52 protein-coding genes (1 of these 52 running past the window's edge) are annotated in these 57671 nt (G+C 33.8%); 26 read left to right on the plus strand and 26 right to left on the minus strand.

What is annotated here, in order from left to right; genetic code table 11:
- From AAON49_RS00515 to AAON49_RS00525, 3 genes are all read right to left on the minus strand, one after another.
- Positions 1–404 (minus strand): YDG domain-containing protein (locus tag AAON49_RS00515; protein WP_349551836.1); only part of this gene is annotated, 404 nt, incomplete at its 3' end.
- 11 nt (positions 405–415) lie between these two features.
- Positions 416–1741, minus strand: a complete 1326-nt coding sequence (locus tag AAON49_RS00520; RefSeq protein WP_349551838.1) for a YDG domain-containing protein — start codon at positions 1739–1741, stop codon at positions 416–418.
- Positions 1742–1919: 178 nt separating this feature from the next.
- Positions 1920–2489: a phage tail protein gene (locus tag AAON49_RS00525; protein WP_349551840.1), complete on the minus strand. Its 570-nt coding sequence runs from the start codon at positions 2487–2489 to the stop codon at positions 1920–1922.
- 251 nt (positions 2490–2740) lie between these two features.
- On the opposite strand from AAON49_RS00525, the gene AAON49_RS00530 reads away from it, so the two are divergent.
- The 4 genes from AAON49_RS00530 (at position 2741) to AAON49_RS00545 (ending at position 6266) form a co-directional block, all read left to right on the plus strand.
- Positions 2741–3322: a HupE/UreJ family protein gene (locus AAON49_RS00530; protein ID WP_349551841.1), complete on the plus strand. Its 582-nt coding sequence runs from the start codon at positions 2741–2743 to the stop codon at positions 3320–3322.
- A gap of 45 nt (positions 3323–3367) precedes the next feature.
- A complete protein-coding gene (locus AAON49_RS00535; protein ID WP_349551843.1) occupies positions 3368–3799 on the plus strand; it encodes a deoxycytidylate deaminase in 432 nt (143 codons plus the stop codon).
- Positions 3786–5357, plus strand: coding sequence for a S41 family peptidase (locus AAON49_RS00540; protein ID WP_349551844.1), 1572 nt, complete (start codon positions 3786–3788; stop codon positions 5355–5357). The genes AAON49_RS00535 and AAON49_RS00540 overlap by 14 nt, the downstream gene beginning before the upstream one ends.
- A gap of 150 nt (positions 5358–5507) precedes the next feature.
- On the plus strand, positions 5508–6266 hold the full coding sequence (locus AAON49_RS00545; RefSeq protein ID WP_349551845.1) for a UDP-2,3-diacylglucosamine diphosphatase: 759 nt from the start codon (positions 5508–5510) through the stop codon (positions 6264–6266).
- Here the strand turns inward: AAON49_RS00545 and AAON49_RS00550 are convergent, their stop codons facing one another.
- From AAON49_RS00550 to AAON49_RS00565, 4 genes are all read right to left on the minus strand, one after another.
- Positions 6267–7541, minus strand: coding sequence for a pyridoxal phosphate-dependent aminotransferase (locus AAON49_RS00550; protein ID WP_349551846.1), 1275 nt, complete (start codon positions 7539–7541; stop codon positions 6267–6269).
- 70 nt (positions 7542–7611) lie between these two features.
- Positions 7612–8367 carry a hypothetical protein gene (locus AAON49_RS00555; protein WP_349551848.1) on the minus strand — a complete coding sequence of 252 codons (756 nt, stop codon included), beginning with the start codon at positions 8365–8367 and terminating at the stop codon, positions 7612–7614.
- A 12-nt stretch (positions 8368–8379) separates the two neighbouring features.
- Positions 8380–9201: a hypothetical protein gene (locus tag AAON49_RS00560; protein WP_349551849.1), complete on the minus strand. Its 822-nt coding sequence runs from the start codon at positions 9199–9201 to the stop codon at positions 8380–8382.
- 18 nt (positions 9202–9219) lie between these two features.
- Positions 9220–12087, minus strand: coding sequence for a TonB-dependent receptor (locus tag AAON49_RS00565; protein WP_349551850.1), 2868 nt, complete (start codon positions 12085–12087; stop codon positions 9220–9222).
- A 254-nt stretch (positions 12088–12341) separates the two neighbouring features.
- Between AAON49_RS00565 and AAON49_RS00570 the strand changes: the two genes are divergently transcribed.
- From AAON49_RS00570 to AAON49_RS00640, 15 genes are all read left to right on the plus strand, one after another.
- Positions 12342–13331 carry an AAA family ATPase gene (locus AAON49_RS00570; RefSeq protein ID WP_349551851.1) on the plus strand — a complete coding sequence of 330 codons (990 nt, stop codon included), beginning with the start codon at positions 12342–12344 and terminating at the stop codon, positions 13329–13331.
- Between the two features lie 47 nt (positions 13332–13378).
- A complete protein-coding gene (locus AAON49_RS00575; protein ID WP_349551853.1) occupies positions 13379–13708 on the plus strand; it encodes a hypothetical protein in 330 nt (109 codons plus the stop codon).
- 3 nt (positions 13709–13711) lie between these two features.
- On the plus strand, positions 13712–14581 hold the full coding sequence (locus AAON49_RS00580; RefSeq protein WP_349551855.1) for a DUF58 domain-containing protein: 870 nt from the start codon (positions 13712–13714) through the stop codon (positions 14579–14581).
- Between the two features lie 4 nt (positions 14582–14585).
- A complete protein-coding gene (locus AAON49_RS00585; protein ID WP_349551856.1) occupies positions 14586–16205 on the plus strand; it encodes a hypothetical protein in 1620 nt (539 codons plus the stop codon).
- Positions 16195–17199 (plus strand): vWA domain-containing protein, encoded by a 1005-nt coding sequence (locus AAON49_RS00590; protein ID WP_349551858.1) that lies wholly within the window; start codon positions 16195–16197, stop codon positions 17197–17199. Before AAON49_RS00585 ends, AAON49_RS00590 begins: the two co-directional genes overlap by 11 nt.
- A complete protein-coding gene (locus tag AAON49_RS00595) occupies positions 17199–18239 on the plus strand; it encodes a VWA domain-containing protein (protein ID WP_349551860.1) in 1041 nt (346 codons plus the stop codon). The genes AAON49_RS00590 and AAON49_RS00595 overlap by 1 nt, the downstream gene beginning before the upstream one ends.
- An 8-nt stretch (positions 18240–18247) precedes the next feature.
- The gene (locus tag AAON49_RS00600; protein ID WP_349551862.1) at positions 18248–19048 is read left to right on the plus strand and encodes a tetratricopeptide repeat protein; all 801 of its coding nucleotides are present in this window, start codon (positions 18248–18250) and stop codon (positions 19046–19048) included.
- 84 nt (positions 19049–19132) lie between these two features.
- On the plus strand, positions 19133–20851 hold the full coding sequence (locus tag AAON49_RS00605) for a BatD family protein (RefSeq protein WP_349551864.1): 1719 nt from the start codon (positions 19133–19135) through the stop codon (positions 20849–20851).
- Between the two features lies 1 nt (position 20852).
- Complete coding sequence (locus tag AAON49_RS00610) at positions 20853–21611, plus strand: SH3 domain-containing protein (protein ID WP_349551865.1); 759 nt, start codon at positions 20853–20855, stop codon at positions 21609–21611.
- Between the two features lie 59 nt (positions 21612–21670).
- Positions 21671–21973 carry a hypothetical protein gene (locus tag AAON49_RS00615; RefSeq protein ID WP_349551867.1) on the plus strand — a complete coding sequence of 101 codons (303 nt, stop codon included), beginning with the start codon at positions 21671–21673 and terminating at the stop codon, positions 21971–21973.
- Positions 21974–22051: 78 nt separating this feature from the next.
- Entirely contained in the window at positions 22052–23605 is a 1554-nt protein-coding gene (locus AAON49_RS00620) for a SulP family inorganic anion transporter (RefSeq protein WP_349551869.1), read from the plus strand.
- Between the two features lie 11 nt (positions 23606–23616).
- Positions 23617–24381: a universal stress protein gene (locus AAON49_RS00625; RefSeq protein WP_349551871.1), complete on the plus strand. Its 765-nt coding sequence runs from the start codon at positions 23617–23619 to the stop codon at positions 24379–24381.
- 29 nt (positions 24382–24410) lie between these two features.
- Positions 24411–25040, plus strand: a complete 630-nt coding sequence (locus AAON49_RS00630) for a carbonic anhydrase family protein (RefSeq protein WP_349551918.1) — start codon at positions 24411–24413, stop codon at positions 25038–25040.
- Positions 25041–25048: 8 nt separating this feature from the next.
- Positions 25049–25693 (plus strand): DUF2490 domain-containing protein, encoded by a 645-nt coding sequence (locus AAON49_RS00635; protein ID WP_349551873.1) that lies wholly within the window; start codon positions 25049–25051, stop codon positions 25691–25693.
- Between the two features lie 106 nt (positions 25694–25799).
- Entirely contained in the window at positions 25800–27659 is a 1860-nt protein-coding gene (locus AAON49_RS00640; protein ID WP_349551875.1) for a SulP family inorganic anion transporter, read from the plus strand.
- A gap of 3 nt (positions 27660–27662) precedes the next feature.
- Here the strand turns inward: AAON49_RS00640 and AAON49_RS00645 are convergent, their stop codons facing one another.
- Entirely contained in the window at positions 27663–28052 is a 390-nt protein-coding gene (locus tag AAON49_RS00645) for a hypothetical protein (RefSeq protein WP_349551877.1), read from the minus strand.
- A gap of 21 nt (positions 28053–28073) precedes the next feature.
- Positions 28074–28610, minus strand: coding sequence for a CvpA family protein (locus AAON49_RS00650; protein ID WP_349551878.1), 537 nt, complete (start codon positions 28608–28610; stop codon positions 28074–28076).
- A 75-nt stretch (positions 28611–28685) separates the two neighbouring features.
- Here AAON49_RS00650 and AAON49_RS00655 point away from each other — a divergent pair, with 75 nt between their 5' ends.
- The 5 genes from AAON49_RS00655 to AAON49_RS00675 all read left to right on the plus strand — a co-directional run bounded on the left by AAON49_RS00655 (position 28686) and on the right by AAON49_RS00675 (position 34182).
- On the plus strand, positions 28686–29942 hold the full coding sequence (locus tag AAON49_RS00655; protein ID WP_349551879.1) for a Y-family DNA polymerase: 1257 nt from the start codon (positions 28686–28688) through the stop codon (positions 29940–29942).
- 5 nt (positions 29943–29947) lie between these two features.
- Entirely contained in the window at positions 29948–30370 is a 423-nt protein-coding gene (locus tag AAON49_RS00660) for a LexA family protein (protein ID WP_349551881.1), read from the plus strand.
- 9 nt (positions 30371–30379) lie between these two features.
- Entirely contained in the window at positions 30380–31504 is a 1125-nt protein-coding gene (locus tag AAON49_RS00665) for an aspartyl protease family protein (protein WP_349551882.1), read from the plus strand.
- 48 nt (positions 31505–31552) lie between these two features.
- The gene (locus AAON49_RS00670) at positions 31553–32251 is read left to right on the plus strand and encodes a Bax inhibitor-1/YccA family protein (RefSeq protein WP_349551884.1); all 699 of its coding nucleotides are present in this window, start codon (positions 31553–31555) and stop codon (positions 32249–32251) included.
- A 113-nt stretch (positions 32252–32364) separates the two neighbouring features.
- A complete protein-coding gene (locus tag AAON49_RS00675) occupies positions 32365–34182 on the plus strand; it encodes a M61 family metallopeptidase (protein WP_349551885.1) in 1818 nt (605 codons plus the stop codon).
- 88 nt (positions 34183–34270) lie between these two features.
- On the opposite strand, the gene AAON49_RS00680 is transcribed toward AAON49_RS00675, so the two are convergent.
- From AAON49_RS00680 to AAON49_RS00735, 12 genes are all read right to left on the minus strand, one after another.
- Positions 34271–34609: a hypothetical protein gene (locus AAON49_RS00680; RefSeq protein ID WP_349551887.1), complete on the minus strand. Its 339-nt coding sequence runs from the start codon at positions 34607–34609 to the stop codon at positions 34271–34273.
- 309 nt (positions 34610–34918) lie between these two features.
- The gene (locus AAON49_RS00685; RefSeq protein ID WP_349551888.1) at positions 34919–35242 is read right to left on the minus strand and encodes a DUF3592 domain-containing protein; all 324 of its coding nucleotides are present in this window, start codon (positions 35240–35242) and stop codon (positions 34919–34921) included.
- Between the two features lie 88 nt (positions 35243–35330).
- On the minus strand, positions 35331–35885 hold the full coding sequence (locus AAON49_RS00690) for an REP-associated tyrosine transposase (RefSeq protein ID WP_349551890.1): 555 nt from the start codon (positions 35883–35885) through the stop codon (positions 35331–35333).
- Between the two features lie 144 nt (positions 35886–36029).
- On the minus strand, positions 36030–36428 hold the full coding sequence (locus AAON49_RS00695; protein ID WP_349551891.1) for a hypothetical protein: 399 nt from the start codon (positions 36426–36428) through the stop codon (positions 36030–36032).
- 1 nt (position 36429) lies between these two features.
- Entirely contained in the window at positions 36430–36945 is a 516-nt protein-coding gene (locus AAON49_RS00700) for a toxin-antitoxin system YwqK family antitoxin (RefSeq protein ID WP_349551893.1), read from the minus strand.
- A gap of 4 nt (positions 36946–36949) precedes the next feature.
- The gene (locus tag AAON49_RS00705; RefSeq protein ID WP_349551894.1) at positions 36950–37369 is read right to left on the minus strand and encodes a hypothetical protein; all 420 of its coding nucleotides are present in this window, start codon (positions 37367–37369) and stop codon (positions 36950–36952) included.
- Positions 37369–37968, minus strand: a complete 600-nt coding sequence (locus AAON49_RS00710) for a hypothetical protein (protein ID WP_349551895.1) — start codon at positions 37966–37968, stop codon at positions 37369–37371. Before AAON49_RS00710 ends, AAON49_RS00705 begins: the two co-directional genes overlap by 1 nt.
- Positions 37969–38517, minus strand: coding sequence for an RHS repeat domain-containing protein (locus AAON49_RS00715; protein ID WP_349551897.1), 549 nt, complete (start codon positions 38515–38517; stop codon positions 37969–37971).
- Between the two features lie 122 nt (positions 38518–38639).
- Positions 38640–39056, minus strand: a complete 417-nt coding sequence (locus tag AAON49_RS00720) for a hypothetical protein (RefSeq protein ID WP_349551898.1) — start codon at positions 39054–39056, stop codon at positions 38640–38642.
- A gap of 5 nt (positions 39057–39061) precedes the next feature.
- On the minus strand, positions 39062–43240 hold the full coding sequence (locus AAON49_RS00725; RefSeq protein ID WP_349551900.1) for a DUF6443 domain-containing protein: 4179 nt from the start codon (positions 43238–43240) through the stop codon (positions 39062–39064).
- Between the two features lie 5 nt (positions 43241–43245).
- On the minus strand, positions 43246–46629 hold the full coding sequence (locus AAON49_RS00730) for a hypothetical protein (RefSeq protein WP_349551901.1): 3384 nt from the start codon (positions 46627–46629) through the stop codon (positions 43246–43248).
- Between the two features lie 267 nt (positions 46630–46896).
- Entirely contained in the window at positions 46897–47346 is a 450-nt protein-coding gene (locus AAON49_RS00735; RefSeq protein WP_349551903.1) for a nucleoside deaminase, read from the minus strand.
- A 65-nt stretch (positions 47347–47411) separates the two neighbouring features.
- Between AAON49_RS00735 and AAON49_RS00740 the strand changes: the two genes are divergently transcribed.
- Positions 47412–49187 carry a 1-deoxy-D-xylulose-5-phosphate synthase gene (locus AAON49_RS00740; protein ID WP_349551904.1) on the plus strand — a complete coding sequence of 592 codons (1776 nt, stop codon included), beginning with the start codon at positions 47412–47414 and terminating at the stop codon, positions 49185–49187.
- A gap of 33 nt (positions 49188–49220) precedes the next feature.
- Here AAON49_RS00740 and AAON49_RS00745 read toward each other — a convergent pair whose 3' ends face one another.
- The 4 genes from AAON49_RS00745 to AAON49_RS00760 all read right to left on the minus strand — a co-directional run bounded on the left by AAON49_RS00745 (position 49221) and on the right by AAON49_RS00760 (position 56965).
- Complete coding sequence (locus tag AAON49_RS00745) at positions 49221–51989, minus strand: T9SS type A sorting domain-containing protein (protein ID WP_349551905.1); 2769 nt, start codon at positions 51987–51989, stop codon at positions 49221–49223.
- 63 nt (positions 51990–52052) lie between these two features.
- Positions 52053–53393 carry a deoxyguanosinetriphosphate triphosphohydrolase gene (locus AAON49_RS00750; RefSeq protein ID WP_349551906.1) on the minus strand — a complete coding sequence of 447 codons (1341 nt, stop codon included), beginning with the start codon at positions 53391–53393 and terminating at the stop codon, positions 52053–52055.
- Between the two features lie 84 nt (positions 53394–53477).
- Positions 53478–55877, minus strand: a complete 2400-nt coding sequence (locus tag AAON49_RS00755) for a ribonucleoside-diphosphate reductase subunit alpha (RefSeq protein WP_349551907.1) — start codon at positions 55875–55877, stop codon at positions 53478–53480.
- 116 nt (positions 55878–55993) lie between these two features.
- Positions 55994–56965 carry a ribonucleotide-diphosphate reductase subunit beta gene (locus AAON49_RS00760; protein WP_349551909.1) on the minus strand — a complete coding sequence of 324 codons (972 nt, stop codon included), beginning with the start codon at positions 56963–56965 and terminating at the stop codon, positions 55994–55996.
- Between the two features lie 405 nt (positions 56966–57370).
- Between AAON49_RS00760 and AAON49_RS00765 the strand changes: the two genes are divergently transcribed.
- Entirely contained in the window at positions 57371–57562 is a 192-nt protein-coding gene (locus AAON49_RS00765; RefSeq protein ID WP_349551910.1) for a cold-shock protein, read from the plus strand.
- Between the two features lie 79 nt (positions 57563–57641).
- On the opposite strand, the gene AAON49_RS00770 is transcribed toward AAON49_RS00765, so the two are convergent.
- Positions 57642–57671: the end of a hypothetical protein gene (locus AAON49_RS00770; protein WP_349551912.1), read on the minus strand. The gene runs 477 nt beyond the window's last position; only the last 30 of its 507 coding nucleotides appear in the window; its start codon lies beyond the right edge, outside the window; its stop codon occupies positions 57642–57644.

Here is a 57671-nt window from a genome sequence, read left to right on the forward strand (position 1 = left end):
GTGCCTACATTTGCACTTGCAAACGTAAACACTGGACTTCCTCCTAAAACAACATCATCTGCTCCTATAACTCCACTTAAAGTAGCAGTTCCTGAAGCAGTTCCTGCTGTCGTGCCATCATAAACTTTATTATCTCCTGTCAATCCTACTACAGTTAATGTAGCAGAAGTGATATCTCCTGATAAAGTGGGTTGTGTTAACGTATAGTTTCCTGAATCAGTTCCACTTATTGTATATCCACTTGTATTGATCGTAATTCCTGTGCCTACATTTGCACTCGCAAACGTAAACACTGGACTTCCTCCTAAAACAACATCATCTGCTCCTATAACTCCACTTAAAGTAGCAGTTCCTGAAGCTGATCCTGCTGTCGTCCCATCATAAACTTTATTATCTCCTGTCAATCCTACTACAGTTAATGTAGCAGCTGTGATATCTCCTGATAAAGTGGGTTGTGTAAGGTATATTTTCCTGCATCGGTTCCACTTATTGTGTATCCTGAAGTATTGATCGTAATACCTGTTCCTACATTCGCACTTGCAAATGTAAATACTGGACTTCCTCCTAAAGTTACATTATTAGCTCCAGAGGCTACTCCAGATAGAGTAGCTGTTCCTGTAGCTGATCCTACATTAGTTCCATCATATACTTTATCATTTCCTGTAAGTCCTGTAATCGTTAAAACACCTAATGCACTTGTATCATTTATATTAAGTCCTGTAGTTTCGTAAGTCTCTGTTCCTGAACAATCGTTGTAAGCATAAACCTGAAAGTAATATGTTGTGCCAGGGTCTAATCCTGTTACGGTAACATTGGGTGAGGCCGAAGTTCCAAAATAAATGGGTTGCTGACCGGAATCATTCCAACTTGTATCTGCTGTAGGTTCATCTCCATCACTGGGTGCTGTAAAACTATTGGCTTCATTAATATAAATAGCATATCCTGTGGCTCCTCCTGCTGGCGCTATAAAACTTGTTAGGTTTAACGTAGAACTTGTTTCTGAACCAAACGTCCCTCCTGTTGCCTGTGCTGTTGGGGCTGCGCAACTTGAAAAAGCACTTCCTGTAAAATCTGAAACTACTGTTCCACTATGTGTATATTCTCCAAAAGTCCAGTTGGTTGTGTTATATATCTGATCCAAACAATCTCCAATAGAGCTATTACAAGTAGTAGACCCTGTATATCTTCCTTGCCCTGTTGTTGTTAAAACTTGAGAAGTTGTTAATGATGTTCCATTAAGGTCAAGAGTATTTCCATCATTTCCATCATGGGCTGTTAAAAAGGCTGTTGGGGAAGCTCTAGTTCCAATAATTGCAAAAAAGTCTTCAGATGATCCAAGGTTAAATCCATTTTCATCTTCAGTTGCGGTTCCAATATTGGCTGCTGTTCCAGATCCATCAGCATCAGTAATCGTAATTACTGTACCAGCACTAATTGTAGCTCCTGTTAGGTTTTGCCATAAAACCTCTCCCTCATTGACAAGATCAATAAATGCAGGTGTTGGTAATGACCCATCCCATTCTTCATCAATAAAACGAATTGCTGTTGTATGTGGAGCATCATCTAAAAGAATAAAGGAAAAACCATCTTCTTGATCAGCCCCTCCATTATCAGCATGATAAGCTACAAAAGCAATGTCTCCAGGTGCATCTATAGAACCGTTTTGATTTTGCGAATAAATTTGGCCATAAAAAAATGTTGTAAGGGCTAACGATAAAATAACACGAGTAATGTTCTTCATAGTGTGTTTGATTAGTTATAACTTTAATTGTAAGAGGGAGTCTAAAATTAGTAAAAAAACAATAAATTTCTTCATGTTAACGGTTATGAATTCAAAAAAAACAGGTGTTTATACCTGCTTTAAAATAAAAATGCCAGAAGTAACCTTCTGGCATAGAATTCTAATATATTAAATGCTATTAGCTTCTAGACGGGAAGTACCCTTGTAAAGCAATGATATAATTAATAGCTAAATATGGCTGAACATTTGTATGCCATTGATTTCCTCCAGAAGGTAAATTTGTAACGGCAGTTCCAGCTACAGGAGCAACTGCTGGGTATCTTCCATTAGGAGTACCAGAAGCATACAAATCGTCTCCTGTATTTCCTAAAACACCTGCTGCAGGGCTTGTTGAATCTGCGTCTCCATCTGTAGTATTTACAGGAATTGTAGCGCTTCCTTCAGTAACTGTTGCTAAATGTGTATGAGAAGGAATTTGAAGTAAGTTTAACGTTACTGTTTCTACTCCTCCTCTTTGCCCTAAAGCGTAATTTGATAATCCTGGACCATGTCTTGGTCCTATAGCCGCTCTACCTCGTAAATCGGGTAGACCAAAAGTTGTTCTTCCATCTCCTCCGTAGGTTGTTCCTAATAAAGAAAACAACGCACTATTTGCAGAAATGGCAAGTAATTGTCCATCACAGAAAGCCCAGCCTCTTGGAGCAAAGTTTCCTGCGAAAATCATAATTGATGCCAACATTGGATCCATAGTGTAAAATATTTAATGGTTAATAAATAAAGTTTCAAGTATTGTTAACCTTCTGGTTTGTTAATAAAATCCTCCTCTTTTTCAAATAAAAAACGGACATTAAACCGAAGGGTATCAAACTTAACTTTATGATTTCAGGTTTTCTAGGAAGTAAATACGCAATCAACAAAACAGGTATAAGTACCTGTAAATATATTTACAAGTATTTTTTCAATCCTCTTTTATATATTTGATGCTATCAAATTTATACCATGGATGATTTCAGATTATATATAGAATTAGGACTAAAACACGTGCTAGATTTTAGTGCTTATGATCATATTCTATTTTTAATTGTTTTAGCTGTCGTTTTCAGTTTTAATCAGTGGAAAAAAGCAATATGGCTGATTACTTTTTTTACAGTTGGACATACGTTAACACTTGCTTTAGCTGCTTATGGGGTTATTAATATTCGAGTTGAGATTATTGAATTCTTAATTCCTGTTACTATTTTTATTACAGGAGTTGCTAATGTTGTTCGTGTAAATAAAGCTTCTTTAGGGAGAGAAAAATTAAATTGGTTCTTTGCATTGTTCTTTGGTTTAATTCATGGTTTAGGTTTTTCAAATTATTTCCGTTTGATGATTGGAAAAGAAGAGGACAAACTATTTCCTTTGCTTGAATTTGCCCTAGGTATTGAACTCTCACAAGTTATTATTGTTTTTGGAATTTTAGCAATTGGTGCTGTATTACAAAATTTCTTTAAAGTATCGAAGCGAGATTGGGTTTTGGTAACTTCTGCAATAGTTATAGGTTTTACAATTCCAATGATGATTGAGCGTGTTTTTTGGTAAAGATTTAACGTTCTTATTTTTTAAATCTCTGTATTTTTAGCTTTCATGAATTCTAAACAATTGAAATACGACAAAGCTTATCTAAAGATGGCTTTTGAATGGGGAAAATTATCTCATTGCGAGCGTAAACAAGTAGGTGCTTTGATCGTAAAAGGAAGAATGATTATTTCTGACGGTTTTAATGGAACTCCTACAGGTTTTGATAATTGCTGTGAAGATGAGGATGGTTTAACCAAATGGGAAGTGCTACATGCCGAGGCGAATGCTATTTTAAAAGTAGCAGCCTCAACTCAGTCTGCTGTTGGTTCTACCTTGTATATTACTTTATCTCCTTGTAGAGAATGTAGTAAATTGATTCATCAAGCCGGAATCAAACGAATTGTGTATTCAAGATCTTACAGAGATACAAGTGGTTTAGAATTTTTAGAAAAAGCTGGTGTTGAACTTTTGTATTTACCTATAGATGAACAAGAATAATTTTCCTATTTACCTCTCTCTGGCCACTGTTCTGGGGATTTTAATCGGCACTTTTTTTAGTGGCAGTTCTAACGGGTTGTCTCTTACAAGCAGTTCAAAAAACGAAGCTAAAATCAAGCGTTTAATGGATTACATCGAACGCGATTATGTAGACGATGTTAACACAGATAACTTGTTAGATGATGCTATTACACAAATGCTTGGGAAATTAGACCCTCATTCTGTATACATACCAAAAGAAAATCTACAAGCCGTTCAAGAAAATATGCAAGGGAAGTTTGTAGGAATTGGCGTTCAGTTTAGAATGATTAACGATTCTATTACTGTTATTCAACCTATGAAAGGAGGGCCAAGTATCAAAGCTGGAATTAAAGCTGGTGATAGAATTATTGCTGCCAATAAAGACACTTTATCTGGAAGAAACTTAACCAGTAATGATGTGCCTAAGTTTTTAAAAGGTCAACCAGACACCAATGTAAAACTACAGATTTATAGAAAGACCAACGATTCTTTGTTTACAGTTAATCTTAAAAGAGGCGATGTTAATATCAAAAGTGTAGATCTTTCTTATATGATGAATGATCATATTGGCTATATAAAATTAGATCGTTTTGCCAGAAATACGTATAGAGAGTTTAAAGCTGCTTTGGCCGACCTTAACAACGAAGGTATGACTGATTTAGTCTTAGACCTTAGAGGTAACGGTGGAGGATTTGTTGACATTGCTGCTAGAATAGTTGATGAGTTTTTAGAAGATGATAAATTGATTGTCTTTACCAAAAACAACAAAGGAAAAATAGAAAAATCTTTTGCTTCTAAAAGAGGTGAATTTGAAAATGGGGGGCTTTATGTTCTTATTGATGAAAATTCTGCATCGGCTTCTGAGATTGTTGCTGGAGCTTTACAGGATAACGACAAAGGAACTATTATTGGAAGACGTTCATTTGGTAAAGGATTGGTTCAAATAGAAATGGATTTAGGTGATGGTTCTGCTGTTAGATTAACTACAGCTAGATATTACACTCCAACTGGAAGATCTATTCAAAAACCTTACTCTAAAAATGGTGACGACAGTTATTATAACGATTATCAAAAAAGAATTCGAAGTGGTGAATTACTTAATCAAGACAGTATTCCTGTTGTAGACTCTTTACAATTTAAAACCCCTAAAGGAAAGATCGTTTACGGTGGTGGTGGAATTATTCCTGATGTTTTTGTTGCTGTAGATACTACTGCTCTTTTAAACAATTTCTACTTTAGAACTGTCAATAATTTTGCCTTTGATTATGTAGATAAAAATCGCAGAGAGATGACCAAACGTTGGACCTTAGATGACTTTGTTGAAAATTTTGACAAAGACGATATTGTTTTTCAATCCTATCTATCAAAAATTAAAGAACTTAACAGAAGAAATTCTTATCGTACTATAGAAACCTTGAGGATGTATGTAAAAGCCTCTATTGCAAATGTACTTTTTGGTGATGTTGGTTTTTACAGAATTATTCATACCAACGATAAAATGCTTCAAAAGGTTTTAGAATTAGATTCTAAAAAATAGCGTTACTTTTTTCTATAGTAAACTAAATTTTATTCCATAAAAAATGGAAAATTTAGTTTCATATCAAGAACCGCTTTGTTAGTCCATATAATTTTTTCATTTTAGGTTTTGTGAATTTCTCTATGAAAAAATTCATGTACTTTTGCAGTAATGATTACAATTCAGACTTCTGAAAACAAGAAAATTTATTTTGCTTCAGATCAGCATTTAGGAGCGCCAACTTATGAGGCTAGTTTGCCTAGAGAAAAGAAATTTGTTTCTTGGTTAGATACCATTAAACAAGATGCTGAGGCAATTTTTCTATTGGGAGATCTCTTCGATTTTTGGTTTGAGTATAAAACAGTTGTTCCAAAAGGATTTGTAAGGGTTTTAGGTAAACTTGCTGAAATTAGAGATGCAGGAATTCCTATCTATTTTTTTGTAGGTAATCATGATCTTTGGATGCGTGATTATTTTGAAAAAGAATTAAACATTCCTGTTTTTCATCAACCTCAAGAATTTCAAATCAACAACAAACTATTCCTTATTGGTCATGGTGATGGATTGGGTCCTGGAGACAAAGGTTATAAACGCATGAAAAAAGTGTTTACTTTTCCATTTTTTAAATGGTTGTTTCGATGGCTACATCCAGATTGGGGTATGAAGTTGGGTCATTATTTTTCCGTAAAAAACAAATTGATTTCAGGTGATGAAGACGCTAAGTTTTTAGGCAATGAAAACGAGTGGTTGGTTCAATACTGTAATCATAAACTATCTCAAAAACATTATGACTATTTTGTTTTTGGCCATAGGCATTTACCTCTAGAAATAGATTTAAATGAAAAAAGCAAGTACTTAAATCTTGGTGATTGGATTCAATATTTTACTTACGGAGAATTTATGAAAACCTTTAAGCTAAAAGAGTTTTAGTTATTCCTGTAAGTCGTTTACAAATTTAATTAACCGTTCTACTCCTTTGTAGATGTTTGGGCAATTCTCTTTAATGAAATTTTCTGTGATTTGTTTCTTTTCTTGATAGACTTTCATCACATTTTTTCCATCAAAATCTACAAAAGCCAAACGAAAAAACAGCTCCTTATCTTCAAAACCAAAATCTGAACTTGGTAGCAAAGCTACTTGATAATTTTCTAACAAATACAAAGACAATTCTTTACTTGTTTGAATTCCCAAAGCATTTATTCTTTCTTGAAGTTCATCAAACCCAACCATCATATAAAAAGCTCCTCTTGGATTGGTGCAAGTAATCTGATTACGGGTTAAGTTTTTAAAAATAAACGAAGAAATTCCAGATAAAATTGACGAAGAATCTGACACATATTCTTTAATATCATTTGAATATTTATAAGCTTCAATTGCTGCATATTGAACTGGTGAAGCCACACAGCTAAAGGTTTCGCTAAACAAAGAGCGATAGACTCTTGACAAATGTTTAAGTTCGTGAGGTAAAACCATATAGCCTAATCTGTATCCTCCAGCAGAGAATACTTTGCTCAAACCTCCAAAAACAATAGTCTTATCAGGATAAAACTTAGAAATACTTGTTGCATAGTTTTCGTCAAAATTGATTTGAGAATAAATCTCATCAGATAAAACGATTAGTCCGTATTTTTTACAAACATCAGCTAATTTTTGGTATTCAGACTCAGAATAAATGGCTCCTGTTGGGTTATTTGGTGAGTTTAAAATAAGTATGTATTGTTTATTTTCTGTGCCTTTATTAATGAACTCTTCTAATGTTTCAGCTGTTAGTTTAAAATCATTTTCAATATAGGTTTCTAAAATTGAGTATGTACCTCCTTTAGATTTGATTTGTGGAATGTAACTCACCCAACTTCCTTTAGGTATTAAAAAATGACCCTCAAAAATTAAAATGGATTGATAAAGTAATTCTTTACTACCTGGCCCAATAAAAATAGATTCTTTAGATGTTTTTATGGCTTGGTTTTCTAGCAAAAACCTAGTTATACAGTCTCTTAAAGAATCCAAACCATCTACAGGTAAATAATGGTTGTTGTTAGCGTGCTCTTTTAAAGCATCAACAATTTTATGATGAATTGGAAAAGGTGATTGTCCAAATCCAAAATGGTTGATTGATTTTCCTTCTTTTCGTAATGCTTTTACTTTTTCATTAATTTCTAGCGTAGCTGAAGGTTTTAAACTAAAAATGTCTTTATTTATTTTCATTTTTTGTTTTATTAAAGAAAAAAGAGGCTGGTAAAACCAGCCTCTTTTAAATTTATATCGAACTTAAATTTTAAGCTGGATCTTGTGTGAAAATTGTATAAGATACATTACCGTTGGCATCTGTTTCTTTTGTAAACCAAATCGCGTTTCCATCGGCAGTAACATTAATATCTGTACTTAGTATTCCTGCACCAGTTACCATACTTACATTTACATCTTCTGGAGCTGAGGCTCCAAAATATTGGAAATAAATTGCATAGTTTCCATCTGCAAGTGGAGATCCTTCTAAAACTTCTGTATTGGTAACACCTAAACTAGTATCAATCCAAGCAAATGTATCTGCCCAAGTAGCAGTCATTGGCTGTAATCCAACGTCTAAATCTGAACTTCCCGGCCAAGTTATTGTAGCTATAAAAGCTCCTTGCTTAGCAATAGTAGCAGTTGTATTACTAGAAAGTACTGCATTGATGTTTTGAGCTGCTCCATTAATAATAGTAAATCCTGTTAATACTATCTCATGAACATTTTCAGCAGCAGTAAATGTCACAGGAATTGTAGCAGTACTTGCTCCTGAATTTAATGTAAGTGTTTGTTCTACTCCATCAACAGTATAAAAAAGTCTAGATAACTCTGGAATTACATCTGTAAAATTCACTCCTAAATTATACTCTGTTGTATTATCAGGTACAGAAATAACACCTGTTCTATTAAGTCCTATTGCCAAGTCTCTTTCTGCACTTACTACTGGATCATCATCATCAATAGCACAAGCTGTAAAAGTAAATACAGCTAAAACTAGTAAGCTTAATTTATATATATATTTCATGTTTTTCATTTTTTAATATTGTGTAAGAGTATACGCTAAAGTTGTACCTATAGTTGTTTTTCTTATTCCTAAAAGCCAGCTGTTTGCTGTTACAGTAATGTTGTATACTTTTTGCTGTGCATCTGGGAAATCAACTGTAAGAGTAAGATCTACTGGTCCTCCAGAAAAAGAAGGCCATTCTTGAGTCCAAACACTAAAATCTGCGTCTTCAGCAGCAGTACTAGGGAAAGTAACAATCTCAGTAGTAGTAACTCCAAGACTAGAATCAACAACTGTTCCTCCTAAGTCTTGCATTCCTGTTACTAAGAACAAGTCCATGTCTCTTCCTCCGTCTGTCCAAGTTAATGTAATCGTTACATCACCTGCTATAGTTTCTAAAAGATCTAATACGCTAATAGTTCTTGAAGTGTCACCTAAGGTTAGGTACACAGTACTAGTTAATGTATACTGAACATCAGTAATAGTTAATGTATACGTTTCAAGTCCATCATCAGCATCTCCGTCGTCAGCCATAGTAACAGTAACGTCTACAGAAGTTTGTCCTGCAGGAATAGTTACAGTATTGTCATAAGTAGCTTCAACAGATCCGTCAGAAGACACCATTTGCAATGTAATTACTGCATCAGATGTTAAAGGCTCATTCATTGATATCGTATACGTAACTGCATCACTTTCGGTAGCTGTAAAATTATTATTAGCGTCCGTAAAGCCTACAAATACGTGTCTGCTATCGGTAAAAGTACCGTCGTTTGTGATACTATCTACATCATCTTCACCACAGGAAAAAACCAGTGCTAAAGTGAAGAAATAGATGATATATTTTAAGTTTTTCATTTGTTTAGTTTTTTTGAATTACAGTTTAAAGTTTAATCGAGCAAATACTGTTCTACCATTGATACCAAACTGAGAAGTAACACGTGGATAAATAAAGTTATTTCCACTAGTTAAGTTAGCAGGTGTAGCATCTGGATATACATCAAATATGTTGCTTGAACCTACAGTTAACGATAAGTTATCAGTAAAATCGTAACCAAATGAAAGGTCAGTAACTATTTTTGAACTAAACTCTTCATGTGCTCCATCTGGATTAAATACAGATCCAAATAAAGAATTTCTAAAGAATACATTCCAGTCATCAGCTTGAAGTAAGTGGCTTAAGTTTGCCTTAACTCTAGGCTGAGCCAATTCTAAGAAGTAAGATTCTCTTTCCCCGAAATAAGTGTCTATTTGACTAGCTAATTGTTGAGAAGCATGAATATCATCTACTCTATTAGTCTTAGCATAAGAGAAAGCGAAATCACTAGTTAATCTCAAGTCAGAAATATTAGTTCTGTGAGAAACAACAACATCGATTCCTTTTGTTTCAGTATCGATAGCATTTGCAAAGAAACGTGCTCTTGTTGCATTTGCTTGATCAAATAACGACTGTAACTCTCCAGCTGTACTTGGTCTAGAGAAGTTTCCTGTTAATACAACTCTATCTTCAATTCCTGTATAGAATCCATCAATTGTTAATGTAATGTTTGCATCAGGAATTTTAGCTGTAAATCCTAAACTAGCACTAAAAGATTCTTCTTCTTTCAATTGAGGAATTCCTAAGATATTAGCAATTCTACTATCGTTAGAGAATGTTCCAACTTCATTAGGTATACCGTTGATGAAGTTAGTACTTGTAGCGTTAAAGTTTTGTTGGTGTAAAGAAGGTGCTCTAAATCCTGTACTTGCTGCAGCTCTAAAGTTAATGTTATCACTTAACTTAACTCTTGTTGCTAATTTCCAGTTTAAAGTAGAACCAAAATCACTATAGTTCTCATATCTTACAGCTCCAGAAACTAACCAACTTTCTGATAAATCTGCTTCTACATCTGCGTAGAAAGCATAACTGTTTCTGTGAGCATTTCTTTCATTTTCTGGTCTAAACCCAGGGAATACTTGAATTCCTCCTGGTCTTGCTCTTCCAAAGAAATCTAATACTTGAGTTGCAGCAGAACCGTCCCAAATATTTCCGTTTATATCATAAGTAGCCCAAGACTCTTCTTGACCTTGGAAAATGTTATAATTTTCTAATCTGTACTCAGCTCCAAATGCAACGTTTAATCCTTCAAACGTATCTTCAAAGTATTGAGAAACATCTAAGTTTGTTGTGTTCTGAGAAAAAGAAAATCCTCCAGCATAGGCTGTTAATGGAGAACTATTTAATAAAGTAGCATTGTTTGAATTGCTAATTGTAAAGTCAAATGAATTTTCTCCCCAAGTATTACTGAAATCTATATCCCAGTCTCCTTGCTTTCCTCTAATTCCAACTGCAAATGATTTATCTTTCACATCACTGTTAATCTCAGGTAAGAATCCTGCGCGATATAATCCAGTAAATGCTCTTGATTGGTCAGGTCTTCTGTAGAATCCTCCTGCATTACCTCTTCTATAGCTAATTCCTCCAAATGCATAGATCTCCATATCTTCAGAAACAGGGAATTCCATATTTGCAAAGAATTTTCCGTTTCTTAATTGAGATTGACCAACTCTCATGCTAAAATCTTGTCTTGTTAAACTTCTTACACCTAATTCTGCATCAGTTGTATCAAAGTTTAAAAGTGATTGTAAATCTGCAATAGAAGCAGCCGCACTAATTTGATTTTTTAATCCTAAATCAAAATGCGTAACTCCTTGAGCTAAAAATTGAATTTCAGATAATGAATAAGCCGTAATATCAGAACCTAAACCACTATTTAATCCAACCCACTCAATAGAGTTAGCTGCATTAAAGATTGTTCCAGAAAAACCATCTTTACCAGCTCTTGAAGAAGGAGCTCTAGTAGAAAGCTCTCCAGTAAAGTTGATAAAACCACCTTTATCTCCTAAAGGAATACCATAGTTAGCATTGATTTGAAAGTTCTCTCCATCAATACCTCCGGTTTGATTGTTTGTTTCACTTCCCCAGTTTGAACCAGTGTTTACAGAAATTTCAAATCCTTCACTGTCTTTCAAAACTATATTGATAACTCCTGCAATGGCATCACTACCATACTGAGCAGCAGCTCCATCTTTTAATAATTCAATTCTTTTGATAGCGTAAGCTGGGATAGCATTCATGTCTGTTCCAACACTACCTCTACCAACTGTACTATTTACATTAACTAAAGAAGAGTTATGTCTTCTTTTTCCGTTAACTAATACCAAAACTTGATCTGGTCCTAATCCTCTTACAGAGGCAGGGTCGATATGATCTGTTCCGTCAGAAATAGTTTGCGTAGTAGATGTAAATGAGGGAGCGACATAATTTAATATGTCATTTACAGAAATCTGTGGTCCAGCACTAACTAATTCTGAAACATCAATAATATCAATAGGAACTGGTGTATTTGCAACAGTTCTGTTCTTATTTCTAGAACCTACCAATACTACTTCGTCTAAAGCTACATTATCATCTTCTAGCACAATTGTAATATAGCTAGTGTCTGTAACTTTCTTTTCAGTAGTTTTAAATCCTAATGAGGATACAACAATCGTAGTAGGCAATTGCTGTACATTTAATGAAAACTCACCATTTTCATCTGTGGTAGTCCCATTCGTAGTTCCTTTTTCCACGACATTCATGAAAGATAATGCCTCTCCGCTAGAGTCAGTTACCTTACCTTTTATTGTTTGAGCGTTTAAAGAAACTGCCCCCAAGAATAAAAATACAACCGTGAAAATTTTAAAAAAGTCATTGTGTTTCATATAAATATGGTTGATTGATTAAACCACAAATGTTGCTTATTTTTTCCACAAAAACAAGATTTTAACAACCTAATATTAAGAAAGCCTGCTTATTAGGTGTAAATACGTGTCTTAACATATGTTAAGTGCTTTATATTTTACTCCTTTTATAGGATGAAAAACCTCTTTTACCTTTAACCTATCTTTAACAATGTAAAAATTCCTATTATTGTAGCTTTGTTTTCAATTTTAAACTGATAAAACCTCGTATTAAAATGGATGTAGACGTTAGAGTAATTAATGAAAAAATAGAAAGAGAGAGTGCTTTTGTTGATTTGCTTACCTCTGAAATGAACAAAGTAATTGTTGGTCAAAAGCAAATGATAGAAAGATTATTAATAGGTCTTCTTGGAAATGGACATATTTTACTAGAAGGAGTTCCCGGACTTGCAAAAACCTTAGCTATAAACACCTTATCTAAAGCTGTTCAAGGGAGTTTTAGTAGAATTCAGTTTACCCCAGATTTATTACCTGCTGATGTTGTTGGTACGATGATTTATAATGTGAAAGAAAATGACTTTTCTATTAAAAAAGGACCAATTTTTGCAAATTTTGTCTTAGCAGATGAGATCAACCGTGCTCCTGCTAAAGTACAATCTGCATTGTTAGAAGCCATGCAAGAGCGTCAAATTACTATCGGAGATGAAACATTTAAATTAGATGAACCTTTCTTAGTAATGGCAACTCAAAATCCCGTTGAACAAGAAGGAACTTATCCACTACCTGAAGCGCAGGTAGACCGTTTTATGCTAAAAGCGGTAATTGATTATCCTAAATTAGAAGATGAGCAAACTATTATGCGTCAAAACTTAAACGGAGGTTTTGAAAATGTAAATCCAGTAGTTTCTATTGATCAAATTCTAAAAGCAAGGGAAGCAACTAATGAGGTTTACATGGATGAAAAAATCGAAAAATATATTCTAGACATCATCTTTGCCACTAGATATCCAGACAGATATAACTTAGGTCAATTAGCGCCTTTAATTAGTTTTGGAGCTTCTCCAAGGGGAAGTATTAATCTTGCTAAAGCTGCTAAATGCTACGCCTTTATAAAAAGAAGAGGTTATGTAATTCCTGAAGACGTTAGAGCTGTAGTTTATGATGTTTTACGTCATAGAATAGGAATCACTTATGAAGCTGAAGCTGAAAACATTTCATCAATCGATATTATAAATTCTATTATTAATGAGATAGAAGTTCCTTAGAACTATAAAACATACAATCTTTAAATACTTTAAAAAATATTTTTGCTATGAAATATAAATTAACAAGGTATAAAACCTTAACAGGAAACAAGGAAATTTTAGAATTGACAGAAGATGCTTACGGACAGTGGATTATTTATCAAAACAAGAAACCAAGGTTTCATGTAAACTGTTTTGATTTCGAAAATGAATCAAATCAAATTTTAAATAATCTGTTGCTTGCTAAGCAAAAATCTATGAAAGAAATTCTAAAAATTATTAACAAAGAAAGAAAAACAAATTTATCAATAGAAAAGGCTCCTGTTCTTGAAGTTAAAGTGAGTTCTACAATCAAAGAGCTTAACTTAGAGCCTTTACCTCTTGAATGGATTAGTTAAACAATGGATACCAAAGAGATACTAAAAAAAGTACGGAAAATTGAGATTAAAACCAGAAGGTTATCCGATCATATTTTTGGAGGCGAATATCATTCTACCTTCAAAGGAAGAGGTATGACATTTTCTGAAGTTCGTCAGTATCAATTTGGAGATGATGTAAGAGCCATCGATTGGAATGTAACTGCTCGCTACAATGAGCCTTATGTAAAAGTTTTTGAAGAAGAACGTGAGCTAACCATGATGTTGATGGTTGACGTATCTGGATCTGAACTTTTTGGAACATCAGAACAATTTAAAAAAGATACTGTTACTGAAATCGCCGCAACCCTAGCTTTTTCTGCTATTCAAAATAACGATAAAGTTGGTTTAATTCTATTTTCTGATGAAGTAGAACTATTTATTCCTCCTAAAAAAGGAAAAAGTCATGTACTTAGAATTATTAGAGATCTAATAGAGTTCAAACCAAAAAGCAGAAAAACAAATATTGCAGAAGCCTTTAAGTTTTTAAGTAATGTTATGAAAAAGAAAGCAATTGTATTTATGCTTTCTGATTTTATGGATGATGATTATGAAAGAACCTTAAAAATAGTTGGAAATAAACATGATATTACAGGAATTAGAGTCTACGATAAACATGATGAAGAAATTCCAAATTTAGGGATGGTTCCCATGTTAGATGCAGAAACCAATCAAGTCCAACTCATTAATACCTCTTCAAAAACTACAAGAAGAAACTACAAAGCAAATGCGCTTAGGTTGTCTGACTATTATCACTCTACATTCAAAAGAAGTGGTGCTGGAACTATTAATACCAGAGTTGATGAAAGCTATGTGAAAAAATTATTAGGGTATTTTAAACACAAAGGAAGTTAGATAGATGAAGAAACAAATCCTTATCCTTTTTTTATTGCTCAGTTCTTTCTCTTTTGCTCAAGAAGTAAAAGTAGAAGTAGACACTACCAACATTAGAATTGGAGAACAATTCTATTATAAAATATCTGTAAGCGATACAGCGAATGTTATTATTCCTAAGCTTCAGAATTTAAAAGGATTAGAGGTTGTTGAAGATGTAAAAATAGACACCTTCAAAAACAATTTAATTAAAAAATATCTCCTTACTAGTTTTGATAGTGGCGCATATTACATTCCGTCTCAACAAATTTTCATCCGAAATAGAGCCCATATTACAGATTCTATCCTAATCAATGTTGCAACGGTAGCCATCGATACTACAAAACAAAAGATGTTTCCTATAAAGGCAATTCAGAGCGAGCCTTATACCTTTGACGATTTTAAGCCTTATTTAATCTGGGTAATTCTAGGTATTCTGTTAATCGCAGGACTTGTTTATTATTTAAAAACTCGTAAGAAAAATGAAGCTGAAGAAGTTGAATATGTTCCTGTTTTAGCTGCTTACGAAGAAGCCATAGGGAAGCTTAAAGAATTAGATGAAAAGTTGCTTTGGCAAAACAATAAAGTAAAGCAGTACTATAGTGAGCTTACAGAAATACTAAGAAACTATCTGGGCAGAGATATAGAAATCCCAACACTTGAATTAACCTCAAGCGAAATAGTTGAATTGGTTAGCACGCAAAACAAATCTAAAGAGATTGGTCTTGCCAAAGAAACCATCTCTAATATTGATACACTCCTAAAAAATGCCGATTTGGTTAAGTTTGCTAAATCCAAACCAATGGCTCATGAAATAGAAAGCGATAGAAAAAGTGCAGAGCAGATAATCAATAATATTCGTCCAAAAGTAAAAGAGTATAGAAAAGCTATTGAAGAAGAAACAGGCACCGTTGAAATTCAAGAATCTACTGTTACTCAAAAACCTGTTGGAGTTTCTGATTCCAAAGAAGAAAAGAAAAGTCCTTGGAAAAAAATCGATCGAAGAAAAGTAATTACAACTGCTGTTACAGTTACTTTAGTTGTATTAGCTGCTAATTTTGTCCCTAGAATGGTTGGAAGCTTTCTCACTGCTTCTACCCAAGAATTAGCAGAAGGTAAATGGATGACTAAAACTTATGGATTACCTTCTATTACAATTGAAACTCCAGTTGAATTAAAAAAAGAACCGGACCCAGAACTTCCTGAAGAAGTGAAAAACTCAATTGTATCTATGAGTGGTTTTGGTTATTCTAAATGGGGCAATAAATTAGATATTATTGTATTCACTAGCAGCTACGCTCCTACTATACAAACAAGTTTAGATGGTGCTGTGGGTGGCGCTATTGAAAAAATGAAAAGTCAGCCTGAAGTCTCTAATGTGACATCAAACGTAGAACAATACGACGCTGTTGGCATTCCTGGTGCTAAACTCTCAGGAACTTACAGCGAAAAAGGAGTTGACAAAAAATATGAAGCTGTTATTATGGCTAAAGACAATAGACTTTGGACAGTTATCGTAGCTCATCAACAGGGAGATGAAAATGGAGAGAAAATAGCAGAGCGAATTTTAAATTCGATAAAAATAGACGATGCATATGTGGAATAATTTTGAGTTTCATAATCCTGAATTCTTATGGCTTCTAATTGCTATTCCTTTACTAGCAATCTGGTATTTCTTTGTGCGAAAAAAAGATACAGCCCTATTAACTGTACCAAGTGTAAAAGGATTTAAAGCAGGAAGCTCTATTCTTCCAAAATTAAAACCCTTACTTTATATTTTTAGACTATTGGCTCTTGCCTTTTTATTAGTAGCATTAGCAAGGCCTCAAAATGTTGCAGTAAGTACAAAAATAAAAGCCAATCGAGGAATCGACATTGTTATGGCAATAGACGTTTCTGCTAGTATGTTGGCTAGAGACTTAAAACCCAATCGTCTTGAAGCGCTAAAAACTGTTGCAACCAACTTTGTAAACAGAAGGCCTAATGACCGTATTGGAATTGTAGTATATGCTGGCGAAAGTTTTACACAAACCCCAATAACTAGTGATAAAGGAATTGTAAAAAGAACCATTTCAGATATTAAATGGGGACAATTAGAAGGAGGTACCGCTATTGGAATGGGACTAGGATCTGCAGTAAACAGACTAAAAGAAAGTGAAGCAAAAAGCAAGGTCATTATTTTACTTACAGATGGAGTTAACAACTCTGGTTTTGTAGATCCAAAAACAGCTACTGAACTTGCTAAAGAATTAAAAATAAAAGTCTATACAATTGGTATTGGAACTAACGGAACCGCAGATTTTCCATACAGCAAAGATCCAAGAACCGGTCAATTACAATTTAGAAAACAACAAGTAGAAATTGATGAAAAGTTGCTACAATATATTGCAGAGGAAACTCAAGGACAATACTTTAGAGCAACCAACAATACCAAATTAAAAGACATTTACGACGAGATTGATAAGTTAGAAAAAACAAAAATCGAAGAGTTTAAATACACCCAGTATGATGAAAAATACAGAATCTTTGTATTCATCGCTGGAGGTTTATTACTTTTTGAATTTCTGTTAAGAAACACGCTGTTTAGAAGTTTTATATAATGTACAAGATAGACGAACCTATATATTTTTATTTTTTTGCTGCAATTCCAGTAATTGTGGTTGTTTTTCTATTGGTATTATGGTGGAAAAAAAGAACACAACGTAAATTTTCTAATCCTGTCTTACTAAATAAACTAGCGCCTAACAGTTCGGTTTTTAAATCTACTCTTAAGTTGTTGTTTTTTATTATTGGAATTTCGTTTTTAATCTTGGCCTTGGTCAATCCAAAAATGGGAACCAAGTTGAAAACAGTAAAAAGAGAAGGAGTTGATGTTGTGTTTGCGCTAGATGTGTCTAGAAGTATGTTGGCAGAAGATATTGCTCCAAATAGATTAGAAAAATCAAAACAGATTATCTCTAAAATTATAGATAAATTAGGTAGTGATAGAGTTGGAGTAATTATTTATGCTGGTAATTCCTATCCATTGTTGCCAATTACCACAGATCATGCAGCAGCAAAAATGTTTTTGCAAAACGCAAGTCCAGATCTAGTTTCTAGCCAAGGAACAGCTATAAATGAAGCATTAGACTTAGCAAAAACTTATTATAATAATGATGAAGAAACCAATCGTTTTTTAATTATTATTTCTGATGGAGAAGATCATCAAGAAGAAACTAAACAAGTAGCACAAAACATTGCCGATGAAGGCGTAAAAGTATATACAATTGGTGTTGGAACTGAAAAAGGTGGGCCAATACCACTTAAAATAAATGGATCTTTAATAGGATACAAAAAAGACAGAAAAGGAGAAACCGTAATTACTCAACGTAAACCAGAAGTTTTACAAGGAATTGCAGATGCTGCAAACGGAAGTTATATCGATGGAAATAAAACAGACAAACCTGTAAAAACCATCGAAGATATTATTGGAAATGCTCAAAAAAGTGAATTTGAGACAAAACAATTTTCAGATTATAAAGATCAGTTTCAATGGTTTTTAGGAATCGGTATTTTGTTCTTAGTTTTAGACATTTTCTTGCTAGACAAGAAAACAAAATGGCTAAGAAAAGTTGATTTATTTAATGAAGAGGACAAATAATTCTAATTATGAAGAATTTACAATACATCTTAACCTGTGTTATGTTACTAACCTCTGGCGTGTTTTTTGCCCAAAAAGACTCTATTGCTAAGCAAAGAGAAGCCAGAAAGTTTGTAAGAGAAGGAAATAAACTTTATGAAGATAAAAATTATACGGATGCTTCAGTATCGTATAAAAAAGCTTTAGGAAAAAACAGTACTTACAACAAAGCAACTTATAATATGGGAAATGCTTTGTATCAAGGTAAAAATTACAAAGAAGCTATTCCGCAATATGAATTGGCAGCAAAATCTGCAAAAGATAAGCCTTCAAAAGCAGAAGCTTTTCATAATATTGGAAATGCACACATGGAGGGTAAGAATTACCAAGGCGCTGTAGATGCCTATAAAAATTCACTTCGTAACAATCCTAATGATGATGAAACCAGATATAACTTAGCCGTAGCTCAAAAATTACTAGAAAAAGAAAAAAACAAGGATAAGAATAAAGATAAAAACAAGGATAAGAACAAAGACAATAAGGACAAGAACAAGGACAAAAACAAAGACAAGAAAGACGGAGACGATAAAGACAAAAAAGATCCTAAAAATAAAAACGACAAAGGAGATCAGAACAAGGATAAAAAGAAGCAAGATCCTAACAAAAACGACAAGAAAAAACAAAAACAAAAACCTCAGCAAGGAAGAATGTCTCCGGAACAAATTAAGCAGTTGTTAGAAAGTTTGAATAACGAAGAGAAAAAAACTCAGAAAAAATTAAACGCAAAAAAAGCTAGAGGTAAAAAAGTAAAACAAGAAAAAGATTGGTAAATTTTATATTTGCCAAGAATTTGAAGAATATCTATGAGGCAAAAGGTTAGATATATTGCAGTAATACTACTTACTCTTATGAGTATGTCTTTCTACGCCCAAGAAGCACAACTTACAGCAAGAGTTAGTAAAAACAAACTAGGAGTAAATCAACGATTAAGAGTTGAGTTTGCCATCAATAAACATGGTGCGGATGATTTTTCTCCTCCTAACTTTCAAAACTTTAGAATCGTTAGTGGTCCTATTCAGTCCATTAGTCAGTCTTTGAGAAATGGTAAAGCCAGTTATTCTCAATCTTATACCTATATCATCCAACCCAAAAGAAAAGGTGAATTTGCAATTCCTTCTGCAAGTATTAAGTTAAACGGAAAAGTCCTAAAATCAAAACCGGTAAAAGTAATTGTCTTAGACGCTGTAGAAATTCCAAAAGATCCTAATGACCCTAATTATATTGCACAACAAAATGTTCATTTAGTGGCTGAGATATCAAAGTCTAGTCCATATGTTGGTGAAGGTGTTTATGTAGAATACAAATTGTATGTAAGTAAAAACATTAGTGTGAATGATTTTTCTGTCACAGAATCTCCTCAATATAATGGCTTTTGGAATCAAGACATTAAAATTAATGGGTTAATTACCAAATACGGTACCTATAACGGAGAACAATACAGATACGTAGTTCTAAAAAAAGCATTACTCATTCCAACCAAATCAGGGAGACTTACCATAGATCCAATGAAAATGGATATTATTATTGGTGTTCCTACCGGAAGAGGTGATTTCTTTGGAAACCCAATCACTAGAAATATCACAAAATCATTTGCTTCTCCTAAGAAGTTTATCAACTCAAAAGAATTACCTATAGATGGTAAACCTGAAAGTTTTAATGGTGCCGTAGGTAAATTCGATTTTAATGTAACTACTAGTAGAAGTGTTTTAAAATCAAACGAATCTGCAAGAATCTCTGTAGAAGTTAGTGGAATTGGAAACTTAAAACTATTTGAACTTCCAGAAATTAAAACACCTTCCGAATTGGAGGTTTTCACACCAGAACAAAAAGAAAGAGTAAGTGTAGGCCCTTCTGGAATACGTGGTAAAATAAGTAAAAATTACACTGTTGTTCCTGAGTATAAAGGAAAGTACAAAATCCCTAATACCGAGTTTACTTATTTCGATCCTAAGAAGAAAGAATATATTACGCTTACTTCTGACGATCTTTTTGTTGAGGTTTTGGAAGGCAAAGAATTAGTTACTGACTCTGACAAAAACTCTATTGCAAAAAAAGATGTTGTAACCACGGGAGCTAACTTTAGATATATTCAAACCAAAGCTTCATTTATTCCTATAGAAAAAACCGATTTTTTCAAAACAAATGCCTATTACTTACTTCTGTTTCTTCCACTTTTATTAATTCCAGTAGGAATAGTAATTGCTAAGAAAAATGAAGCAAGAAGTAATGATATTATTGGAAATAAGCTAAGAAAAGCCGATCGTTTGGCTAAAAAATATTTATCTGAAGCAAAGAAGCAATTAGGTAAAAAAGAAGAATTTTATATCGCCTTAGAAAAGGCACTTCATAATTATCTGAAAGCCAAGCTGCGAATAGAAACATCTGATATCAGTAAAGAAAAAATCACTCAGCTTTTAGAAGAGAGAAGTGTAGATTCCGCATCTATCAATTCGTTTTTAGATGTGTTTAAAAGTTGTGATATGGCCAGATATTCGCCTGTTTCTGTAGTAGAAATGAATGAAGATTATGAAACAGCAAAACAAGTAATCACTCAAATTGATAAGCAACTATAACATGAATAGAATATTAGTTTTATTGTTGTTTGTAACTCAGATTGTATCTGCCCAGTCTGCTGATGAGTTATTCAAAAAAGCCAACGAACAGTATAAATCAGAACAATACGAAGAAGCTATCGCTACCTATGACCAAATAGAAAGTTTAGGTGTTATTTCTTCAGAACTATTTTACAACTTAGGAAATTGCTACTATAAACTCAACAAAGTCGCTCCATCAATTTACAATTATGAAAAAGCATTATTAATCAACCCTTTAAATGATGATGCACAAAACAACCTTGTTTTTGCTAGAAGACTAACTATTGATAATATTGAAGAACTCCCAAAATCTGTTTTTCAAAAAATTGATGAATCATTTGTTAAGAAGCTTTCCTATAACGAATGGGCCATAGTTTCTGTGTCTTTATCAATAATAGGAGCCATTTTATTTTTGCTTTTTTACTTCGCTTATACACCATCAAGAAAGCGCCTCTTCTTTGTAACCAGTATGCTGTGTTTTTTATTATTGATTACTGCTTCTATTTTTACAGTCAAAGAACATTCTTATTCTAATAACAATGTAGAAGCCATTATTTTTGTTCAGCAAACGGAAATTAAAAATGCTCCTACTTCAAACAGTGAAAATGTATTCACATTACACGAAGGAACCAAGGTAAAAGTCTTAGACACAGTAGACAATTGGAAGAAGATTAAAATTGCTGATGGAAAGATCGGATGGATTATTTCTAGTGACCTAAAATTGTTGAACTTTTTTTAAAATAAATTTAACAATTTAACCTTTTCTCTGTCGTATATTTGCTCTTTCAAAATTGAAAAATGACCAAACTCATTGCTACAATTTTTTTCTCAACAATTCTCATTACTACCATAGTAGTTCCTACTTATGTGAGTCTAGTGGAAGGAACTTGTGAAATTACCGCTGTAGCTGATTTGAGTGAGGAAGAAGAAAAAAAAGGAAAAGAGTCTGCTAAAGATTTAGAACTTAAAATATACTATTCAGATAGTCCTTCCTCTATATTTATAGACTTGGAAAAGAAAAAAAGAATTCGTTTTTACTCAAAAAACTATGTTTCTTATCAGAAGAAACAACTCTCTCCACCACCCGAGATACTTGCTTAACATATTCGTCGATTTAACAATCAAATAAATTAAGTAAAACTGTTAGCACATACGCTAACAATATCTCATAATATTATCATGTTTAAAACTATTAAAAATGATTTACCCGCTAGTATAGTGGTGTTTTTTGTAGCATTACCTTTATGTTTAGGTATTGCTTTGGCAAGTGGAGCTCCTCTTTTTTCTGGATTAATTGCAGGAATCGTTGGAGGAATTGTAGTAGGATCTTTAAGTGGATCTAAAATTGGAGTAAGTGGGCCTGCAGCTGGATTGGCTGCCATTGTTTTGTCTGCTATTGCTACACTAGGAAGTTACGAAAACTTCTTGTTAGCTGTAGTTCTTGGAGGAGTGATCCAATTACTTTTCGGAATCGTTCGATTAGGAATTATTGGATACTATTTTCCGTCTTCAGTGATTAAAGGAATGTTAACTGGTATTGGAATTTTTATCGTTCTAAAACAAATTCCTTATTTCTTTGGTTATGATACTACCTTAGATGGTGGAACTACCTTTACTAACATTATAAACTCATTTACAAATTTAAGTGTAGGTCCTACTGTAATAGGAGTTATAAGTTTGGTTATTTTGATTCTTTGGGATCGTGTTTTATCTAAAAAAGCAAAAATATTCCAACTCGTTCAAGGGCCACTAGTTGCTGTTGTTTTGGGAATTGTCTTTTACATTTTTACACAATCTAACAGTACATTAGCGTTGAGTTCTAATCAGTTGGTGAGCGTTCCAGTGCCAGAAGATCTTAATTCATTCTTTGGACAGTTCACTTTCCCTAATTTTGCAGCATTTAGTGATCCAAGTATTTGGATTGTTGCGTTTACCATTGCTTTAGTGGCAAGTTTGGAAACATTATTGTGTGTAGAAGCAACAGACAAATTAGACCCTGATAAAAACGTAACTCCTACAAATAGAGAATTATTAGCACAAGGAGCTGGAAATATGATCTCAGGATTAATTGGAGGGTTACCAATTACTCAAGTAATTGTAAGAAGTTCTGCCAACATCCAATCTGGAGGAAGAAGTAAGGCTTCAGCTATTATACATGGATTCTTCTTACTAATTTCTGTAATGTTAATCCCAAAACTTTTAAATAAAATACCTTTAGCAGTTCTTGCAGCAGTACTTTTTGTAGTAGGGTACAAGCTTGCAAAACCTTCATTATTTAAAAAAATGTTTCAATTAGGTTGGAAACAATGGATACCGTTTGTAACCACAATTGTTGGAATTATTGCTATCGATCTGCTAAAAGGTTTGGCATTAGGATTAGCAGTAGGTGTTGTAGTTATCTTAATTAAGAGTTTCCAAAACTCTCACTTCTTACATATTGAAGATATGAGTAATGGAGTTCATAAAATTAAAATGACTTTAGCAGAAGAGGTAACCTTCTTTAACAAAGGAGCTATTCTAAAAGAATTGGATAGTTTACCTAGAGATACCTATTTAGAATTGGATGTGAGAAAAACCCGATATCTAGACAACGATATTGTTGAAATTTTACAAGATTTCCGTTTGAAAGCTATTGATAGAAATATCGATATCAAATTAATCTCTGAACGAGGTATTGTAGAAAACCCAGACAACTTTATTGAATTCTTTAAACTAAGACCAAAAACTGCCTAAAACAAACAGTTATGAACACGAAATATAAAATACTTGTGCTTTCTGACTTAAAAAAGAACACAAGTTACACATTGAAAAGTACAATAAGTTTGGCTAATATGATTGGAGGAGATATTAAGTTCTTCCATGTAAAAAAACCAGTTGATATTGTAGAAAAAGACAATCAATTGTCTGCGATGCGTAGCATTAATAATGAATATACAGTAACAGAAAAGAAGATCAAGCAATTGCTTCAACCTTTTTCTGAAAGCTATAGTACTCGTATTCAATCTTCTTTCTCGTTTGGAAACGTAAGAGAAGAAATTGAAAAATGCATGAATCAATATCAACCAGATATTATTGTTTTAGGAAAGAGAAAAGCAAATTCTCTTCGTATTGTTGGAGATCAAATCACACAGTTCGTATTGAAAAATTTTAAAGGAACTGTAATGATTGCTTCAGATCAAAACACATTAGAACCTAACAAAGAAATTTCGCTAGGAATGCTAAATGGAACTACCAATGATATATCACATATCGATTTTGCTGAAGATTTGATTAAGAACGCTCAACTTCCATTGAAGTCATTCAAAATCATTAAAAACTCAGAAAAGGTAGAAAAAAACCCAACTCCATCCACTCAAAAAATGGTTGAGTATGTTTTTGAAGAAAGCGATAATGTTAACAAGAACTTAGCAAACTATCTATCAAAAAATAATATTAACTTGTTATGCGTTAATAGAGAAAATAATTACCCAATTAACAAATTGAATGTTTCACTATTAGTAGCAAACTAAAAACACAAAATAATCTTATAAATTAAATAATTATGGCAACAAAAAAAGAAGAGCAAGCTAAAATTACACCTCAAGGTGCAATTGACAGGTTAAAAGCGGGAAACAAAAGATTTGTTGAAAGTCAAGGAGTAAATAGAGATTTACCTGCTGAAGTTGTACAAACAAGTACAGGTCAATATCCTTATGCAACAATATTGCATTGTATCGATTCAAGAGTTTCAGCAGAACTTGTTTTTGACGAAGGAGTAGGTGATGTTTTTAGTGTACGTATTGCAGGAAACTTTGTAAATGATGATATTCTAGGAAGTATGGAGTTTGCATGTAAATTGGCAGGCACTAAATTAATCCTAGTATTAGGGCACACAGCTTGTGGCGCTGTAAAAGGAGCTTGTGACGATGCTAAACTTGGAAATTTAACTACTCTTATTAGCAAACTAAAACCTGCTGTAGCTGCTGTAGATTCTCCTTCTGATCCAAGTGAGAGAACATCAAAAAATATCGATTTTGTAAATAATGTAGCTGAAAAGAACGTGTATATGACAATTGATAATATTAGATCTCAAAGTGCTGTTTTGAAAGAAATGGAAGACAATGGAGAAATTAAGATTGTTGGAGGTATGTACGATATCAAAGATGGTTCAGTAACTTTTTACGAATAAAGAGATACATGAAAAAAGCAGTTTTAGCACTGGCATTTCTATTAATCTCCTTTACCGCTACTAGTCAAAATAGTGGTTTAGGAGATTGGTTAATCTACATCGGAAGTAAACAATTGAATGAAAAGTGGAATTTACACCATGAGATTCAATATAGAAATTACAATGCCATCGGAGATTTAGAGCAATTATTAATTAGAACCGGACTAGGTTATAATATTGGCTCGAGAAGTAATGTATTACTAGGGTATGGCTATATCAACTCAGAGAATTTCACTGGAAATGGAGATGATCAAAAGACCGTAGAAGAGCATAGAATCTTCCAGCAGTTCATTACAAAGCAGAATATAGGAAACGTAACTCTACAACATCGCTATCGTTTTGAACAACGTTTTGTAGAAAGTGATTTTAAAACACGTTTTCGCTATTTCTTAAGCCTAAACATTCCTTTTAAAAAAGAATCGAAATACTACCTTTCTGCTTATAACGAGATTTTTCTCAATGGCGAATCTAGAGTTTTTGATAGAAACAGGATTTATGGTGGCTTAGGCTACAAAGTGAGCAAAGGAGTAAAAGTAGAACTAGGCTATATGAGTCAAGTTTTCGAAACTTCTAGCCGAGATCAAATCAATATTATTACACTGGTAAATTTCTAGTAACGGTAAAAAATATCTGTTAAAAAAACCGATGAGTTAACTCATCGGTTTTTTTTTGAGGTAAAAATCTTTATTTTAGGGCTTCACTTTTAAACTTTTGTTAGGCATGAAGAATCTTTTTTCTAATCTCCGAGGAGATCTTTTTGGTGGAATTACCGCCGGAATTGTAGCACTACCATTGGCTTTGGCCTTTGGTGTATCATCAGGCTTAGGCCCTGATGCAGGACTCTACGGAGCAATTTTTATCAGTTTCTTTGCGGCTTTATTTGGTGGGACACCAACGCAAATTTCTGGACCAACAGCACCTATGACGGCCGTAAGTATGGTAATCATTGCAGGTATTATTGCCGCTAATGATGGTGATGTAAACAAGGCTTTACCTTCTATTTTATTAGTATTCTTACTTGCAGGAATCATCCAAATCGGATTAGGATTTGCAGGAATCGGAAAGTACATTCGATACATTCCTTATCCTGTAGTCTCTGGGTTTATGACTGCCATTGGGGTTATTATCCTAATTACCCAGATAGGACCATCTTTGGGATATAATCCAAAACAAGACACAGAGTTTGTTCAACAATTCAAACCAGAAGCAGAAGAAAGAATTCTAGAGAATATTCTTAAAGATGAAGTGAAAGAAGACATTTTAGTTCTTGAAGATTTCGAAAAAACAATTGAAAGAGCCAATAAAGTTTCACAAGCAGATATCTTACGAGAATCTCAAACACTTGCTGCTAAAGAAGCTTCAGGAGTACTCGGTTCTATTAAAGTACTGCCTAGAATGCTTAAAAATATCAATTGGTTAGAACTGGGACTTTCCTTAGTAACCATTTTTATTATTTTCGGTTTTAAACGAATAACAACTAAAATACCTAGCACATTAGTTGCCCTAGTCGTCGTCACTGGAGGAGCAGTCGCTCTTGGACTCGACTACAATCCTATTAGAGAAATTCCTAGCGGATTTCCTATGCCTAACTTAGAAATCTTTAGTGGTTTTAGTATAGGAGCTATTACGCCTTATATCTTTACAGCCATTGCTTTAGCACTTTTAGGAGCTATTGACTCGTTGTTAACTTCTGTAGTTGCAGATAACATGACCAAAACCAAACATAAGCCTAACAAAGAATTAGTGGGTCAGGGAATTGGAAATAGTATTGCCGCTATTTTTGGAGGAATTCCAGGTGCAGGAGCAACCATTAGAACTGTAGTAAATATCAATTCTGGAGGAAAAACAAAATTATCTGGAATGATTGCAGGGGTTCTATTACTAGTTATTATGCTTGGATTTAGCTCTGTTGCTTCTAAAATTCCAGCAGCTGTATTAGCAGGAATCTTAGTTACAGTAGGTATTGGTGTAATGGATTATAAAGGGTTGAAGGCCATTCCTTCGATGCCAAAAGACATTAAAATAGCTGGAATCAAATTAAGTTCTGAAGTACTTATTATGATTGTAGTATTAGTATTATCATCTCTTTGGGATCTAGTATATGCAGTAGGAATTGGATTGGTAATTGCTTCTCTAATGTTTATGAAAAAGATTGGAGATTTAACCGCACAACGATCCGATGTGAAACCTTTAAAAGAAGAACCTTGGGCTGATGAAGTAGGAATTACTGCCGGACTTAAAGAGAAAGTTTTCATCAAACATATTAAAGGGCCTTTATTCTTTGGATCAACTAGTGAGTTCCAACAACTAGCAAAACAAATTCCGGCCACAGCCTCTATGATTGTTATTCGTATGGATAGAATGCAATATATAGATCAATCTGGGTTATATACTTTAGAAGATATTATTGTCGATTTAAAGAAAGCTGATAAGAATGTCCTTTTTGTAGATGTTCAAAAGCAACCAAGATACATGATGGAACGAATTGATATGATTCCAGATTTAATTGGTGAAGATTGTATTTTCGACGACTTTAAGAGTTGTTTAGAATGGATGAAGGAACACAAAGACGACAAATAATGCCTATTCTTTTTTAGGCGTTGTCTTTGTCATTTTTCCTTCCCAAGTTCTTCCTCCCATGGAAGATTTGTAGTAGACTCTATTTCCTTTCACTTTTGTGATTTTGATGTGGAGTCTACTACCTAATTTAAAAGGAAAATCAGGCAGGGTTACATCTTGAATAATTAGATAATATTCACAATCTGAAACCCATTCTATATTAGATTTTATATAATACTTTTTGTTCTGGTGATATTCTACGTGCTTGTCTTCGCCAAACTGAACAAGAACATCTTGTTTTGCCAACTTATATACAAAAGAATTATTCTTTAAGATAGCACAATCTTGATCTGTTGGATTTCCTACAGAAAAAATGAAAAGCAATGGGATTAAAAATTTGACGAAAAATTTCATAGAATCATTTCTGAGCGCAAGTTACTGTTTTTCGTAAAAACTAACGCCATTATTTATTTCAGTTTCTTTTGTTTCAATTTCTTCAATAATTGAGGGAAAAATGGTTGGAACTATGCTTTTCACAGGAGCGTATAAAATTGAATTGTCTAAAGTCTCTTTTCCAACAAAAGGAATCGTTCCGTTCACTCTTGAGAAGAACACAAAAATTACACTTAAAATCAAAACACTTTTCAACAAAGCAAAAACACCTCCTAAAATCTTGTTAACCAACCCTAACGCTGCAAAATCGGCTACTTTAGTTAGTACTTTTCCTAAAGAAGAAACAGTAATAACTATCGCAATAAATGTAATAGCAAAAGCCGTTAAGGCTATATAATTTTCATCCCAATCTACACGTTCTTCTAGCAAATCGGCTGCAAAATACGAGAAATGAATTGCTCCCCAAACCCCTCCTATCAAAGCAATTAAAGAGGCTACTTCTACAAAAAAACCTTTAGCAAACCCTCTTACAAAAGCAAAAATAAGTAGCGCCGCTATGATAATGTCGAAAACGTTCATGGAGAATTCTAATTTGTTCAAATATAAGTAACTCGTAATTATTTTTGAGTCTTTCTTGTTTGTATCTTTATAACGATGTTTGCCTTAGTAGATTGTAATAACTTTTATGCCTCTTGTGAGCGGGTGTTTAATCCTAGCTTGCAAAAAAAACCTGTAGCAATTTTAAGCAATAATGATGGTTGTGTTATTTCGCGTAGCGACGAAGCAAAAACAATAGGACTTCCAATGGGTGCTCCTATTTTTAAATGGGAAAATTTCTGCAAGCAAAATAGCATTCATGTGCTTTCATCTAATTATCCGTTGTATGGCGATATGAGTGCTAGAGTAATGAAGATCTTAGAGCAATTTACCCCTGATGTAGAAGTGTATAGTATAGATGAAGCTTTTTTAGAATTTAAAGGGTTTGAGCATTATGATTTTGATGATTACGGAGCTCAAATCAGAAACCGAATTTTAAAATGGACGGGAATTCCTACCTGTGTAGGCATTGCCCCTACAAAAGCCTTAAGCAAAGTTGCCAATAAGATTGCGAGAAAGTTTCCAAAAGAAACAGGAGGAGTTTATGTTATTGATTCTGAAGAAAAACGCATTAAAGCTTTACAATGGATCGATCTAAGAAGTGTTTGGGGAATTGGACATCGTTTGCAAAAAAGACTCAAGGCAAAAGGTTGTATAACAGGATATGATTTCACTCAATTATCCGACAGTTGGGTTCGAAAGAATTTTTCTATCACCGAATGGAAACTTAAAAAAGATCTTGAAGGAATTTCTAAATTAGAGTTGGATGTTCGAGAAACAAAACGAGCAATTGCTACCACGCGCAGTTTTGAATACACCTATTCTGATATCGAAAATATCAAAGAACGTATTTCTACTTTCGCAGCTAGTTGTGCAGAGAAATTAAGGGCGCAAAATTCTAGTTGCCATATGATTGTTGTTATTTTAAGCAGTGATCGTCATAAAAAAGACACCGAACAACATCGAGGTTCTAAAACAGTTGTATTTCCATATCCTACAGATTCTACTCTTACAATTACCAAAGCTGCTGTTGAAGCTATAAGTACCATTTTTAGATCAGGAATTAAATACAAAAGAGCTGGTGTTATTGTCACAGGATTGGTTCCTACAGGAAATCATCAACTTGATATGTTTGTAAGTGAAAACCCCAAACACAAACCCTTGATGCATGCCATTGATCATCTGAACAAAAAATTTAAAGCCGATAAAATAAAACTAGGTAACCAAGATTTAGAACGCACCTGGAAAATGCGTCAAGAACGGTTATCACCAAAATATACCACAAAAATTTCCGATATTATTACTGTAAAATAAACACTATGTCCCTTCAATTTTTTTCACCCAAATCCTATGATAGCAATGGTGCTATTTTTATTGATACAGGAATTTCAGCCGGATTTCCATCACCAGCAGACGATTTTAGAGAAACTCGTATTTCTTTAGATGAAGAACTCATTTTGAACAAAGAAGCTACCTTTTTTGCAAAAGTAAGTGGACAATCGATGATTGGCGCTGGATTGGATGATAATGATTTGCTAGTAATAGACAGAAGTTTAGAACCTGAACATAACAAAATTGCCGTGTGTTTCTTGGATGGTGAGTTTACTGTAAAACGATTAAAAGTAAAAAACGGAGAAGTATGGTTACAACCTGAAAACCCTAATTATCCTATCATTCAAATTACAGAAGAAAACAATTTTGTTATCTGGGGAATTGTAACCAATGTGATTAAAAGAGTATAACTACCATTCATGAAAAAACAGCTTTTATTTTTCCTCTCTATCGTGTTGCTAAGCACTACTTATGCACAAAAAAGCAATGTGTTTCAAGATACCATTCCGTTTCGAAATGATTTGGGTTTGATTATTATTCCTATCACTTTTAACGGAGTAGAAAAACAATTTGCTTTTGATACTGGAGCAGAATATTCAGTGGCTTATGGTTGGGCTCAAGAAAGTTTGACGAAAACTAGCAAAACCATGACCATTAATTCGTCTAGCGGATTGAAAAGTAAAATGCGTTTTTATAAAAGCGGAACCATCGAATTGGGAAGTCGTAAAATTAGAGGTCATCGCATTTTAAACACTCCTAAGAATACTATTTTTTCTTGCTATCGTGTAGACGGCATTCTTGGTGTTGACATTATTAAGGAACTCAATTGGACCATCGACTATGAAAAGAAAATTCTCATTATGTATCCTGATAATTACTTTCCAGAAAAAGTAAAAAAGATGCATCCTTTGGATTTTGATTTTAAAAACAACAGACCGTATCTGTTTTTAAAACTGAAAAAAAACAGATTGCGCTTTTTATTGGATACTGGAGCTGGAGGAAATTCTAATATTTCTCGACGTAATTATACACTAACCAACATTGACGACTATCCTCAAACTACTTTTTACAGTGGTAGTTTTGGCGTGAATGGAATTTTAACCTCTTCGCAACCTAAAATTTTTCAACTCTCTAAAGCTACTTCAAGAAAAGTAACATTTTCACCAATCATCAATTATAATAATCAGAAATCTACAAAAGTTAGCAACAACTTATGGAGAGAACAAGAATTGTTTGTAAGTCTAAAAAAAGATCGTTTATATGTTTCTTCTTCATCAATAGACCAATCCTATAGTGGTTACACTTGCTCTGTTATGTTTTTGAAAGGAAAGATGCGCATAATGCGTATCGAAAAAGGTAGCGATGTGTGGAATATGGGTATTAGACAAGGTGATGAAGTACTTAGCTACAACGGTAAGAAATTTACTAATTTTTGTTCTTTAGATCAGTTCCATCGAAAACTTGTGAAGTCTGGAAAATCTTTTCAACTTGAAATGGCAGATGGGAAAAAGGTAACTGTTTCTAAAAACTCATCTTTGCGTTGAAAAATTTTTATCTTTAACACACTTAATCACTAATTAAAAAATAGAACTATGGAAAATTATGACAATAAGATCATTCTTTCGCAAGCTACTGATCAAGAAAGAGTTGCTTTTTACAAAAAAACCTATGCACATGTTGGAGGCGGTGTTTTGGCCTTTTTATTTTTTGAATGGCTTTTGTTTCAAAATGCCAACATTGTATTATTTGCCTTATCTATGACTCAAGGTTATAGATGGTTGCTAATGCTTGGAGGTTTTATGTTGATTACCAATTATGCAGAGAGTACCGTAATGCGTACTTCCAATAGAAACACTCAATATCTTGGGTTTGCGCTTTACGCTTTTGCTCAAGCATTTATCTTTATTCCGCTCATTTTTATTGCCATTGAATATACAGGAGGAACTGCATTGTTAGAAAAAGCAGGTATTGTAACTCTTGGACTTTTTGCTGGAATTTCAGCGATTGTTTTTATCACAAAAAAAGACTTTTCTTTTATCCGAGCTGGACTAACAATGGGATTCTTTATTGCTATAGGACTTATTTTAGCAGGCGTTTTGTTTGGCTTTGACTTAGGTCTTTGGTTTTCTGTAGGAATGTGTGCGTTGGCTGGAGGATCTATTTTATATCAAACCTCTCAAATGGTACATAAATATGGAACAGAAGATTATGTACCTGCAGCCTTAGGTTTGTTTGCTTCCTTAATGTTATTATTTTGGTACGTAATCCAAATCTTTATGTCTAGAGATTAATTCTTAATCAAATTATAAATCTAATGACCGCTCTTTGATACTGAGTTAAATTCAGTGCAAAAAGCGGTTTTTTTATGTAGTTTTGGGTTTCAACTATTTAATTCACAACAAAAATGCGTAGTTCTTATACCCTATTCCTTTCTCTTTGTTCTTTGTTGCTTTTTATAGGTTGCCAACAAGAAAACACCTCAAGTGATACTCCAGTAGTCTATTCTATTTCTTTCGAGAATGCTGTGCATCACGAAGCAGAAATCAATGTTTCTTTTGCAGATGTCAAGCCAGGGAAATTTGCTTTTCGAATGAGCAGAACTTCACCTGGAAGATATGCCTTGCATGAGTTTGCTAAAAACGTCTACAATGTTAAAGCCACCAACGGAAAAGGCGAAGCTTTAGAAATTACAAGGCCTGATCCTTATCAGTGGGTTGTAGATAGCAATGATGGAACAGTGAATGTATCCTATACTTTGTTTGCCAATAGAGGTGGCGGAACCTATGCTCAAATTGATGAAACACATGCGCATCTGAATATTCCTGCTACGTTTATGTTTGCTTCTTCTCATGATGACAATCCTGTGGAAGTAACATTTAATACTCGACAAGACTTGGGCTGGAAAGTAGCCACTCAGCTAAAAAAGGAAGGTGGTAACAAATACTCTGCACCTAATTTGCAGTATTTTATGGATAGTCCTACAGAGATTAGCAATCACCAAATTCGCGCTTTTGATGTAGCTTCAAACGGAAAGAACTATACCATCAATTTTGTGTTACATCACAATGGGACTGATGCAGAACTGGATGAGTATTTTGAAGATGTAAAAGCCATTGTTTTACAACAAAAAGAAGTGTTTGGCGAATTGCCTGATTTTGATTTTGGAGAGTATTTTTTCTTAGGATGTTATATTCCAAATGCTAGCGGTGATGGAATGGAACATAGAAACTCTACTATTTTAACCACAACCAGAAGTTTAGCAGATGGTGGAGCAATAGGTACCGTTTCACATGAGTTTTTTCATGCGTGGAATGTAGAAAGAATACGACCGAAATCTTTAGAACCTTTTGATTTTGAAGCTGCAAATATGAGTGGTGAATTATGGTTTGCCGAAGGGTTTACCAGTTATTATACAGGGTTGATTTTATGTAGAGCAGAAGTAAGAACTGTTGAGCAATACATTAACGGATTGAATGGTGCGTTTAATTATGTATGGAACTCACCTGGAACGCAATTTTTTAATCCGATAGAAATGAGTTATCAAGCACCTTTTGTAGATGCAGCTCGTTCTGTAGATCCTGTAAACAGAGGTAATACTTTTATTTCTTACTATTCGTACGGAAGTGTTCTTGGATTGGCTTTGGATTTGGCTTTACGTAACGAGGAAGGAAATTTGAATTTAGATGATTATATGAAGTTGGTATGGCAGAAATATGGAAAGGAAGAGATTCCGTATACTATTGACAATCTACATAAGGCATTGAATGAGTATTCTGGAAAAGAATTTGGTGATACTTTTTTTACCAATTATATCTACGACAGTCAGATGCCTAACTACCAACGATTATTTGCTTCTGTAGGCGTAAGTTTAACGCAAGAGGGTAAATCTCCTTATTTTGGTGCTAGAGTATCTAACAACAGAATTAGCGGTGAGCCTACTATTGGAGGTCCTGCATACAAAGCTGGACTAGATAGCGGTGATGTTTTGGTATCTGTAAATGGAAAAAAACTGAATGAAAAAACTTCTTTTCATACGATTCTAAACAGTTTAAAAACGGATGATGACATGACGTTGGTGATTAACCGATATGGCAATGAAAAAACAGTAACGGTTAGTTTAACCAAAGATCCTCGCTATACCATACAGCCTTATGAAAAAGTTGGTTTAGAGCTTACAAAAGATATGCTAGATAAGCGCAATGCTTGGTTAAATAAAAAGTAAGCAATCTTATAATAAAAACAAACCCCAACATAGTATGTTGGGGTTTGTTTTTTAGTATTGCACAGATAATATTTCTGAATCATTTGAATTAGTCATCATCTCTAGCATACTTCCACTTTGGCCTTAAGATGGTGTACTTTATTCCAAACACTCTTTGCATTAATGGTTGGTCTTTATACAAAGAATCCATATCTACTTTTTGCAACAATCCAGTTACAACTAACTTTTTGCCAACAATATCACCCACCCAGGGATCCATACCGTCTAAAAAATATGCCCTTTGATTTTCATTAGTAATCACCACAGCTCCTGCTTTTGAGTAATCAGCTACCCCTACTATTTTTATATAATTTTTGTTTTTTGTAATCGAACAACTGTAAAATCCTACTAAAAAAACTATAATGAATGTGATTTTTAATGTTTTCATCTCCAAATTTAAATTCACAACTTTCTTGCTAAGATAACTCAATTTCAAAATACAAAACCCCAACACATTGTATTGGGGTTGTTTTTAGAATCTATTCTACGATATTTGCAGGGACTACAAGCCTGCCAGACGCAGGCTGGTCCGCGCTATCGGGTTATATAAGCTTGCTTTGTTCCTAAAAGTGTATTAAGTTGCTTACTAGGTACACTTTTTAATTTGCTTTGATAATTAATATCATATTCTATCTTCCCTTCAAATGTTTGGGAAAAAAGAAAATTTATACTTAGTAAGAGTAATAAGCATATTAATCTATTCATTTATTATTATTTTAAAATTTAATCTACTATTTGAAGGGTCTTCTTTTGAGTATATTACCTCAAATACATCTCCTTTATTTACTTCCTTAATTGTTTGTTTTTGATTTTTAAGATATCTAATACCTCCTACTTCATATTGATAAGTCACATATATCCCTCTTTTGAATCTCTCTTCAATTTTTATGATTTCACCCTTTGTATATAGAGAATTATTATCTAACTTTTGGTTATTTGAAATCGAATTCCAGTAAAGAAGTGTAATTATTATAAAAACTATAGAAACTCCTATATATGTTGACTTATCAATTTTTCTCATAATTATTTTTATAAATTTTTAAGTATCTCTTTTATTGTTTCTCCTGTTTTTTTACCTCGATGGCCCGGATATGTTATCCGTGCAAAACTCAAAATACATCCAACTGAATTACTTCTATTTCATTGTCTAACTCAGCATAATTCCTTGCTGAACTAAATACATAATCTTCTGGTAAACTCACTATTTTTTCTACTACTGGATTGTTATGAATATAATGTATCTTTTGCTTGATGAATTTATTTGAAAACACGTGTTCTGCATGATAACCATCTTGCCATACTTTATATTGTTGTTTTCTTTTTAAGTGAGCACAAGCTTGCATAAAATAATCTAGCATCCACTCTCTTCTACTTTCTGGATATTCTAGGATGGTTTTTATAATCTTCTTAGAAGTAAACTTCTTAAAATCTCGCATTATATTTGACAAAGGTTCTTTTTCTGATGCTCTGCATAGCATGTGTAAATGACTAGACATTAAACAATAAGCGTAGATTTCTAAGCCTCTTTCTTTTTGACAATGTTTTAAAGCATCTATTAAAATATACTTCTGCCTTAATCTTGTAAATATATCTATCCAGCCTACTGTTGTTATGGTTATATAGTAAGCCTCTCCTATTACTGTGGCTTTGTACTTGGTTGACATGCAATTTTCCCGTAAGATACTCATTTCTAAAGAAATACAAAACCAGCGCTGAAGCACTGGTTTTGTTTAACTTATGTTAAGTAATTGCACGGACTACAAGCCTGCCAGACGTAGGCTGGTCCGCACTATCGGGTTTGCTTATATCTATTTTACAGTTCTATAAGTGTATAAAATAGTATAAAACAAAACAAAAGTAAGTACCACATATAACCAAAATAATACTGTTTTAAAGTTCTTCTGACTTTGTGTATCATTATCATATCTAGTTTCTATTTCTATATATTTTTTTCCTCTTACAAATGCTAGATAATTTATGATATAAAGAAAAAGTGCCGATAGCAACCCTGTTTCTTTAGTCAATGTAAGAGAGGGTATCAACTTTAATCCTCTTGTAAACAATGCAAATATTGTAAGCAAATTCAAAAACTGTAGCATCAATAAAGAATATATTGATATTGTAACTGGTGTTCTTGCATTAGCATTCCATTTTTTTTCCGTTTTTTGAGCTATTTTATATAGCTTATAAAAAATAAAGGCATACATCTTATTGTTTAAAATACTCACATTTACTTAAAAGAGCTCCTTTTTTATAAACTTCTTTTCTTATTAAGATTCCTTTTTGATTATAATGCTTCCAGACACCATCTTTAGCCATTCTAATATAACTTCCTTTTATTTTAGCAGTTCCATCATCATAAAACTTTTCATAAATACCACTAATAACACCATGATTGTATCCTACCCTAAAAACTAAGATACCTTTGTTATTATAATATAAATTGGTTTTCTTTTTTAAATTGTCCAAAGGAAAAATTTTCATTACCTCTTTATGACCTTCTTTAGAATACCAGACAATATAAAGGTTCTTCTCATCTCTATATTTTTCTCTTTCTAGGATGTTTGTTTCCTTATAATACTCTCTGATGGTATCTTTTATCTTAGGAATTTCCTCTCTTTCCGCACCATGAGTAAACACCATACTCCTAATTTCTTGCGCATTACTTATTATTACTACTAAAAAAAGAGCTACTGTAAAAAGGAGTGTATTTTTGAAATCCATAATATTATTTTTTTAATCTCATTCGATTGTAAATAAATTTTGACAATTCTTCATTTTTAAACCTAACCCCTCTCCATTCGAAAACAAATTCTTGCATTCTGTAATGCATCTTAATTTCTTTCTGATTGTCTTTATTTTTAATTCTGATATATATACTATATTCAGGCACCATTACAGAAAGAAAGTGGTCAATCTTAGATTTTTTTATCATCTGTAATATTTTGCTTACTTCTGTAGACTTATTTATTTGAATCTTTTCACAAAATACATCTGAGTAATCTTCAACTCCTTCTACAAATACTAGTTCTATATTTTGAGCTTTTAATTCATTAATACTTCTATAAAATTTGTTGTTTTCACATCTGTACCCTAAAAATACAAATGCTACAAGCGAAAATATTATGATTAACCACTTTCTTTTCATTATTCATCGGATCTATAAAGATAATCAGCTATAGTTAAACTTCCTTTAAACGTAACTGGTATAGGCACCTTTACTCCAACACTAATACCAAAAGTATACGCGTAATAGGTTATCTTTTCAACAATTGGAGATTGGAATATTACAACTCCTCCCCAGAACACTTTAACTGGGCTACGTAATTGATAGTCTACACCAACACTGGCCCCAACGGTTCCTCCGAGAGGCCCTTGAATAGGAACACTAACATCAGCACTATACTCGAATCCACTGAATGTATTTAATGTTGGATTCGGCTCGGTTGCGTAAAAAGTTGTTATTGTTCCAGATATACTAGCATCGACACCAACATTTCCTCTACCTGAAACAGATACACCATAATCTCCTGTATTAGCTCCTTTCTGAACTATTACAATTGCAATAGAACCTCCAAATCCCCCTTTAAGTGCTACGTCTCCATTAATACTTAAGGCTATTGCATCATAGGCTTGAGTTGGTTCAACTTCAGCATTTAAATCAATAATTAATTGATCTAAATCATATTGAGCAGCTTCACTTCCTGTAAATGTAATAATAGGTATAAAAACCTCATCTTCAATCAATTAAGTAACAACATGAGCTACTAATGTCCTTTCTCCTTTCTCATTATTAGCATAAATACGAAGACCTGTCTTTGCATCTTTACTATTTGCAGAAGGAGCCGGTTCTTCACCTCCACCACCTAATCCAGTACTAACACCAGGTAACAATCCCATACTCTCCTTTAATTGTTTTTCAGATCGTCCGCTAAAAATAGACTGTGAATGTGACGAATTACTTAGTTTTTCTCCATAACCTCCTCTTGGTTCAAGATCACTACCAGTCCCTTGAGGAGCCATCCCATCAGGATCTATAAAGTATACAGGATTGTTAAATGCATAGTTATATGGTGAGTGTCTACGCATTTGTTCTGCAAGAGGATCTATATTCATCCAACGCCCTAAAGTCGCATCGTAATTTCTAGCAGAATAATCATGCCAATTCAAACCTAGCTCATCATTGAGTTCTTTTCCATTGTAACCATACTTTTGCGCTAGGCTATTTCCATTAGAAGAAACCACGTTATTATACCCCTTATGCTTAAGACCAAGGGGATAGTAATCTAACATCATTTTTTTGAGCTTTTACTAATTTTGAAAGCCTTATCTCTTGTTTTATTAATATATTTTCAAAGAACTTCTTGTTTTAAAAGGGATACTAAAATTTCTATTAGTATCCCTTTGTTAATAATATCTCAATTCTTATCTAGTGGATTTACTGACATATCCTCATCAGATTTCTCAAAACTAGTTGATGTCTCTCCATCTGGCCCAATATCCAAATAACGGTTACCTGTAATCCAAAGATACATACTCCCCAGGAATTGATAATCTTTACCAGATTCATTAAAAGTTTTCCATTCATCTAATTCAATAACACAACCATTTTTTTCATCTTGCTTCCATTTTCCATTATGTGATATTTTTACATCTCCTTCTTTATAGTAATGATAAAATGTCCCATCTTTATGAATATCTATCCAATTGATGGCGTTTTCATTATTGTAACAATAATACCTTCCAGGTAGTTTATTTAAATCACAAGTACGAAGATCCAAACATCCTTGTAATACAAAGAAAATTACTGATAATATTAAAATTCGCTTTTTCATAATTATTATTGTTTTGGTATTTTCCATATCGCAAAAATATTTTGCCTTATAGTGGATAAAATTTTGTTTTTCTTCCCGGGTTTTCTTTTATAATTTCCGACTTTTTGATGAAGATATAAAGATTCTCTACTAGTGTTATTGTATATCATTATATACAAATTTTGATCTTTAATCTTTACTCTTGCTGTAGCTCCACCTATAAAAAATTGAGAATGATTTGAATTTGCATGTTTCTGTGCGGACTCTTTCCAAGACGCAGGATTCCACTTTGAAATATCAGGACTGAATTCTAATTTTATTGTTTCAGTATTAGTATCTGGTAATTTTTTAAAATCATATCCTTTTTTTTCTAATATTGCTGTAAGCTCTCCTAACAATTCTTCTACAATTCTACCACTTAGATAACTTGTAGCGAAAGGATGTTTTCCATAAATAAAATCTCTTTCTACTTTACCTGTACCTGTTGCAAATTCATATAGTAAAATACCTATAGTGGTAAGTTCGTCTGTTTCAAAATATTTTTGCTTTTGCTTTTCTGTCAGCTTAGATAAATTTTTACCATCCGCATATATTACCGCAGATCCTTGAAGTGCTTTAGAAACTATTTTATCAATAATATTATCATCTGAATTTTCAGAAAAAACATCTTGCCCTATGTATTTTCTTCTCATTTCACTGTGAAGCTGACCTCTTTCATCAACTTTCTCAGAATCCGCTCCGCTAGGGTCAGCCCATACCACAGGATTATTATCAAAAGCGCTATAGGTTGAAAATTCATAATGGGTAACTGGATCAATACCATTCCAACGTGCAATTGCAGGATCATATAGTCTCAATTCCATTTCATATAAATTCAATCCTAAGGATTCCTCAAGTTCTATCCCATTATACTTAAACTTCTGCGCAACGCTATTCCCATTAGCACTTACCACATTATTATACCCTTTATGTTTTAAGCCAAATGGGTAGTAATTGGATTCTTCTATGATCTCCGCCTGCGCGGAGATGACACCGTTACCATCAGAATCTGCGTATGAAAGCCTAACATTCCCTAAATGATCTTTGTACTGGTATACGTAGCTATACGTTACACTGCTACCACTTACAGAAGCTTTTACATAGCCTTCTGCTTGGTTAAAGAATTGTAAAACATTGTTTTCATAGATATAATTCCCAGCATAATCTGTGGCAACCCCTTGTACTACCTTTCTTTGCTTTACTCCAGAGGCATCATAGGTATAAGTAATGTTTTGTCCTCCAATAGTTACTTGGGTAGGCAAGTTCAAATGGTTGTATACAATGTTGGTAATTCCTTTGTTGGCATCAAAAACCATGTTTCCATTGGCGTCATAAGTATATTCAGCCGTTGGTAAATTAGCCCCATCCTTAAACCCATAGTTATCATCTCCATTATCTAAGACTTTTCTTAGCTTGTTGCTAGTAGATTCGTATGTATAGGTTAAGTCATCCATAAATCCGGCAATCACATTTGTTCCGTTGTGCCCTTTTCTCTGCAAGTTAAGAATGTTTCCATTTTTATCATAGCTTACCGATGTTAAATTATAATTTCCTGTATTGTCTATACCACTAATAATTCTATTTAAGGCATCATAACTATAGGTATAGGTTTTGGTACTACTATCTGTATTGGCAGTATTCCAACTGGTTTGTACAATGTTTCCGTTATACAAGGCAGTACCAGAAGTAGGATTGTTATAACGCAATGTAAAGTTAAACAAATCATTATCATTATTCGCATCTTGGTTCATGTTTGTCAACCAACCTCTTACGTTGTAGTTATAATCTACCGTTTGTAATCTAGTTTGGGTCGTAGTTTTTCCTCCTACTTTTTTGGTGGTGAGTTGTCCTAACTCGTCATACGTATTGCTGGCAATCACTTCTCCAACGCTAGCTCCATTTAAAAACTGCTTTTGCGTAGTTAATCTTCCTGCATGGTCATAGCTAAACTCATCTCTCGTGTTTTGTGTAGACAACGCATCGTTCGTATTGGTGTGTGAAGTATACGTTTCTATTGTTTTTCCAGTAAAATCTAGATCCATTTGAGCAATGTCTGTGGTTCCTAAAAAGTCGTTTTTAGAATAAGTGTATACTGCTCTTCCTCTGGTATCGTAATAGTTTACTGTGGTAATCCAGTTAGAAGTTCCCAATACTTTTACTTTACTTCCTGTTGCCAAGCCTTGAGTTCTTGTGGTTAAGGTTTCTCCAAATTCGTGGATGATATTTCCAGGAAGATCAGAACCTGCTCTATCAAAGTCATAATCGTCATAGTAATTTACCGTAAGTACAGAGATGTTATTGACATCTGTAGGATACATTTTATTGGTATACTTAATTACAATACCACTTAAAGTACTTTGAGAAGTTGTTCTGTCTTCATACATGTTTTGAGGAAGGTCATCTTCAAAAAGAGGTTGCATTGTTAAACGAGTTCTTCCGTTATGGAAGATTCCTGTATAGGCCACTCTTCCCCTAGCATCATACTTAGTAAACAACCAATCTTGCGTAGTTCTTAAATTGGCATCTTGTGTTAGCACGGGTCTGTCTAATTTGTCATAGACAATATATTCTACTCCTTTTCCTGGAATCTTCTTTTCTACCAAACGATTTCTTGTATCGTATTGGTATTGGTAGCATAATTCATTTAGCTCTGTACTTGTTGGAATGTTTACCTGTGCTTCTGCTTTAGGAGGTAATACATAGGTTAAATTTCCATGAACATCATACACATAGTATGTGTCATGAGCTGTTGATACCCCAGAAATATCTGCATAAGTCCTTTTTAAAATCACTTGTCCCATAGAGTTTTTAAACTCTTCAGTCGTGTGATTCTTTGTGCTTGAACCATCATGATTTTCATCTTTGGTGACTGTTTTGATTAAATCTCCTTTGCTGTAGTAGGAAGTTCCTCCTACCAAAGTAGGTACGTAGGTACTTGTTAGAGATACTTCATAAAAACGAACCTCATTAGCCGCATTGGTTTGGTAGCCCATTTCTATTTCATGACCATTACCTAACTTCCAGTCTTTCCCAGGAGCCGCTTGTTTGGTGACTCTACCTAACGGAGATTTTTCAAAATCTTTTTCAGAATAGGCATTAATATCTAAAAGAGCCATTCCTGTAAAATCGCTTCCATAGTTGTTTTGATAATACGATAAAGTATTGTTTAGTGCATTAGCATCATACAAACCTGTATTGCTAGTAGAAGCAAAAGGTAAATATTCTTTCTTTTGTCTTCCAAAAGCATCGTACTCAATATATTGAATGATATCTTTTTCATTCGGACTTTGTTTGATTCCTACTGTTAGTTTTGGAAGTCCTAATCCGTTTAAATACGTTACGTTTTTGAGTGCATCTGCATTTTGGATGATCTGACTCATAGCGGTTACCTCTTTTTGAGGAGCAATGGTATAGACGTAGTTCTCGTTACTCAATGTAGGTCCTCCTGGACAACCATTTCCTGATCCTAGTCCATTACTTGTAGGGCATTGATCGTCTCCATTAGCTACATAACCTGAAGGTTGTGAACATTGTGTGAGTGTTACATTCGGATCTCCCAATCCATCACCATCTGTATCTTGATACCAAATAGTACCTCCTACAGAACCGCTGATAGTTAAAGATCCCGATCCTGCACTCCATAAACCAGTACTTAGGTTTTTGGACTTGATATAATAGGTTCCTGCTGAAGTTACATTATAGTTACTTGTTGCTGGGTAAGTCTCATCTGTGTTCCAAGCTGCTGTTTGCCAGTACCACATTTCTCCTGAAGGAATAGTTCCTGTCTTGGATAGTAAGGCTGTGCTACAGTTCTCACTAACTATGGTAGGATTTGGTGGATTGGCTGGTGCATTTACCGTGACTGTTACATTCTTACTCGCCTGCAAAGTACCTGCACTTGATGAGGTTACATTATACTTAACCACTCCTGGGTTGGTATTCCAAGTAATCGTTACGCTATTAATATTCTGAGAGGTAATTGTTCCCCCTGTGGCAGTCCAATTGGCTGCATAAATAACAACTCCTTTTGAAGCTTTTGTATAAACTTTACTATCTCCCGAATTGGCAGTAGCATCTCCGTTTATTCTTAATTGCTGTGCTTGCACATGCGAACATAAGGTTAGCAAAAACAAGCTTAGTATAATTGTATAAAAATTCTTTTTCATAGCTCTTAGTTTTTATAGTGATACTCATTCTTACTCAAGATTTTCCCGTAGGCATCTTTTACATAATCCAATCTGTTCATGGTATCATAGTAATAAAATACACTTTCTCCTCTTGGGTCAGTAACGCTTGTCACTCCCACTAATGGATCATAAGTGATTGTTGTTACTAGTGCGTTGGATAGATTTGCATGATTACGTAAAGTCTCTAAATGAGTTCTGAGTGTATTCTCTGCACTCACACTTGTATCTGCATTCGAAGCAGCAATAATATCGTTGTATACACTAGTTGGAATATCGGCAAACGTAGCGTTTTCAATTTTTGCTACTGGAAGCGTTTGATCATATCCCCAGATATAAACAATATGAGTTCCATCTTCTTTGCTTACCTCTTTGATGTTTCCATTATCGTAATATCCATGGTAAATCAATCGATCTTCAAAAGCGTCTGTAGTCTTTGAAGTAACCACTTTAGATACCTCATACATATTGGTGTAAAAACTACTGTAAATGTTCTTCACTCTGTTGGTTACAGTTCCATCTACTGATGTTTTTACAAGTAAAGGCACATTAATCTTATTGATTCCCACCATGGCACTAATGGCTACTTGTTCTGTTGAAGTAAAGTCATTCAACAAGTTTCCAACTGGATAAATAGTCTCTGTCTTATAGTGCTTTTCAACTCCTTTTTCTTTGATATAGCTATTGCTTACACTCTGTAAGAAGTTTACATTGTTATACGCAAATGTTTGTCTAGTAACAATAGAATCAGCTAGCACTCCTGTTGGGAAATCCTTTGTTTTTGTCTCTATCAATTGTACCCATCCTGTCTTTAAATCGTCATTAAATACGGTTAAATCAGGAGGAATAGTTCCACAGTTTTGACTTAGTGAATTATCAAAGCATAGACCTCCTCCAGAATTACCATCCATAGGAGGGTTTCCTCCTCCTTCTGGAGTCTTGTTTTTATATTGAAGATAACTCAGATACAATTGACTATATCCACATGTTTCGTAGTCTATCACTCGAAATGAAGGCGCAATATTCTCACTTACATAGTTGTAATTATTGGTAACTTCTTTTAACATACTTCCTGTTTCGTTATAAACCTTTTGTGATAGTAAGTTTCCTCTTTTAAAATCTACATTTTCTACAGGTGTAAATGGATAGGTGAAAGCTGCTGCTGGCGTAGGAAAATCATAGGCTGTGGTATACTCATAATCTGTATATCCATTACCAAGTTCAAAAACTCTTACTTGTTTGTATCCTACATAGTTTCCTTTTGTCAATTGTGTATTTGGTCCTTTCTCTATCGTTTGATATTGAATCGTTGATGGAGCTGTAGGACAAGGCCCATTATATTCAATCGGATCTCCATTAGGTGATAATCCGTTTGAAGGAAATAGGAAAATCAGTTTGTTTACATTATAGCTATACGTCTTTTGTAATCCTGCTCCAACAGCATCAATAGCTCCAGAGGATTTTGTAGTTCCTGGTTCGTTATAATCATAATATATTCTGCGTGATGCTTTAATTGCATTGTCACTATCCCAAAAAGATATTTCCCCAATACGAACTCCTCCTCCTAAGGCAGCTTGTATAAAAGGAGTACTTTGATTTCTATAGTAAAGTTTAGCAAGACCTGTAGCATTATACGAATCTAATGTTAAACTTAGAACTTCTATCTTGAATGTATAGGTTCCTGCTTCTAAGAAAACGCTATTGGTTCCTTGTGGTTGTATAACCTCTTTATAGTTAAACCCATTTTTTTCAATAACAGCATACAAAAGAATTGAACCGTCTACATTGCTTGGAATTGTAATATTGTTTTCTATTGAAACTGTCTGATCAAAACCAATCACAACCGTATTATTCCCTAAAGTGTAATTTAAACCATTAGTGCTATTAATTGTATACGAAAGTGAACTATTGGTTGATGATGTGTTTGCTGGATTCAGCTTATAGTAATCATCATTAGTTAATGATTGATCTCGCTCATAAGAAAAGGTATTGTGTTCAAAATAAAATTGCTTATTTCCTCCTGTTGGATAGCTAATCTTTTTCAAAAGTCCTTTTTGAATTGCTGTAATATCGAAACTTCCTTGAGAGCTACTTCCGCTATTGTATCCATACAAATCAGACCCATATCCATATCCGGGTAAGTTTGCTTTATCATTGTATTCTAAAACCGTGTTTTGAATCAAACTTCCTCCTACTTCTGATACTTTAGTCAGCCACAAACGATTGGTAGTTTCATAGGTAAAGTTGAAGGTTTTATTTGTTTGGTTGATTTTATCTTTAATAGACACACTATTTAATACAGCTCCAAAAGTCTCAGGATGTGTATTAGCTGCACTAAAGTTCACACTACTTCCGTCTTTAAAGGTAATCTTTAAAGGTTTTTTAGTCTGCGCTGTAGTAGCATAATGACTTACGGTAGTACGAGGTTTGAAAATAGAGTTGTTAAAACTATTCTTTAACACATCTGTAGAGAAAGAACTCAATATTTTATTTTCTATTCTTGTTTTAGATGCTTCATAGGTATGTGTATGATCTGAATAGGTAAATGTTGCTAAATCAATTCCATTACTCGTCTCTATTTTACTGATATGCCAAGCGGAAGTATTGCTAATTGATGCTGAAGATCCAGAAGCACTAATATTTGCCATAAATGGATTTGCTTGAGTAGATGATGCAGTCACTGGCTCTGAATATGAAGTCTCTTCTATATCAAATGTATACTTGTTTCCTAAAGCATCTGTGATTATAAAATCGCTGATTTTCCCTTTAGAATCTGCTGTAAAATCAATCTTTACATTGTCATCTTTCGAAAGTAATTTTGCTTCAAAATTAGATCCGTTCTTTACGATCACAAAACGTCCACTTTTTCCTAATAAACTATATTGATATAAATCTAACTGATTGTCATATTGATAATTAGAACTGTTATCTCCCCTCGCCGCCTTCCATTGATAAGTAATCTTTGCATCTGTACTTAGATTATCATAATTCCAAAAATCAGGATTGTTGTACACTCCTTTTCTATGGTCGTCAAATTCATCAGGAATTCCTCTGACTGTTCTAGAGATAACTCCTCCTGTTTCTAAAGCCCATCCTGTGCCTACCCAACCTGAACGACTGTCTATTTTTACTCCCGATGTCGTATAGCGTAAAGCAACATTCAATCCGATTCCGTTACCAATAGATTTAGAATAAATCGGAATTACAATATTGGGTTGTCCAGAATAATAATCTACTGGGACTTCCTCAAATTTCATTAAACTCGCTACCGTAGGTGAAGGTGGAATAACTTCAGGTAGCTTCAGATCATCTTGGGCAACACATATCCCTGTTACACTGAAAAGTGTAAACCATAACAATAGTCTTTTCATACGTAAATTTTTTAAACGTGATTAATAACAATTTTTTTGAAAAAGAAGGATGTTATGTAAAAGGGGAAATTCTAAATGTACATGCAGGGATAACCTATTGGATAGATATCCAATACTTAAATATTCCTACATGTACAGTGAAAAGTTTCATAGCATTTTTTCTTTTTCAAAGCGATGTAAAAGTAATTAAAAAATGAATTCACTCAGCAAAAAAATAATTATTTTTTTAAAGAACAGAGTCTAATATGCTGTTTTTCAGATATTTATTTAATTTAAGTTTCTTTTTTGAATGAAGAACTTTTTCAAAAGTTGACTACACTCATCTCCTAAGATTCCACTCACTACTTTGGTTTTAGGGTGTAGTTTGGTATTGAGGTTTACAAATCCTCTTTGAGGTTCTGGAGCTCCGTACACAATCTTCCCTATTTGTGTCCAATAACTTGCCCCCGCACACATTTGGCAGGGTTCTAAAGTGACATATATAGTGCATTCTTTGAGGTATTTTCCTCCTAGAAAATCAGCAGCAGCGGTAAAAGCTTGCATTTCTGCATGGGCTGTCACATCATTCAGAGTTTCTGTGAGGTTATGAGCTCTTGCAATGATTTTATCTTTCAAAACAACAACGGCTCCTACAGGGACTTCTCCTTTGTCAAAAGCCATTTGAGCTTCTTGCAAAGCTTTCTTCATAAAATATGTATCGTCAAAAGGTTGAATCATCTATTAGAATTTATTCAATAATACGAAAAGCTTTTTGACTTGTAAAATTGTACTTTTGTGTTCTGATGGATCGTTTGTTAAATCATATTGAATATCCTTCTGATCTTAGAAAATTATCTGAAGATCAATTACCTCAATTAGCCAAAGAGCTGAGAGAATTCATCATCAATATTGTAGCTACAAAACAAGGTCATTTAGGTGCTAGCTTAGGAGTTGTAGAATTGACCATTGCACTTCATTATCTTTTTGACACTCCAAATGATTTGTTAGTTTGGGATGTTGGACATCAGGCTTATGGGCATAAGATACTCACGGGAAGAAAGAAGAATTTTCACACCAATCGTCAGTTGAATGGTATCTCTGGTTTTCCGAAAAGAGAAGAAAGTGAATATGATACTTTTGGTGTAGGGCATTCTTCAACTTCTATTTCTGCTGCTCTAGGAATGGCCATTGCTTCTTCTTTACAAGGTGATCTTGATAAACACCATATTGCCGTAATTGGTGACGCTTCTATCGCTAGTGGAATGGCTTTTGAAGCCCTAAACCATGCTGGTGTTAACGATTCTAATTTGTTGATCATTTTAAATGACAATGCCATTGGTATTGATCCATCTGTAGGCGCATTAAAAGAGTATTTAACCAAAGTCAAATCAGATCGTTCTTTAGCGAAGAACAATATCATCCGCGCCTTGAATTTTGATTATTCTGGCCCTATTGATGGTCATGATTTTGATAGTCTTTTAAAAGAACTCAAACGTCTTCAAAACAAAAAAGGCCCAAAATTCTTACATGTAGTCACTACTAAAGGGAAAGGTTTATCTCAAGCTGAAAAAGATCAAGTAAAATATCATGCTCCGGGAAGGTTTGATGCTAAAACTGGAGATTTGATCCCAAAAGACAATACTATTGAGCCTCCAAAATACCAAGATGTTTTTGGGAAAACAATGGTTGAGTTAGCTAGAAAAAATAAAAAGATAATAGGAATCACTCCTGCGATGTTAACTGGGAGTTCGTTAAAATTTATGATGGAAGAGTTTCCTGAAAGAACTTTTGATGTTGGTATTGCTGAACAACATGCCGTGACCTTATCAGCCGGATTAGCCACTCAAGGAATGCTCCCTTTTTGCAATATCTACTCTACTTTTTTACAGAGAGCTTATGATCAGGTAATTCATGATGTTGCTTTGCAAAACCTTCCCGTAATTTTCTGTCTAGATAGAGCGGGATTAGTAGGAGAGGACGGTGCTACACATCACGGAGTTTTTGATCTCACTTATCTGAGAGCAATTCCGAATATGATTGTTTTTGCGCCTAGAAATGAAATAGAGCTTCGCAATATAATGTATACTGCTCAGCTAGGTTTAGCTGGACCAATTGCAATTCGATATCCGAGAGGAAGAGGAATCACCATTAATTGGCAGCAACCTTTTCAAAAAATAGAGGTTGGGGCGGGACTTTGCTTACAAAAAGGTAATAGTATAGCTGTATTATCTCTAGGAACAATTGCCAAAAACGTAACTGAGGCAATTCACAACCTTGAAGATATTGCTCATTATGATTTGCGTTTTGTAAAACCTTTGGATGAAAAATTGCTTCATGAAATATTTACAAAACATAAAACTATCCTTACCATTGAAGATGGAGTTTTAAAAGGCGGTTTTGGTTCTGCTATTGTTGAATTTGCAGTTGAGAACAAGTATCGAAATTCCGTCCATGTTTTAGGTATCAAAGATAAATTTGTTGAACACGGTAGCGTTGACGAATTACAGAGGCTTAACGGAATTGATTCAGAATCCATCCGAAAAAAGATAAAATCATTACAAACAAAAAAGCCGCTTTAAAGCGGCTTTTTTTATATCAATTATATTCTCAAATTACTTAATAATAATTTTTCCTGAAGATTTTCTATTGTTTTGATCTATTACATTCACAATATAGATTCCCGATTTTAAACTCACAGATAATGGCTGATTACTATTTTCGTTAAAATTCAATTGAGAAGTATATACTTGCTTTCCAGAAATATCAAAGATTTGAATGTTGGAGTTTCCTAACTCATTCTTAGCATATACTGTAAAGTTCCCATCTGATATTGTTGGAAATACAGTAAATACTTTTTTATCGGTTAAAACCTCTTCTACTGAAGCTACATCAGAAGTAAATACAGAAGTAAACATTCCTCTACCATGGGTTGTTGCTAAAATTGTATTGTCAGCAGATCTTAAATCTAGATCCAATACTGTTACATCACTCATTCCGTTATATGATTGAGTCCAAACTGGATTGGCGACCGTAAAATCAGAAGTTCTCCACACCCCTAATTCTGTACCAATAATAACTTCTTGAGGCAATAAAGGGTTTCTTAAAATACATTTTACAGGAAGGTCAGGTAAATCTCCTTCCTTATTTTCCCATGTTGTTCCTCCGTCAGAAGTATACCATATACTAGTAACACCGTAGTTATGTACTGTCACAAAAATTTCTTGTTCTGAGGTTCCTATTTCTATATCCGAAATACTCCCAACAAATCCAGCTCCAGAAATATCAGTCCATGTTTCATTAAAGGCTCCAATGTTTTCTACTTTGAGCACCTCACTATTTTGGGTACCTACAAAGATTGTCCCATTAGTGAAAGAAGATACTTTAAAAGCAGAAGGTTCATCATCTAATAAAGAGTGAGAAAAATCTGTTCTTGTTGCACTATTTTCACCTAAAACAAAAGATGAAAATCGATTTGAGTTTCCTTGAGAGCTATTAGCATAAAGTATATTATTAGCATGATCTAACTCAGCTTCATTAATAAAATTTCCTTCACTTGTGCTTACAATTGTATACCCATTATTAAATACTTGCCCAGTACTAGTATGTGAAGTTTCAGCTAAATAATAACTTAAGCGAACTGAACCTATTATAATATATTCTCCTCTATTAGGAATGCCTCCTCCATCTTGGTCTATTTCGCTGTAACTACCATCTCCACTAAAAAAAGCATAGTAATTGTCAAAATCATTGGCTCCAGCTACTGAATTTTGAGAGATTAACGTTCCATTATCTTGAGTTCCTCCAAAAAATATTTCATTTCCAGTTCCTGAGGCAATAGATCCATAGTAGAACTGTGTTACGTTATAATCTTTATTTCTAGAAGTAATTGCTGTTGTGCTTATAGATGAAGATGATAAATCATTTGAAAAATAAACTCCTCCATCATTACCAAAAACTGCTTGATTTTCATTACCAGGTCTAAAAACAATGGCATGATGATCGGCATGAACTAACGATACGTTCAATGCAGCTAAATCATTATTATTTGACCATTTAGATATTTGCTCCCAAGAACCCCCATCATTACTTGAACGAAATAAATCAATTCCCCCTACATAAACATTCCCATTTGAATCTGACTCAATAGGTAAATCGTAAAATGCTTGTCCTCTTGTGTAATCTGTTGAAGAAATTCCTTGATCTACATCATTGGGTTCTGTTGTCATTGGGTTGATGGTTGCGAAAGCGTCAGTTGTAACATATAGGTTAGCCCCACCAACCTCTGCAGCAATCCAAAATTTATTAGCGTCAGTGCTTGATGGTTCTATTTCTGTTCTTTGTGCTCCAGCTATTGTGTTGATTAAAGTAAAAGTAATACCGTCTGTAGATCTTAATATCTTTCCTCCTGTTACTCCTGACCAAGAGCTTCTTGTTGTTGTCAACCAAATGTTATTATTAATATCCAATTCAATATCATTGGGGTTTGAAGGTGTTCCGTTTCCTTCATCTATTGTAAATTTTGTCCAATTAGCTCCGTTATCAACAGATTTATACAAGCCTTGTTCATTCAGTCCATGAAATTGATTTGTAGGAGATTGAGAACTGTTATATGCGGCACCAGCTATAGAAGCATAAAGTTCCGTTGTAGCTCCAACATCTCTAGCAACTAAATCGTTTACATAAAAAATTCCATTAATTAATTGACCTCCGTCAGCACTTGTATAGCCTCCAAAGATATGTGACCATGTAACTCCACCATCTGTAGATTTCCAAATTCCCCTTCCGACAGCAGCACCAAATGTATAAGATTCTCCTGAACCAATATAAAAAGTATTAGAGTCATTAGGGTCAGAAATCATAACAGTTACAGAAATATTAGCTCCTATTCCAGTCACCATTGTCCAAGAAGAATTAGGGTCTGTGATATCTTCGTTTACCCATAAACCACCAGATACTCCTCCTGCAAAAACACGGTTGTTATCTCCATCATTAGGATCAAACATTATTGCTCTAGTTCTTCCTCCAATATTATTAGGACCTCTATCTACCCATGGGCTAAAGTTATCACCTCCTCCTCCTCTTTGGGCTAATCTTTCTTCTCTTAATTGCTTTTGAATTGCATCTACTCTTTCAGGCATTGGTCTACCAGTTGCAGGATCAAGTGTTAAATCCCATAATTGTTCATAATATGCATTTGGAGGTAAGCCTCTTGCTTTTCTTTCTTTTTTGGATAAAGACTTTGTTTCTTCAAAGGGGCTGTTGTCTAAAAAAGCTTGGTGTTTTTCTCTTAATTTATCTACTTCTGATTTGTGAAATCCTGAAAAATAAATGATTGCACCAGCAAAAACCAGAATAGCAGTAATTAATAATTTTCTTTTCATTGTGTAGTTTGTTTTAAGTTGTAAGGGTGTATGTTTGATGTAAATTTATTGATTATCTGTGTTTTAAATGATATTTCCTTGTATTTTTTTATGAATTCTTATCGCATAACTATCTGACATTCTAGACACATAGGTGCAAATTGCCATAATTCTCTCATAAATAGAATCTGATTCTATCTTAAACTCTTCTGGAAGTAAGTTCAGTAAAAGCTTGTCATAGTTAGTCTTTTCTCCTGTTTGGTGATTGTTTAATGCTGTAACAAAAACATCTAAAATATCTGCAATTATCTTATAACCAGCTACTTCCTTCTCAACCACCTCTTTACTTCTGTATATTTTTGAGATACTGATCTTAATAATGTCGTTAATTTGGGCTTCATACTTACATTTATCTAGTAAAGATTTTTCAAATTCTCCTTTTAATATCTTTTCTTCATTCTCTAAGAAAATCTCTACCGCCTCATTAATCAGAGTGTTTATTGCCAAAGCTCTCAGATAACTAACGCGATCTTTCTTAAATTTAAGTGAATGATATTTCGCAATATCAATTGAGTCTTTTACCAATTTTATGAGGTATTCTAGTGCAAACTCTTCATCTATCAATCCAAGATTAATTCCATCTTCAAAATCAATAATCGTATAACAAATATCGTCTGCCGCTTCTACCAAATACGCTAAAGGATGGCGATAATATCCAATATCTTGACTTTGAGATTTTGATGTCAATCCTAAATCTTCAACTACATCTAAAAAAGCTTCTCTCTCTGATTGAAAAAAGCCATATTTTTTATCGGCAATATGTGTAGTAGGTTTTTTAGGAAGCGATTCTTTTGGATATTTCATAAAAGCTCCCAATGTGGCATACGACAGTCGTAAACCTCCATTGATTCCTTCCCTACTTTCGGTTAGGATTTTAAATCCGTTTGCATTTCCCTCAAAGTCTATAAGGTCTTGGTATTCTTTTTCCGTTAGTTGCTCTTTATATCTTAATCCGTTTCCAGTTTTAAAATATTCGCCAATCGCTTTCTCTCCAGAATGTCCAAAAGGAGGGTTTCCAATATCATGCATCACTGCAGCAGCAGCTACGATGGCTCCAAAATCATTAAAGGTATATCCAAGTTCTTTTAAGTTGGCATGCTTCTTTAGCAATTCTTTTCCTACTCTTCTGCCTAGAGTTCTTCCAACTACAGAAACTTCTAAACTATGCGTAAGTCTTGTGTGAACAAAATCGGTTTCTGACAGGGGTATTACTTGTGTTTTATCTTGCAAACTTCTAAAGGCCTCAGAGAAGATGATTCGGTCAAAATCTACCTCAAATCCTAAACGTGTTTCATCTTGTTGTGATCTGATTCTTTTTTCAGTATCACCATATCTTTTTAACGACAGTAATTGTTCCCAGTTCATAGTTGCTAAAGATACTACAGAACAAAAAAAGAACCTCAATTTTAATTGAGATTCTTTTTCAAACTTAAATTAATTAAACAGATTCTAAGATCCGCACATCAAGCAATCATCATCTTGTCCAGCATTTCTAGACGCGTCAACCATTGCTTTAAATTCTTCTGCTGTCATTGGTGCTTCTTCTCCAGCTTTGTTGTCTTTCTTTTCTTTTGACAATGTAAACTGGATTGCATTTACAGCAGATTTTGTTCTTAAATAATACATTCCTGTTTTTAATCCAGATTTCCATGCATAGAAATGCATTGAGGTTAGCTTGGCAAAATCAGGGTCTTGCATGAATAAGTTTAACGATTGAGATTGATCAATAAAATATCCTCTATGGCGAGCCATATCAATGATATCTTTCATACTCATTTCCCAAACAGTCTTGTATAGGTCTTTTAACTCTTGAGGAATTTTTTCAATATGTTGAATCGATCCGTTTGCACGCATGATTTCTTCTTTCATATTGTTGTCCCAAAGGTTTAATTCTACTAAATCTTCTAATAAGTGTTTGTTTACTACAATGAATTCTCCAGATAACACACGTCTTGTATAAATATTAGATGTGTACGGTTCAAATGCTTCATTATTTCCAAGAATTTGAGAAGTAGACGCTGTTGGCATTGGAGCAACTAATAGCGAGTTTCTTACTCCGTGTTTTAGCACATTTTTGCGTAACTTTTTCCAATCCCAGTTTCCGCTTAACTCATCTTCTTTGATGCCCCACATATTGAATTGGAATTCTCCTTCTGACATTGGAGAGCCTTTGTATGTAGAATACGGTTCTTTTGCTTTTGAAATTTCCATTGATGATTGAACGGAAGCAAAATATAAAGTTTCAAAAATATCTTGATTTAATTTCTTAGCTGCATCTGAGGTAAATGGTAAACGTAACATGATAAATGCATCTGCCAATCCTTGTACTCCTAAGCCTACAGGTCTGTGACGGAAGTTAGAGTTCTCAGCTTCTTTTACTGGATAGTAGTTTCTATCGATTACTGTATCTAAGTTTCTGATTACTTTCTTCGTTACATCGTATAATCTCTTATGATTGAAGTACTTTTCTCCATTTTCATTTTCACTAATAAACATTGGCAATGCAATAGATGCTAAGTTACATACAGCAACTTCATCTTTTGCAGTATACTCCATAATCTCTGTACATAAGTTTGAAGAACGAATTGTTCCTAAATTCTTATGATTAGATTTACGATTTACATGGTCTTTGTATAGCATGTAAGGTGTACCTGTTTCTATTTGGGATTCTAAAATCTTCTCCCAAAGTTCTCTTGCCTTAATTGTTTTTCTTCCTTTTCCTACTTTCTCATATCCTTCGTACAATTTCTCAAATTCGTCACCATAAGTGTCAAATAAATGTGGACATTCATTTGGACACATCAACGTCCAATTTCCATCTTCTTGTACTCTCTTCATGAATAAATCTGGAACCCACATTGCATAGAATAAGTCACGTGCTCTCATTTCTTCTTTCCCGTGGTTCTTTTTCAAATCAAGGAAATCGAAGATATCTGCATGCCAAGGTTCAATATACACAGCAAAAGATCCTTTACGTTTTCCTCCTCCTTGATCTACATAACGAGCTGTATCATTATACACTCTTAACATTGGAACAATTCCGTTTGAAGTTCCGTTTGTTCCTCTAATGTAAGATCCTGTAGCACGCACATTATGAATAGACAAACCTATTCCTCCTGCTGATTGCGAAATCTTAGCAGTTTGTTTTAATGTATCGTAAATTCCATCAATACTGTCGTCTTGCATTTGTAGTAAGAAACAAGAAGACATTTGTGGTTTGGGAGTACCGGCATTAAATAGTGTAGGTGTAGCATGTGTGAAGTACTTTTTACTCATCAACTCATAAGTAGCAATTGCTTCATCAATATCATTTAAATGGATTCCTATAGAAACTCTCATCAACATGTGTTGTGGTCTTTCTACGATGTTTCCATTTAATTTTAAAAGATAAGAACGTTCTAATGTTTTAAATCCAAAGAAATCGTAATTAAAATCTCGGCTGTAAATGATAGTCGAGTCTAATTTTTCTGCATTGTCTTGGATAATTTTAAAAACCTCGTCAGATAAAAGTGGTGCTTTTTTTCCTGTTCTTGGATTTACGTATTCATATAAATCCACCATTGTTTCTGAGAACGATTTTTTGGTATTTTTATGTAGGTTTGATACGGCAATTCTTGCTGCTAATTTTGCATAATCTGGATGCGCTGTGGTCATAGTTGCCGCAATCTCAGCTGCTAAATTATCTAATTCTGATGTTGTAACACCATCGTATAATCCTTCGATTACACGCATTGCTACTTTTACGGGGTCAACAATTTTGTTGAGTCCGTAACACATTTTTCTTACTCTGGCCGTGATCTTGTCGAACATCACTGGCTCTTTTTTGCCATCTCTTTTTACTACATACATGCTATTGTTGGTTTTATAATTAGTTGTTCAACCGTATATACGGTTTCACTTTAGTTGATTTTCGATTTTTGGTATCCTGATGAAAATTCAGGTTGTCCTTTTTTTAGAATGATCTTCTAAAAATCTGCATCAAAACTGATGCTTCCAGTTCCACCAGATTTTACTCCAGCTTTTTGATATTCTGATACTCTTTTTTCGAAGAAATTGGTTTTTCCTTCTAAAGAGATCATTTCCATAAAGTCAAACGGATTGCTTGCGTTGTATTCTTTATCGCATCCAAATTCCATTAACAGCCTGTCTGTAACAAACTCCAAATACTGAGTCATTAATTTGGCATTCATTCCAATTAAACTTACAGGTAATGATTCTGTGATAAATTCTCTTTCAATATCTAATGCACTAATGATAATTTCACGAATTCGATCTTTAGGCACTTTATTGATTAAGTGATTGTTGTGTAGGTGAACTGCAAAATCACAGTGCATTCCTTCATCTCTTGAAATTAATTCGTTAGAGAATGTAAGTCCTGGCAACAATCCTCTTTTCTTTAACCAGAAAATAGAGCAAAAGGCTCCTGAAAAGAAAATTCCTTCTACAGCTCCAAAAGCAATTAAACGTTCTGCAAATGAATCAGATTCAATCCACTTTAGAGCCCAATCTGCTTTTTTCTTAATTGCAGGGAAATTTTCGATTGCGTTAAACAAACGATCTTTTTCTGTTTCATCTTTTACATAAGTATCTATCAATAAAGAATAGGTTTCTGAATGGATGTTTTCCATCATGATCTGGAATCCATAAAAAAACTTTGCTTCTGAATATTGTACTTCGTTTACGAAGTTTTCAGCTAAATTTTCATTTACGATTCCATCAGAAGCTGCAAAGAATGCTAAGATGTGTTTTATAAAATAACGCTCATCATCTGTAAGTCTTGTTTCCCAATCGGTTAAGTCTTGATGTAAATCAATTTCTTCTGCAGTCCAAAAACAAGCCTGTTGTTTTTTGTACCATTCCCATAAATCGTTGTGTTGAATTGGAAATATTACAAATCTGTTATCATTCGGCTGTAAAATTGGTTCTATTGCAGACATTTTTGTATAAATTTTATTGATTATGGGACTTTTCCTATTGAAAAACGACGTTAACAAAGATTGAAAATTTTGCGACAAATAAAAAGCTCTACTTATTCACAAATCCTGCTAAGTTTTTAACAAAATCGAATTATGTTAAGAAAATTCTTCTAAAAAAATTATTTTGTATTTATTTGATTATCAGGTATTTGCAATGTTAATTTTTTGTTAACCCTTATGAATGCTGAGATTCTTAAAACAGTCATTTCAAAAAAACTTCTATTGATTTAATTAATAATTTCAAATAGAATTTTTTGAAGAATATTTGCCCTCTTTTTTGGTAACATATAAATAACATTCAAAAACAAGGTTTTAGAACTAATTAAGGAGTATCTTTGTGCTTTATTAATTTATTATTTATTACAAGTGAAAAACGGAACAGTTAAATTCTTCAACGAATCTAAAGGATTTGGATTTATCGTTGAGGATGGTTCAAAACAAGAACACTTTGTGCATGTCTCAGGACTTATTGACGAAGTGAGAGAAGGTGATGCAGTTGAGTTTGAATTAAAAGAAGGTAGAAAAGGTTTAAACGCAGTAAGCGTAAGAGTACTATAGTATAAATTACTTTTTTACAAAAAGCCAGTAATCTGTTGATTACTGGCTTTTTTTATTTTTTAAAAGATTATTTCTTTAACTATACACTAGCTGTTAAAGCCGCTGTAAC

Source organism: Pseudotenacibaculum sp. MALMAid0570, from assembly GCF_040151415.1.
Taxonomy (GTDB): Bacteria; Bacteroidota; Bacteroidia; order Flavobacteriales; family Flavobacteriaceae; genus Polaribacter.

Coding starts and splice junctions, on each gene's coding strand:
- AAON49_RS00520 (WP_349551838.1), bottom strand. CDS start 1,741: ATGAAGAACATTACTCGTGTTATTTTATCGTTAGCCCTTACAACATTT.
- AAON49_RS00525 (WP_349551840.1), bottom strand. CDS start 2,489: ATGGATCCAATGTTGGCATCAATTATGATTTTCGCAGGAAACTTTGCT.
- AAON49_RS00530 (WP_349551841.1), top strand. CDS start 2,741: ATGGATGATTTCAGATTATATATAGAATTAGGACTAAAACACGTGCTA.
- AAON49_RS00535 (WP_349551843.1), top strand. CDS start 3,368: ATGAATTCTAAACAATTGAAATACGACAAAGCTTATCTAAAGATGGCT.
- AAON49_RS00540 (WP_349551844.1), top strand. CDS start 3,786: ATGAACAAGAATAATTTTCCTATTTACCTCTCTCTGGCCACTGTTCTG.
- AAON49_RS00545 (WP_349551845.1), top strand. CDS start 5,508: ATGATTACAATTCAGACTTCTGAAAACAAGAAAATTTATTTTGCTTCA.
- AAON49_RS00550 (WP_349551846.1), bottom strand. CDS start 7,541: ATGAAAATAAATAAAGACATTTTTAGTTTAAAACCTTCAGCTACGCTA.
- AAON49_RS00555 (WP_349551848.1), bottom strand. CDS start 8,367: ATGAAATATATATATAAATTAAGCTTACTAGTTTTAGCTGTATTTACT.
- AAON49_RS00560 (WP_349551849.1), bottom strand. CDS start 9,201: ATGAAAAACTTAAAATATATCATCTATTTCTTCACTTTAGCACTGGTT.
- AAON49_RS00565 (WP_349551850.1), bottom strand. CDS start 12,087: ATGAAACACAATGACTTTTTTAAAATTTTCACGGTTGTATTTTTATTC.
- AAON49_RS00570 (WP_349551851.1), top strand. CDS start 12,342: ATGGATGTAGACGTTAGAGTAATTAATGAAAAAATAGAAAGAGAGAGT.
- AAON49_RS00575 (WP_349551853.1), top strand. CDS start 13,379: ATGAAATATAAATTAACAAGGTATAAAACCTTAACAGGAAACAAGGAA.
- AAON49_RS00580 (WP_349551855.1), top strand. CDS start 13,712: ATGGATACCAAAGAGATACTAAAAAAAGTACGGAAAATTGAGATTAAA.
- AAON49_RS00585 (WP_349551856.1), top strand. CDS start 14,586: ATGAAGAAACAAATCCTTATCCTTTTTTTATTGCTCAGTTCTTTCTCT.
- AAON49_RS00590 (WP_349551858.1), top strand. CDS start 16,195: ATGTGGAATAATTTTGAGTTTCATAATCCTGAATTCTTATGGCTTCTA.
- AAON49_RS00595 (WP_349551860.1), top strand. CDS start 17,199: ATGTACAAGATAGACGAACCTATATATTTTTATTTTTTTGCTGCAATT.
- AAON49_RS00600 (WP_349551862.1), top strand. CDS start 18,248: ATGAAGAATTTACAATACATCTTAACCTGTGTTATGTTACTAACCTCT.
- AAON49_RS00605 (WP_349551864.1), top strand. CDS start 19,133: ATGTCTTTCTACGCCCAAGAAGCACAACTTACAGCAAGAGTTAGTAAA.
- AAON49_RS00610 (WP_349551865.1), top strand. CDS start 20,853: ATGAATAGAATATTAGTTTTATTGTTGTTTGTAACTCAGATTGTATCT.
- AAON49_RS00615 (WP_349551867.1), top strand. CDS start 21,671: ATGACCAAACTCATTGCTACAATTTTTTTCTCAACAATTCTCATTACT.
- AAON49_RS00620 (WP_349551869.1), top strand. CDS start 22,052: ATGTTTAAAACTATTAAAAATGATTTACCCGCTAGTATAGTGGTGTTT.
- AAON49_RS00625 (WP_349551871.1), top strand. CDS start 23,617: ATGAACACGAAATATAAAATACTTGTGCTTTCTGACTTAAAAAAGAAC.
- AAON49_RS00635 (WP_349551873.1), top strand. CDS start 25,049: ATGAAAAAAGCAGTTTTAGCACTGGCATTTCTATTAATCTCCTTTACC.
- AAON49_RS00640 (WP_349551875.1), top strand. CDS start 25,800: ATGAAGAATCTTTTTTCTAATCTCCGAGGAGATCTTTTTGGTGGAATT.
- AAON49_RS00645 (WP_349551877.1), bottom strand. CDS start 28,052: ATGAAATTTTTCGTCAAATTTTTAATCCCATTGCTTTTCATTTTTTCT.
- AAON49_RS00650 (WP_349551878.1), bottom strand. CDS start 28,610: ATGAACGTTTTCGACATTATCATAGCGGCGCTACTTATTTTTGCTTTT.
- AAON49_RS00655 (WP_349551879.1), top strand. CDS start 28,686: ATGTTTGCCTTAGTAGATTGTAATAACTTTTATGCCTCTTGTGAGCGG.
- AAON49_RS00660 (WP_349551881.1), top strand. CDS start 29,948: ATGTCCCTTCAATTTTTTTCACCCAAATCCTATGATAGCAATGGTGCT.
- AAON49_RS00665 (WP_349551882.1), top strand. CDS start 30,380: ATGAAAAAACAGCTTTTATTTTTCCTCTCTATCGTGTTGCTAAGCACT.
- AAON49_RS00670 (WP_349551884.1), top strand. CDS start 31,553: ATGGAAAATTATGACAATAAGATCATTCTTTCGCAAGCTACTGATCAA.
- AAON49_RS00675 (WP_349551885.1), top strand. CDS start 32,365: ATGCGTAGTTCTTATACCCTATTCCTTTCTCTTTGTTCTTTGTTGCTT.
- AAON49_RS00680 (WP_349551887.1), bottom strand. CDS start 34,609: ATGAAAACATTAAAAATCACATTCATTATAGTTTTTTTAGTAGGATTT.
- AAON49_RS00685 (WP_349551888.1), bottom strand. CDS start 35,242: ATGAGAAAAATTGATAAGTCAACATATATAGGAGTTTCTATAGTTTTT.
- AAON49_RS00690 (WP_349551890.1), bottom strand. CDS start 35,885: ATGTCAACCAAGTACAAAGCCACAGTAATAGGAGAGGCTTACTATATA.
- AAON49_RS00695 (WP_349551891.1), bottom strand. CDS start 36,428: ATGTATGCCTTTATTTTTTATAAGCTATATAAAATAGCTCAAAAAACG.
- AAON49_RS00700 (WP_349551893.1), bottom strand. CDS start 36,945: ATGGATTTCAAAAATACACTCCTTTTTACAGTAGCTCTTTTTTTAGTA.
- AAON49_RS00705 (WP_349551894.1), bottom strand. CDS start 37,369: ATGAAAAGAAAGTGGTTAATCATAATATTTTCGCTTGTAGCATTTGTA.
- AAON49_RS00715 (WP_349551897.1), bottom strand. CDS start 38,517: ATGATGTTAGATTACTATCCCCTTGGTCTTAAGCATAAGGGGTATAAT.
- AAON49_RS00720 (WP_349551898.1), bottom strand. CDS start 39,056: ATGAAAAAGCGAATTTTAATATTATCAGTAATTTTCTTTGTATTACAA.
- AAON49_RS00725 (WP_349551900.1), bottom strand. CDS start 43,240: ATGAAAAAGAATTTTTATACAATTATACTAAGCTTGTTTTTGCTAACC.
- AAON49_RS00730 (WP_349551901.1), bottom strand. CDS start 46,629: ATGAAAAGACTATTGTTATGGTTTACACTTTTCAGTGTAACAGGGATA.
- AAON49_RS00735 (WP_349551903.1), bottom strand. CDS start 47,346: ATGATTCAACCTTTTGACGATACATATTTTATGAAGAAAGCTTTGCAA.
- AAON49_RS00740 (WP_349551904.1), top strand. CDS start 47,412: ATGGATCGTTTGTTAAATCATATTGAATATCCTTCTGATCTTAGAAAA.
- AAON49_RS00745 (WP_349551905.1), bottom strand. CDS start 51,989: ATGAAAAGAAAATTATTAATTACTGCTATTCTGGTTTTTGCTGGTGCA.
- AAON49_RS00750 (WP_349551906.1), bottom strand. CDS start 53,393: ATGAACTGGGAACAATTACTGTCGTTAAAAAGATATGGTGATACTGAA.
- AAON49_RS00755 (WP_349551907.1), bottom strand. CDS start 55,877: ATGTATGTAGTAAAAAGAGATGGCAAAAAAGAGCCAGTGATGTTCGAC.
- AAON49_RS00760 (WP_349551909.1), bottom strand. CDS start 56,965: ATGTCTGCAATAGAACCAATTTTACAGCCGAATGATAACAGATTTGTA.